This window comes from Blautia sp. OF09-25XD (assembly GCF_003482095.1).
GTDB classification, from domain to species: Bacteria; Bacillota; Clostridia; order Lachnospirales; family Lachnospiraceae; genus Fusicatenibacter; species Fusicatenibacter saccharivorans.
In genome coordinates, this window is the sequence record NZ_QUMG01000001.1 from 287961 (window position 1) to 345631 (window position 57671).

The window sequence follows — 57671 nt, forward strand, 5'->3', positions numbered from 1 at the left end:
AGCACCGCAGGATGGCACAGTAGCAACCATCAATGTAGCAGTAGGCGATGCAGTAGAATCCGGTGATGTTCTTGCAACCATGAACTAATGCCCGTTGTAAGAAAAAACCGGAGGTGAAAAAATGATTACTGAAACTTTAAACAACCTGCTTCACCAGACGGCGTTTTTTAATCTGGACTGGGGCAATTACGTTATGATCGCAGTGGCTTGCTTCTTCTTGTATCTTGCGATTAAGCATGAATTTGAGCCGTTGCTTCTTGTACCGATCGCATTCGGTATGCTGCTTGTAAACATTTACCCGGACATCATGGCTGAGCCTTATACCGACGTACAGGGTCTTGAGCATGCGGGCGGTCTGTTCTACTATTTCTTTACTCTGGACGAGTGGAGTATCCTCCCATCCCTGATCTTCATGGGCGTAGGTGCGATGACAGACTTCGGTCCGCTGATTGCAAACCCGATCAGCTTTATCATGGGTGCAGCAGCACAGCTTGGTATCTATCTGGCATACTTCTTCGCTATTTTCATGGGATTCAACGGAAGAGAGGCAGCAGCTATTTCCATCATCGGCGGTGCCGACGGCCCGACTTCTATCTTCCTTCTGAATAAGCTCGGACAGCAGCACCTGATGGGACCGATCGCCGTAGCAGCATATTCCTATATGTCACTGGTGCCGATCATCCAGCCGCCGGTCATGAAGCTTCTGACTACAGAGAAAGAGCGTAAAATCAAAATGGAGCAGCTTCGTTCCGTATCCAAACTCGAGAAGATCCTGTTCCCGATTGTTATCACCATCGTTGTCTGCATGATCCTTCCATCTACCGCTCCGCTGGTAGGTATGCTGATGCTTGGTAACCTGTTCCGTGAGTGCGGCGTTGTAAAACAGCTCCAGGAGACAGCTTCCAATGCCATGATGTACATCGTAGTTATCCTTCTTGGTACTTCCGTTGGTGCATCCACAAGTGCTGAGGCATTCTTAAATGTCAGCACCTTAAAGATCGTTGCCCTGGGTCTGATCGCATTCGTATTCGGCACCGCAGGCGGTGTCCTGTTAGGAAAGGTACTGTGCAAGGCAACCCACGGAAGAATCAACCCGCTGATCGGTTCTGCAGGTGTATCTGCGGTACCTATGGCAGCCCGTGTATCCCAGAAAGTCGGTGCGGAGGCAGATCCGACGAACTTCCTGCTGATGCATGCAATGGGACCGAATGTAGCCGGTGTTATCGGTACAGCCGTAGCGGCCGGTACCTTCATGGCGATCTTCGGTGTATAACTTCTTAAGACAAACAAAAGTGAGAAACACTTAATTTAGGAGGATAGAAATGGCAGTAGAAAAGAAACCTGTCAAGATTATGGAAACTGTTCTGCGTGATGCACATCAGTCCCTGATCGCGACGAGAATGACAACAGAACAGATGCTTCCGATCATCGATAAAATGGATAAAGTCGGATATCACGCAGTAGAGTGCTGGGGAGGTGCAACTTTCGATGCTTCCTTACGTTTTCTGCATGAAGATCCATGGATGAGACTGAGAAAACTCCGTGACGGATTCAAAAATACAAAACTGCAGATGCTGTTCCGCGGACAGAATATCCTGGGATATCGTCCGTACGCAGACGACGTAGTAGAGTATTTCGTACAGAAATCCATTGCAAACGGAATCGACATCATCCGTATTTTTGACTGTATGAACGATCTGCGCAACCTGCAGACCGCTGTCAGCGCAGCCAACAAAGAAAAAGGCCACGCACAGGTAGCACTTTCCTATACTTTAGGAGATGCTTACACCCTGGATTACTGGACCACCATGGCAAAGAGAATCGAAGAGATGGGTGCAGATTCCATCTGTATTAAAGATATGGCAGGCCTGCTCGTTCCGTACAAGGCAACTGAGCTGGTAACCGCGCTGAAAGAAGCAACCGATCTTCCGATTCAGCTGCACACCCACTATACTTCCGGTGTTGCATCCATGACGTACCTGAAAGCAGTAGAGGCTGGTGTTGATATCATCGATACCGCAATGTCTCCATTCGCTATGGGTACTTCACAGCCGGCAACTGAGGTTATGGTTGAAACCTTCAAAGGCACTCCATACGATACTGGTCTGGATCAGAACAAACTGGCTGAGATCGCAGATTACTTCCGTCCGATGAGAGACGAAGCGCTCGATACAGGCCTCTTAAATCCGAAGAACCTTGGCGTAAATATCAAGACTCTTCTGTATCAGGTACCGGGCGGTATGCTCTCCAACCTGACAAGCCAGTTAAAAGAGCAGCACGCAGAGGACAAATACTACGATGTACTCGAAGAAGTACCGCGCGTAAGAAAAGACCTCGGCGAGTGCCCGCTGGTTACTCCGTCTTCCCAGATCGTTGGTACCCAGGCTGTATTCAATGTCCTGATGGGCGAGCGTTACAAGATGGTAACGAAAGAGACAAAAGACGTTCTTGCCGGAAAATACGGTGCAACTGTAAAACCGTTCAATCCGGAAGTACAGAAGAAATGCATCGGCGATACCGAGCCGATCACCTGCCGCTACGCAGACCTGCTTGAGCCGGAGCTTCCGAAACTGGAGAAAGAGATAGAGCAGTGGAAACAGCAGGATGAGGATGTATTAACCTACGCTCTGTTCCCGCAGGTAGCTGTAGACTTCTTCAAATATCGTGAAGCGCAGCAGACAAAAGTAGATCCGGCAGCCGCTGACAAAAAAGACGGCGCATATCCGGTCTAAATAAAATCTGAGTAAAAAAATCAGCCGGTGTTCTGTGTTCCCCGTAAAAAGGGAATGCAGAACACCGGCTTTCCTTTTCAGCTTTTCAGCCATTGCGCCAGTAATTTATTCGTGTTATAATTCAAAAGATCGAGGTGTGTCCGAAAAAGAATCAGGATGCCCCCAAAAGAAAAAATGTGGATGCCGAACGGCATTTGCAGATCGGAAAAACAAATCAGGAAGAAAATAACATGAAAAAAGAAAAAGAACAGTCTTCTTCAGAAGAGCAGAAGGCAGCGAACGAGAATCTCCTCATTCGTCTGAATCAAAATTACGGAAAGTTGAGCAAAGGACAGAAGAGGCTGGCAGATTTTATTACGGCACATTATGACCAGGCCGTATCGATGACGGCAGCGCGCCTGGGACAGCAGGTCGGCGTCAGCGAATCGACAACGGTTCGCTTTGCGATGCAGCTTGGCTACGCGGGATATCCGGAGTTCCAGCGCGCACTGGAGGAGATGGTGATGAATCGTCTGAATTCAGTGCAGCGGATGCAGTTTACGTATGGCCGCGTGCCGCAGGGAGAAATTCTGGAGACCGTCCTGCAGTCGGATATTGAAAAAATCAAGATGACGCTGGAAGAAGTGGACCGGAGCGCCTTTGAGCGCGCTGCGGATACGATTCTTTCTGCGCGGACAATTTACATTGTCGGCATTCGGAGCTGCGCGCCGCTTGCGAGCTTTCTGGCGTTCTATTTCCATATGATTTTCCCGGATGTGCGCCAGGTACAGACAAACAGTTCCAGCGAGATTTTCGAGCAGATGATCCGCATCACGGAGGATGATGTGGTGATCGGCATCAGCTTCCCGCGGTATTCGATGCGTACGATGAAGGCACTGGAATTTGCGAACAGCCGCAAAGCGAAGGTGATTACGATCACAGACAGTGTGCATTCACCGATGAATGTTTATGCAGCCTGTACGCTGATTGCCAAGAGCGATATGGCATCGATCGTCGATTCTCTGGTGGCCCCTTTGAGTGTAATCAATGCGCTTGTCGTGGCGCTCTGCATGAAACGCCAGGCGGATGTGAAAAAGACACTTGAGAGCATGGAAAAACTGTGGGATGAGTACCAGGTTTACAGCAACGATGAAATCAACGGGCTGGACGATGCACGTCCTATGGGCGGAAAAAAGGCAGCTCTGCCGGTAAAGGAGAAAGCATGAGAAAAGCAGCAGTAATCGGCGGAGGCGCCGCCGGAATGATGACCGCCGTGCTTGCCGCCGGCGAAAAGACAGAGATTCATCTCTATGAAAAAAATGAAAAGCTGGGAAAGAAGCTGTTTATCACAGGAAAGGGCCGCTGCAATGTGACAAACGACTGCCCGACAGAAGAGTTCTTCACGAATGTGGTGACAAACCCGAAATTTCTGTACAGCTCCGCCTACAGCTTTGACAGCGCCCAGGTGCAGGAGTTTTTCGAAGCGGCAGGTGTCCGCTTAAAAGTGGAGCGCGGAAACCGTGTCTTCCCGGAGTCAGATCACTCCTCGGATATTATCCGCGCGCTGGAGACGGAACTGAAACGGAAAAATGTTCAGGTGCATAAGAATACAAAAGTAAAAGAGCTTCTTTTCGAAGGAGACCGCGTGAAAGGAATCCGCCTGGAAAACGGGAAAGAGCTTTTTTACAATGATGTCGTTGTCGCAACCGGCGGTATGTCGTACCAGACGACGGGGTCGGATGGAGACGGCTACCGTTTCGCAGAAGAGGCAGGACTTGCCGTCACTCCGCTCCGCCCGGCGCTGGTGCCGCTGGAAACAGAGGAAGCGTACATCCGTGAGCTGCAGGGACTCTCCCTGAAAAATGTGACGATGACGATTAAAAACGGCAAAAAGACGCTGTTCGATGGATTCGGCGAGATGCTGTTTACACATTTCGGAATTTCCGGCCCGCTGGGGCTTTCTGCGAGCTCCTACATCGGAAAAGCACTGGAACAGCAGCCGCTGAAAGGATATCTGAACCTGAAGCCGGCACTCACGGAAGAACAGCTGGATGCGCGGATCCTGCGTGAATTTGAGGAAAACCGGAACAAACAGTTCCGCAACGTGATCAACAGTTTGTTCCCGGCGAAACTGCTTCCGGTGATGCTCTCTCTTGGCGGGATCGACCCGTACAAACAGGTCAATGCCGTATCGAAAGCGGAGCGTCAGCACTTTGAAGAGCTGATCACGCATTTCCCGTTTACAGTAACCGGAACACGGGGTTTCCGTGAAGCAATTATCACACAGGGTGGTGTTTCCGTGAAAGAGATCCGTCCGGGCACGATGGAGGCAAAGAAAAAAGAAGGTCTGTACTTCGTAGGAGAAGTGCTCGATCTCGATGCACTGACCGGCGGCTTCAATCTGCAGATTGCCTGGGCAAGTGCCCACGCTGCAGCCGAAGAGATCCGGGCAAAGGAAGAACAGGAATAAAATATGGATCACAGATTTTAGAATTTTCAGGAGGAAGAGAGAAGATGAGATTTAATCTTGCAATTGACGGACCGGCAGGCGCTGGCAAAAGTACAATCGCAAAACGTGTGGCAAAGGAGCTTTCGTTTGTCTACGTTGATACAGGAGCAATGTACCGTGCCATGGGCATCTATTTTTCAGATCTTGGCATTGCACCGGAAGAGCAGGAAAAAATTGAGGCAGCCTGCAAAGATGTGAAAATTTCCATTTCCTACGAAAACGGAGAGCAGCAGGTTTATTTAAACGGCGTCAATGTCACCGGAAGACTGCGCACCGAGGAGGCTGGAAAGATGGCATCCGCGACAAGCGCCTATCTGGAAGTACGGAAAAAACTCGTGGAGCTGCAGCAGGAGATGGCGGAGAATACGGATCTTGTGATGGACGGCCGCGATATCGGAACTGCCGTTCTGCCGAACGCACCGTTGAAAGTCTATCTGACAGCAAGTGCCCATGTCCGCGCACTGCGCCGCTGGAAAGAGCTGACCGAAAAGGGACAGACAGCCGATCTTGCGAAAATCGAGGAAGATATCAATGAGCGTGATTATCAGGACATGCACAGAGAGCATTCCCCGCTGGTACAGGCAGAAGACGCCGTACTCGTTGACAGCTCTGAAATGACGATCGATGAGGTTGTGGAAAAGATCTTAAGCCTTGCCCGCGAGCGCATGTAAACGCGGCAGAGAAAAGAGGAGAAGAAAAACAGATGGAAGTAACTGTTGCAAAAAGTGCAGGCTTCTGCTTCGGCGTCAAACGGGCGGTCGATACGGTATACCGTGAAATTGAGAGCGGTGAAAAGCCGGTCTACACCTTCGGGCCGATTATTCACAACGAACAGGTTGTGGAGGATCTCGAAAACCGCGGCGTGCAGGTGATCCATTCGGAAGATGAACTAGAGGGGCTTTCTGGCGGAACCGTTGTGATCAGGTCGCATGGCGTGTCGCGGGATGTCTGTGAAAAGATCGAAGCGCGCGGCATGAAGATTGTAGATGCGACGTGCCCGTTTGTCAAGAAGATCCACCGGATTGTGGACGAGGAGGGCAGAAAAGGCCGCCACGTCGTCATCATCGGAAGCGCGGATCATCCGGAGGTACAGGGCATCATGGGATGGGCGAGCGGCCCGGTTACCGTGATGCATACCGCCGAAGAAGCGGAAAGTTTTGTGCCCGAAAATGGAAAACCAATATCTATTGTGGCACAGACGACATTTAATTACAACAAATTTAAAGATTTAGTTGAAATTTTTTTGAAAAAGAGTTATGATAGTACTGTTTTAAAGACTATCTGCAACGCTACCGAGGAAAGACAGACGGAAGCGAGAGCAATTGCCAGGAAGGTTGATGCCATGTTTGTCGTGGGAGGCAGACATAGTTCAAACACGCAAAAGCTGTATGAGATATGTAAAGAAGAATGTAAAAATACTTACTTTATAGAGACACTCGTTGATTTGGAATCTAAGCCTTTTCAATCATTTGGTCGCGTAGGTATTACAGCTGGGGCATCCACCCCGAATAAAATAATTGAGGAGGTTCAAAAAATGTCAGAAATGAGTTTTGAACAAATGCTGGATGAATCATTTAAAACAATCAGAAACGGAGAAGTCGTTGAGGGTACTGTAATCGATGTCAAAGACGATCAGATTATCCTGAATATCGGATACAAAGCCGATGGTATTCTTACCAAAAACGAATATTCCAACGATTCTTCCATCGATCTTCACACCGTTGCACAGCCAGGTGACAAAATGGAAGTCAAAGTTCTGAAAGTAAATGATGGAGAGGGACAGGTCCTTCTTACTTACAAGAGACTTGCTGCTGAAAAAGGCAACAAGAGACTCGAGGAAGCATTCGAGAATCATGAAGTTCTGAAAGCAAAAGTAACACAGGTACTGAACGGAGGATTATCCGTAGTTGTTGAGGAGACCAGAGTATTCATTCCGGCCAGCCTTGTATCTGATGTATATGAAAAAGATCTGTCTAAATATGCAGATCAGGAAATTGAATTCGTTATTACCGAGTTCAACCCGAGAAGAAGACGCATCATCGGTGACCGCAAACAGCTCATCGTTGCTGAGAAGAAGAAACTGCAGGAAGAACTGTTCGCACGCATCGCAGTTGGCGATGTTGTAGAGGGAACTGTTAAGAATGTTACCGATTTCGGCGCATTCATCGATCTGGGCGGAGCTGACGGACTGCTTCACATCTCTGAGATGTCCTGGGGCCGCGTAGAGAACCCGAAAAAAGTATTCAAAGTTGGTGAGACTGTAAAAGTTCTGATCAAAGACATCAACGGCGACAAGATTGCTCTTTCCTTAAAATTCCCGGAAGAGAATCCGTGGCTGAACGCTGCTGACAAATACGCTGTAGGCAACGTAGTAGAAGGCTGTGTTGCCCGTATGACTGACTTTGGTGCATTCGTTGAGCTTGAGCCGGGCGTAGATGCTCTGCTTCATGTTTCCCAGATCTCCAGAGAGCATGTTGAGAAACCGTCTGATGCACTGAAAATCGGACAGGAAATCACTGCAAAAGTAGTTGATTTCAACGAGGAAGACAAAAAAATCTCTCTGAGCATGAAAGCTCTGGAAAACGAAGAGCCAGTAGAAGAGTAAGAATAATTTAACTTGCAGGTGCTGCAGTTGGATGATTAGAATGCCGTAGACAACCGGGTTTCCTGAACAGACAGGAAACCTGTTGCCTGCGGTATTTTCTTATCATCCTGTTTTTGGCACCAGAAAAGAAAAAGGGGATGAAAGTTTATGTGGGAGACGAAGATTCTGGGTGTGGATCTGTACCACGTTCTAGCATGGTTCTGGCTGTACAGCTTCTGCGGATGGATCTGGGAGAGTTCCTATGTATCGATCCGGCAGAAAAAACTGGTCAACCGCGGTTTTGTCAATGGTCCGCTGCTGACACTGTACGGCACCGGCGCTGTTATGGTATACTTGATCCTGCGCCCGTTTGAAGCGAACGTCTGGGCACTGTATTTCGGAGGTGTCATTGTAGCGACGGTTCTGGAATATGTAACCGGCGTGCTGATGGAGACCATTTTTCATGCGCACTGGTGGGACTACAGCAATCAGAAGTTTAATTTTCAGGGAAAGATCTGCCTCAGCAGTTCGATTGCCTGGGGATTCTTTACACTGGGGCTGTTCTATATTCTGCAGCCGATTGCCGTGAAAGTAGTGAATCTTGTTTCGGATACTACAGGAGAGATCATTGTTTCCGTTGTTACCGTCTGCTATCTGGTAGATTTTGGATTTTCCGCAGCCGCAGCATTCCAGCTGGGACAGAAGATGCGCAGTCTGGAGAAAACGTGGGGAGAATTTCTGAAATATCTGCAGAAATCCCGCTTTAACCAGCTTGCCGAGGAGATGAATGCGAAAGTACAGCAGTATCGTGCAGAGTATTCCAGAGATAAGATGAAAGAATATCTGGCCGAGAAGCGCCAGACACTGTCTGAGGCAATGGAGCAGATGCAGAAGCTGGAGAAGGAGCGGAAAGAAGCCGAGGGAAGAAGAAATCCGCTTTTCGAGTCGAAGAACCGCCTGATGGAGTTCGGAGCAGAGCAGAAGGAACGCCTGACCGAGTTCGGAGCAGAGCAGAAAGAACGGTTTGCGGCACTTGGATTTGATGTGCGCAGTGATAAGATGCCGGATCTTAAAGAGCTGCTGGAGCGCTTTGACCAGATGACAAAACCGCAGCTTCCGACCAACTGGCTGATGCGCCTGACAACGAAACGTTATCTGCGCGCCTATCCGCATCTGCAGGGAACGCATCATGCTTCTCTGAAAAAGGAAGAAAAAAAGGTAGAAGAGAAAGAAGAGAAAAAATAAAGGACTGCTTGGAAAGGACAGTCCCGGAAAAACGGCCGTGCATGCAAAAACGTGTACGGCTGTTTTATTTTCTGGTTTTGCTATCGTCTTTGAAAAAGAGCTGAAGCTCGGAACAGAGATACTCTTTCAGGAGATTTTCCTGCGAAAGAAAGGCATCGGACCACTCAAAATAGTAAGGGCGGCTTTTGAAATCCTCGCGGAAGGCCGGGGTGAAAAACTCTTTCTGCTGCGGAAGAAATGTACCGGTCCGCCGCTGATAGCAGTTGGCAGCCTTTGCTTTCTGACGGTGTTCCGGATCGACAAACGCGCCAACGCTCTTGTGAACAGCCTGATCCTCCAGCGGAAGATAATAGTAATTCTTATAGTCCGGGAAGAAATATTTCAGCTCCGCCGTATGCGTCTGCAGGGAGAGAGAAACCCGTGAACCAAAGGCTGTAAGAGAACCATCCGCGCAGACACGGGAGAGGAAAACCGGAACTTCCCGCTCGGGCTGCAGTGAAACTTCCAGTGTCTGTCCGGTAAAACGACACGACTGGACAGAAAAATCGCCGTGAAACAGGGCAGGAAGCGCGAGCAGTTCCAGAACAGAACCCATGCCGAGGACATCCTCATAATTGTGAAGGAAAAGCAGTTCCAGTTTCTTTTCATCCAGTGTCTGAAGATAGTCGTGGTAAACAGAAATCAACTGTTTTCCGTTAAGTTGATCCTTCCGTGGGAATGAGAGATACTGTTCCACATTTTTCTGTTTCATTGAAGAAAGTCCCAGGATTGACTGAAACGGGCGGAGTGCCTGATAAAGATCCAGGGATGCGATTGACGAAAGCGGATCTTCCATCTGATAAAACAGTGCTTTGTGTGTGAGGTAAGGAAGATCAAATGTCGTTCCATTAAAATGCACCAGCCGCTTCACGTCGGAAAGAAACGTGAAAAAAGAGACAAGCATCTCTTTTTCTTCGGTCGGTCGATCAAGAAACCACTGGCGCAGTGTGAAAGCATCCGCGGCCGGGTCAAAGAACAGCGCACCAATCAGATAGAGATGCGAGGTACGCCAGGAAAGGCCGGTCGTCTCAATATCGAAAAAGACATCGCCGTTTCTCAGATACATCTGAAGATTGGCAGAGAGAGCAGCGGGGGTAGAATCTATGATCTGCATAAGGTTTTTTGTCTCCTTTGAAAAACTTTTTTGAATCTAAAGATATTATAAGACGAAAAAATCTGACATGCAAGAAAGACAGCGACTAATCGTTGCGTGATGAGAAAAGTTCTGCTATAATAGAATGTGCGTTCGCTTTCGAAAAAAGAAAACGGCGCTTTGGAGGAAAAACATGATTGCATTTATCAAAGGAACTGTAGATTCTCTTTCGGAAGGAAAAATGATTCTCGAAAGCCATGGAATCGGCTATGAGCTGAATATTCCAGCGAGTATGTTCGACGCAGGCATCCGGGAGGGAGAAGAGTTAAAGATATATACCCATATGAGTGTGCGGGAAGACGGAATTTCCCTATTCGGCTTTCTGTCCCGTGAAGATCTTGAAATATACCGTATGCTGATCGGCGTAAGCGGCATCGGACCAAAAGCGGCGCTTGCGGTGCTGTCCACGCTTACTGCAGACAATCTGCGCTTTGCCGTCCTCTCGGAAGATGTCCAGGCGATTGCCAAAACACCGGGCATCGGAAAGAAGACCGCGCAGAAGCTGATTCTGGAATTAAAAGACAAATTCGACCTGCAGGAAGCGTTCGAGCAGAAGCTGGCAGGAAATCAGGCGGCTGCGGCGGTACGGCAGGCAGGCGAACCGGATGCCTTCCAGGATGCGGTACAGGCGCTGACTGCGCTTGGCTACTCCGGAACGGAAGCACTGCAGGCAGTAAAGAAAGTCGAAATCACCGAAGGCATGGACAGCGAGGCTGTGCTGAAAGCGGCATTGAAGCATATGTTTTAGCAGATGGTCCTAAATTGTGGAAGAAGGAAACCTTATAACGATGGAAAGAAGAATTATCACAACTGACGTTCTCGAGGAGGACGTGAAAATCGAAGGTTCGCTCCGTCCCCAGCACCTGGACGACTACATCGGACAGGAAAAGACGAAAAAGAACCTGAAAGTATATATTGAAGCAGCAAAACAGCGAAGTGATGTTCTCGATCATGTGCTGTTTTACGGCCCTCCGGGACTTGGAAAAACAACGCTGGCGGGCATCATTGCAAATGAGATGGGAACCCATATGAAGGTAACGAGCGGCCCGGCGATCGAAAAACCGGGTGAGATGGCAGCGATCCTCAACAATCTGCAGGAGGGCGACGTCCTGTTTGTTGATGAGATCCACCGCCTGAACCGCCAGGTCGAGGAGGTTCTTTACCCAGCGATGGAGGATTTTGCGATTGATATCATGATCGGAAAAGGCTCTTCGGCGCGCTCGATCCGCCTGGATCTGCCGAAGTTTACGCTGGTCGGCGCAACAACGCGTGCAGGTCTTTTGACTGCTCCGCTCCGCGATCGGTTCGGTGTCATCCACCATCTGGAATTTTACACGGAGGAAGAATTGGCCAACATTATCCTGCACTCCTCAAAAGTACTGAATGTGGAGGTGGACCCGCAGGGAGCGCTTGAGATGGCGCGCCGTTCCAGGGGAACACCGCGTCTGGCAAACCGGATTTTAAAGCGTGTCCGCGACTTTGCCCAGGTGAAATACGATGGAAGAATCACAAAAGAGGTCGCATCATTTGCTCTCGATCTGCTGGAAGTAGACCGTTACGGACTGGATCAGACTGACCGGCTGCTTCTTACCACCATTATGGAAAAGTTCCAGGGCGGTCCGGTGGGACTCGATACCCTGGCAGCATCAATTGGAGAAGATGCCGGAACCATCGAAGATGTCTACGAGCCGTTCCTGATCAAATCCGGATTTATCAACCGCACTCCGCGCGGAAGAGTGGCAACGGAATTTGCCTGGCACCACCTGGGGCTGGAGGCACCGCGTAAGATCGAAGAGTAAAAGCCCTGAATCTTTCATTTTCTGTCGCTTTTTGCAGAAAAAGGTTGTTTTTCTTCCATTTTCGGTATATGATAGGTTATATTAGCCGGAAGTTTGGTCCGGTTAAATTCAGTGGAGGAAAAGCAAAAGAATGGCTGTAAAAAATACAACACAGGTTTTAATAGATGGAAAAATTATCACACTGGGAGGCTATGAGAGCCCGGAATATCTGCAGAAAGTAGCTGCTTATCTGAATCAGAAGATCAGCGAACTTTCCCAGTCAGCCGGATACAACCGCCTGTCGGTGGATACGAAGCACACACTGCTTGCACTGAACATTGCAGACGACTATTTCAAAGCAAAAAGCCAGGTAGATACCCTCGAAGAGGATATGGAAGCCAAAGACCGGGAAACCTACGATATGAAGCACGATCTGATCGCAGCGGAAATCCAGGCCGGCGATCTGAAAAAAGAGCTGGAAGAGAAACGAATCGAGCTGGAACATGTGCGCGGCGAGATGGAAGAACTGCAGCGGCAGCTTGATAAGGCAAATAAGGATCTGGAAGATTTATTAAAAGCGTAAAAGAAGGAAAAACGGGGGATTGCGGAACAGGTAATCGCCCGTTTTTAGGAGATAAAGATGAAGACAGAATTATTAGCACCAGCCGGTTCGATGGAAGCGTTAAAAGCGGCGGTTTCCGCCGGTGCGGATGCCGTCTATCTCGGCGGAGCCGCATTCGGCGCAAGAGCGTATGCAAAAAATCTGGATGAGCAGGAGATTCTCTCAGCCATCGATTACGTCCATCTGCGGAACCGGAAACTGTATCTGACGGTCAACACCCTCTTAAAAGAGGAGGAACTGGAAGAGAAACTGTATCCGTATCTGCGTCCGTACTATGAGCAGGGACTGGATGCCGTGATTGTCCAGGATATGGGCGTTTTAAAGGCGGTCCGCTCCTGGTTCCCGGATCTCGACATTCATGCGAGCACACAGATGACAGTGACAGGATCTGCGGGAGCGCGTTTCCTGGAGAGCCTTGGCGCGACGCGTGTGGTACCAGCCCGTGAGCTTTCGTTTGCGGAGATCCAGAAAATCCACCGGACGACCAACCTTGAAATTGAATGCTTCGTCCACGGGGCGCTCTGCTACTGCTATTCGGGACAGTGCCTTTTTTCCAGCCTGATCGGCGGGAGAAGCGGAAACCGCGGAAGATGCGCGCAGCCGTGCCGTCTGCCGTACGAAGCGTACGATAAAGACAACCACCGCATGGGGGAGCCGGGCGACCGCTATCCGTTAAGCCCGAAGGATATGTGTACGGTAGAACTGCTGCCGGAGATTGTAAAATCCGGGATTATGTCCCTCAAAATCGAAGGCAGAATGAAAAAGCCGGAGTATACAGCGGGCGTTGTCAGCATTTACCGCAAATACCTCGATCTGTACGAAAAAAAGCCGTCCCGTTTCCACGTTCTGCCGGAGGACATGAAAAAGCTGTATGAGCTGTATAACCGTGACGGTTTCAACAAAAGCTATTATACCGTAAGAAACGGACGCGATATGATGGCGCTGAAGAACGAAAAAGAGCAGGAAAATAAAAAGAAACAGCGCAGAAATGAGCAGCTCTTTTATGAGATCCAGAGAGATTATATCGAGACTGAGGCAAAAGAGCCGATTTCCGGCTTTCTGACCCTGTATCCGGGCCAGCCGGCGTTCTTAAGTGCAGAAAGCGGAAAATACAGCGTAACAGCAGAGGCGGGCATGGTAGAACCGGCAAAGAAGCAGCCGCTGACAGAGGAACGCGTAAAAACACAGCTGGAAAAGACAGGCGAGACACCATTCTATTTCAAAGAACTCGATGTCTGTATGGATGACAACTGTTTCGTGCCGATGCAGACGTTAAACGAGCTGCGGAGAGGCGTTTCGGACCAGCTGGTGAAAGAGATGACAGAGCCATACCGCAGAAAAGCAGCGGAAAAGCCGGAACAGGAAGCAAAAGCATCTGGAAAACCGGACCAGGAGAACAGGGCAGAAAAGAAAATGGAGCTGACCGCATCTGCCGAGACGAGAGCCCAGTGGAATGCGCTGCTCGAGATTCCGGAGATCACGACGATCTACGCCGGCATGGGATGCTTCAAACGGGAAATCTTCGAAGAACAGGCGGAAAAAGGAATCCTGCAGGCGAAAGAACTGGGAAAACAGGTTTATCTGATGCTGCCGCACGTTGTGCGTGAAGGCGATCTGAAGGAATACCGCGACACGTTCCGCTGTCTGAAGGAGATCGGTCTTGGCGGTTTCCTGATCCGCAATCTCGAAAGCTTTTCATTTTTGAAAGAGATGGGAATGGAAAAGGATATCCGGCTCGATTACAGCGTTTACACGTACAACAGCCGTGCGCAGGCATTCTGGCAGGAGCAGGGCGTGCAGCGTGATACCGTTCCGTATGAGCTGAACGAGCGGGAAATCGGAAAACGTGACAATACGAACAGCGAAATGGTGGTCTACGGCTACCTTCCGATGATGGTTTCCGCCCAGTGTGTCCAGAAGAACCTGAACGGCTGCAATCACAGTTATTCTCTGGTACGCTTAAAAGACCGGATGGGAAAATACTTCCCGGTGAAGAGTTACTGCACCTCGTGCTACAGTGTGATCTACAACAGCCTTCCGCTCGGCCTGGTAAAAGAAGCCGATGAGATCCGGTCCATGCATCCGGCTGCGGTGCGGCTGAATTTTACCATCGAGACACTGGAGGAGACAAAAGAAATCGCCGCTGCGTTTGCTGGAACGTACTGTAAAGGAATCGCAGTTCCGGCCGAACAGGAATATACCAAAGGCCATTTCCGCCGGAAAGTAGAGTAAACGGTGAGAAAAAATAAGGGGAATTTATGGAAAATACCATTGTTCAGTTATCAAAATATGTGATTACCTTCCTCATGATCTGTTTTACCGTGCAGTCGTTTGCTGCACTCAAAGAGCGGGATGAGGATGAGCGCCATTACATTCTGATGCGGCAGATCATCATGATCATTCTGATGAATTTCATCTGTTTCTTCGTGATGTTCCTGCAGGAAGGCGAAGTATCAACGATTCAGATGTTTCTGCTCACGATGGCGTATATCCTGGGCGTACAGATCCTGTACCGCCTGATTTACCGGAAGGCATCGATGATCCTGGTAAACAACATGTGTATGCTGCTCTCGATCAGCATGATTATTCTGACGAGACTGAGCGTGTCAAAGGCGATGTCCCAGTACAAAATTCTGGCGGCATCCACACTGCTCTGCTTCATCATTCCGGTCATTGTCCGAAAGGGCAAGTTTCTGAAAAATCTGACCTGGATTTACGCTGTGCTCGGAATTGCTATGCTTTCCGTCGTTATGGTGCTTGGCTTTACTTCCGGCGGTGCGAAGCTGTCGATCGAAATCCACGGCATTACGTTCCAGCTCTCCGAGATTGCCAAGATCACACTCGTGTTCTTTATGGCAGGCATGCTGCGCGAGGATAATTCCTTTGGAAACGTTGTGAAAGCAACGGTCGTTGCGGCAGTTCATGTGCTGATCCTTGTTGCATCCACCGACCTTGGAACTGCGTTCGTCTTCTTTATGGCGTACGTGGTTGTAATCTATGTGGCAACGAGAAAAGCCAGATATCCGCTTTTGGGACTTGCGGGAATGAGTGCCGCCTGCGTTGTGGCGTATTTCCTGTTTTCCCATGTACGGAACCGTGTGGCACTCTGGCAGGATCCGATCGGAAACTGGGATATCAGCAGCCAGTTAGCACAGGGACTCTTCGGCATGTGCTCCGGCGGATGGTTCGGAACCGGCCTTTTCGAGGGACGGCCTGACATTATCCCGGTTGCAACGAAAGACTTTATTTTCTGTGCGATCTGTGAGGAGATGGGCATTATCTTCGGAATCTGCCTGATTCTGCTGTGCATGTCCACATTCCTTCTGATTATCAATATTTCCATGAAGATGAGCAAACGGTTCTACAAACTGATTGCCATGGGTCTTGGAACGGAATATGCGACACAGGTGTTCCTCACCATCGGAGGAACCATTAAATTTATTCCTATGACAGGTATCACGCTGCCGCTGGTCAGCTATGGAGGAAGCTCTATGTTCTCCACGGTGCTGATGCTGTCGATCATTCAGGGATTGTACATCTTAAGGGAAGACGAAGGTGAGGAGCTTGAGAAAAGACAAAACAAGAAGAAACGAAACCAGCAGAAAAACGACCCAGGCGCCAAGAAAAAACGACGCCCGGACGAAGAGACCGAAAGACGAAAGAAGAGCGGCAGCCGGAACGACGGACAGGGAACCCGCCAGAAGTACCGCGAGCAGCCGGATGAATTCGAACGGCGGATCGAAGAGCAGACCGAGAACAGCCTCCACTGGTAAGGCGGCAAACAACGGCGCAGGGCCGTATCTGATCGTTTCGTTCCTGTTCGTGGCCATGTTTCTTGGGCTGATCGCGTATCTCGTTTACTTTAATGCCGTGCGGAAAGAAGAATTTCTGAATAGTTCTTACAATACGAGACAGAATAACTATGCAGAGCGCGTGATCCGCGGAACAATCTATTCTGCGGACGGCCAGGAACTGGCAAAGACGACGACAGATGAAAACGGGGATGAGGTAAGAACGTATCCGTTCGGCAGCCTGTTTGCGCAGGTGGTTGGCTACACGGGAAAAGGAAACAGCGGCCTCGAATCTTCCTACAACTATATGCTGATGGAGTCCCATACAAGTAAGTTAAAGCAGGTAAAGAATGAATTCAGCGATGCGAAGAACCCGGGAGACAGTCTCTATACAACGCTGAATACAACACTCCAGCAGGCCGCGGCCGATGCACTGGACGGATACCGCGGTGCAGTTGTCGTGCTGGAGGCAAAAACGGGCCGTGTACTTGCCAATGTGAGCAATCCGGTTTTTAATCCTAATACGATTGATGAGGACTGGGAGGCACTGAACGCAGACGATGAGAGCGGCGTGTTTCTGAACCGCGGTCTGCAGGGAAGATATCCGCCGGGATCTACGTTCAAGATTGTTACTTCGCTTGCGTATCTCCGTCAGAACGGCACACTGGACGGTTTTTCGTTCGACTGTGACGGTGAGCTGACAGCAGGAAACTATACGATTCACTGCTCCGGCGGTGAAGTGCATGGACCGGAAGATTTTGCAGGTGCGTTTGCACATTCGTGCAACTCTGCCTTTGCACAGATTGGCCTTGGGCTGGATAAAGATGCCTTCCGCTCGCTGGCGGATTCCCTGTATCTGAACAGCCGTCTGGATCTGGAGCTTCCGACCAGCAAAAGTTCTTTCGACCTTGATTCGACAACGGCGGATGCTCTTGTGATGCAGACCTCCATTGGCCAGGGTGATACGCTGGTAACACCGATGGAGATGGCACTGATCGCCTCCGCGGTTGCAAATGACGGAGAAATGATCAAACCGCGTTATGTGGACAACATTGTGTCTGCGGACGGACAGGCAGTCAAAACCTTTTACAAAGAGTCTCTTGGCACGGTAATGTCCGAGAGCGAAGCCAATACGCTGACAGAGCTGATGAAAGGCGTTGTCCAGAGCGGAACTGCAGTTTCACTTTCGGATCTGCCGTACAATATCGCCGGTAAAACAGGAACCGCAGAACACGGAAGCGACGGAGAGACACCGCATTCCTGGTTTGTCGGATTCTCCAATGCGGATGATCCTGATATTGTCATTGCTGTTGTGGCAGAAAACGGCGGATATTCGAGTGAAGTCGCTGTACCGATTGCGAGACAGGTAATTGAAGCATATTATGCACAGCAGTAAACGATGAAAAAAACGCGTTCGAACCGGAAAGGATGGGTTCGGGCGCGTTTTCTGAATTTTTAGAAAAATGTTAGAAAAAGGATGCGGTTTTAAGGTTGCGCGGGGGCGGGAAAAGAGGTATACTTTTTAACAGAAGATCTGGCGGCAAGCGGGAAGAAAAGAGCTGTCAGGGAATGGAAAAAAGCCAGAAGGAGCTTAAAACGTATGATCGAAGCAGTAAGCTGCGGAGGTATCGTAATCTACCGTGGAAAAATATTGACGCTTTACAAAAGCTACCGTAACAAATATGAAGGCTGGGTTCTGCCGAAAGGAACCGTTGAGCCGGGAGAAACCCATGAACAGACCGCTGTCCGCGAGGTATATGAGGAGTCCGGCGTGCACGGAACCATCATCAAGTACGTGGGAAAAAGCCAGTACAGCTTCAGCATTCCGGAGGACACCGTGGAAAAAGAGGTGCACTGGTATCTGATGGTCTCATCCGGCTACTACAGCCGTCCACAGAGAGAAGAATACTTTGTGGATTCGGGCTATTACAAGTATCACGAAGCATATCATCTGCTGAAGTTTTCCAATGAACGGCAGATTCTGGAAAAGGCCTATCAGGAGTATCTGGAACTGAAGAGAGCAAATTTATGGAAGGTTCAGCCACAGGCTCAGGGAAAATATGGTAAACTGGTATAAAAATCTGTACGTCGGGGATACTGCAAAAAAGAAACAGAAAAAATGGATGCGCCGGATTGAGAACAAAAAAGCAGTTCCGGGAGTCTGGCTCCTCACACTGCCTTCCAATCAGCAGAACAATCTGGATGTAATTCCGGCGGATCTGCTTTTGCAGCCGGCCGTGCGGAGAAACTGTCCGATGATTGTCGGACTTGCCGTGTCGCGCGAGGAAGCTTTTGAGCTTGTGGAGCGATCGCATTGGAAACTTATCGGGAAACCGGAGAAGTAAAAATCCGGGAATGGCTGCTGAACCGGATTGAGGGATGTGAATGATACATATACTATTCATGATTTTGAAGGCACTGGGGATTTTACTCCTTGTTTTACTGTTTCTCGTGCTTCTTATCGTCTGCACCGTCCTGTTTCTTCCTTTTTGCTACCGGGCGCAGGTTCTGAAAGAAGAAGAGGGATTTGCCTGCGTAAAAGCGAGCGGAAGAGTATCGTGGCTTTTCGGAGCTGTCGCGCTGACGGCCTCGTATGAGGAACAGAAGCCGGAGGCGCAGATTCTGCTTTTCGGGGCATCACTGGAAACATGGAAACGGCGGCTGAAAAAGATCCGCCGGGGAGAAGCGTCCGTGCCCCGGACGGAGGAAAATGAGACAGAAAATGCGCCGGAAGCAGAAAAAACAGCAGAGCAGAAAGCACCGGACCAGAAAGAAAAGCAGCAGAAGGTGACAGCACAGAAGGAGCAGCCAGAGCAAGAGCAGGAACCGGATGCGCCGAAAAAAAGCATTCTGGAACGGTTTTTCGGAAGGATCGAATATCTTCCGGAAAAACTGCTGAATCTTGCCAGCCGTCTGCTGCAGACAGCTTTCCGGCTGTTGGAACTTCCGTTCCGTCTGCTTGAAAAACTGGAGCAGAAAATCCAGGCAGGCAGACGGTTAAAAAGAAAGTGGGAGAGTGTGAAAAAATTCTTCCGTTCGAAGATGTTCCGTGAGGCACTGCTCCATGCAAAGAAAGAAGTGCTTTATTTCCTGAAGAAAGCAGCACCGAAAAAAGTAACCGGCACAGTCCGGTTCGGATTTGACGATCCGGCACTGACCGGAGAGACACTCGGCATTCTGGGTATGATTTATGGAAAACTGCCGAAAGACCTTTCCATCCAGCCGGATTTCGAACAGGAAATTCTCCGGGGCGATGTCCGGATGAAAGGAAGTTTTCAGGCTGTGACAGCAGCCGGCATTGCACTTCGATTATTCCGGGATCAGAATCTTCGGAAAACCATACGACATTTCAAACACAAGGAGGCCTAAAAGATGGCAGAAAAGGACAACACATTTCAGAATACCGTAGAAGCACTGTTCCGCGGAATGGACAGCTTTATCACAACAAAGACGGTCGTAGGTGAGGCGATCCACATTGAGGATACGATTCTTCTGCCGCTGGTAGACGTTTCCTTCGGCGTGGGAGCGGGTGCATTCGCAGAAAATGCAAAGAACAATGCAGGAGGCGGTATGGGCGGAAAAATTTCTCCGAGCGCCGTTCTTGTCATCAGCAAAAACGGAACGCGTCTGGTCAACATCAAAAACCAGGATGCTGTCACCAAAATCATTGACATGGCTCCGGATCTGATCAGCCGCTTTACCGGCAAAAAGGAAGAGGAAGGGTATACCGCAGAGAAAGTAGAGCATATAATAAACCAAGAGGCGGATAAGGAGTAAGCTCGTTTGTGCAGAATTTTAGGTTTTCTGCTGTTCTGGATGGGGGTCGGGCTTCTCATCAGCCTGATGATCCGCAGCTCATTTCTTACGGTTCTTGCGGCCGCTTTGCTGCTGTGCGTGGGATATCATCTGTTCTGCAATACAGGGGAATAGTGAAAAATACACAAAAAGATCGGAAATGAACTGGCTGATTTGTACAGAGAAATACTTGCAAAATGAAGAAGCTGCGCTATAATAAGTCCATCTTAAATGAATCAGCCAACTATACTAATATCATAGATCAAGACGAGGGCGTCTTACCAGAACGAAAGTTTCGGTAGGATGCTCTTTTTCTTTTGCTAAGCATATGGATCGTTGGCAGGTTCAGCTTAAGAGACCACGCTATTTTTTTCTCCCTTTTAAAATATAAAAAATAGAGCACAACAGGGCATAAGCGAAAACTTATGTCCTGTTTGCTCTTCCCAGAACTTTTTTTAAAATCTTAATTCTATTTTTGAACAGCAAAAAAGCCTTCCCGGACTGGAAAGGCCTTTTAACCATTCAACTTATGCACGCTCTACTTTTCCGGATCTTAAGCAGGAAGTACATACGTACATTTTCTGCGGTACACCGTCAACTTTAACTTTGACAGATTTTACGTTAGATTTCCACATTTTATTGCTTCTTCTATGTGAATGACTTACGTTGTTTCCGAAATGAGCACCCTTCTCACAAATTGCACACTTTGCCATGATTGCACCTCCTTGACATACGTACTTGAGTCAAAACGCATTTTAGACTCACAACATAAGTCATTCTAACAGATCTATACCGGTTTTGCAAGTAAAAAATGAAAAAATTATATGAATTTTGAAGGTTTTTCATTTTAAACTTTCTTTTTTGCGGAAAAGCGGTTATAATGTATCGTAGAGTGGAGTCAGTTATTCCTGTCTCCATGTGTTTTGAATAGTATGATGGAATTGGAGGATACAAGGCATGAAAGGTCGTATGAATACAGGCTTGGGAGAAATCGTAATCAATCCGGATGTAATCGCCCTGTATGCGGGCAGCGTTGCTGTGGAGTGCTTCGGCATTGTCGGAATGGCAGCGGTAAACATGAAAGATGGACTGGTCAAACTTCTGAAAAAAGAGAGTCTGACACACGGAATTAATGTATCGATTTCGGAAAATAAAATTTCCCTGGATTTCCACGTGATTGTTTCTTACGGAGTCAGTATTTCTGCCGTAACAGATAACCTGATCAATAATGTGAAATACAAGGTGGAAGAGTTCACCGGAATGGAAATTGAAAAAATCAACATCCTGGTTGAAGGCGTTCGCGTCATCGACTGATGGTAATAGGAGGAAATGAAGAAAGTGGCTACAAATACAATTGATGCCGGCTTACTGGCAAAAATGTTTCTGGCTGGTGCAAAAAATCTGGAAGTAAAGAAAGAGTGGATCAATGAGCTGAACGTGTTCCCGGTACCGGACGGCGACACAGGTACCAACATGACGCTGACGATCATGTCCGCAGTCAAGGAAGTAAACTCGCTCACAGAAGTGAACATGTACAACCTTTCCAAGGCAATCTCTTCCGGTTCTCTGCGCGGTGCCAGAGGTAACTCTGGCGTTATTCTTTCCCAGCTCCTTCGTGGCTTTACCAAGAAGATCCGCGACTATCAAGAGCTGAATGCAGAGATTCTTGCAGAGGCAATGGAAAAAGCAGTCGAGACTGCATACAAAGCCGTTATGAAGCCAAAAGAAGGTACCATCCTGACCGTGGCAAAGGGAGCAGCAGAGAAAGCAGCAGAGCTTGCACCGGAAAGCGAAGATCTGAACGCATTCATCGAGGACGTTCTCGCGCATGCAGAGTACGTGCTCTCCCAGACACCAGAGATGCTGCCGGTATTAAAAGAGGCAGGCGTTGTGGATTCCGGCGGACAGGGTCTCTTAACCGTACTGCAGGGCGCATATGACGCGTTCCTCGGGAAAGAGATTGATCTGAATTTCGAGATGCCGGAAGCAAAGACAGAATTTGTCAGACCGTCCAAAGAGACAGAAAAAGAAATCAAATTCGGCTACTGTACCGAGTTTATCATTATGCTGGAAAACCCGCTTCCGGATGAAGAGGTTTATGCATTCAAAGATTTCCTGAACGGAATCGGAGATTCGATCGTTCTCGTTGCAGACGATGAGCTGGTTAAGGTACACGTACATACCAACGATCCTGGAAAAGCAATTTCCAAGGCGCTGACGTACGGACAGCTGACCAGAATGAAGATCGACAACATGCGTGAGGAGCATCAGGAGCGCCTGATCAAGAACGCAGAAAAGATCGCAGCACAGCAGGCAGAGGAAGATAAGAAGAGAAAAGAAGCAGCAAAACAGCCGCCGAAGGAGAACGGATTCATCGCCGTGTCCATCGGAGAGGGAATCAAAGAGATCTTCCAGGGACTCGGTGTTGATTACTTGATCGAGGGCGGTCAGACCATGAACCCGAGCACCGAGGATATGCTGACTGCAATTGAGAAGGTCAATGCAAAGAATATCTTTATTCTGCCGAACAACAAAAATATCATCCTCGCAGCAAATCAGGCAAAAGCCATGACTGAGGACAAAAATATCATCGTTGTTCCGACCAAAACCGTTCCGCAGGGCATCACAGCCATGATCAGCTATGTGCCGGAGAAATCTGCAGAAGAGAACGAGGAGGCCATGACAGAGGGCATCCAGATGGTGAAAACCGGTCAGGTAACGTACGCGGTACGTGATACCCACATCGATGAGAAAGAGATCCATCAGGGCGACATCATGGGACTTGGCGATCACGGACTTCTCGCTGTCGGACAGGATATTCTTACCGTTGCAGAAGAAACCATCCGCGCCATGGTCGATGAGGACAGCGAGCTGATCAGCATCTACTACGGTGAAGATATGAGTGAGGAAGATGCCGAAAGCCTTGGCGAAAAAATCGAGCAGGCATATCCGGACTGCGATGTGGAAGTAAACTATGGCGGACAGCGATTTACTACTGTGTCGTTTCGGTTGAATAAGAGTAAGGAAAGAAAAATATGAATACGGAACCCCTGACAACACTGAAGGGGATCGGTGAAAAAACGGAGAAGCTGTTTGCAAAAATAGGAATCTACAATTTGCAGCAGCTTCTGCATTATTATCCAAGAGATTATGACTGCTATGCAGAGCCGGTTCCCCTTCGCGAATGCAGACAAGAGGAAAAGAATGCGGTATACGGAAGAATTGTCCACAGTCCGTCGGTAAAAGGAAACCAGAGAAAGAGCGTCGTTGTCCTGGAACTCTACGAGGAGCCGGTGCGGCTGCAGCTTACCTGGTTTAATATGCCGTTTCTGCGGAGCACGCTGAAGAAAGGCAGTGTTTTTATCTTCCGCGGAAAGATACAGGAAAAATCAGGCCGTCTCGTGATGGAGCAGCCGGAAATCTTCACTCCTGCCGCATACCATGAGCTTCTGGCAAGTCTTCAGCCGGTTTATGGACTGACAGCCGGTCTCACGAACAAGATGGTGAGCAAGGCCGTCGCACAGGTGCTGGAACGATGCGCACCTGCGCAGGACTATCTGCCGGAAAAAATCCGTGCCCGGTATGAACTCTGTGAAATCAATTATGCCCTCCATGAGGTTCATTTTCCAAAAGACCAGGAGCATCTGAAAACGGCGCGGCGCAGAATTGTGTTCGAAGAGTTTTTTCTCTTCATCCTGTCCCTGCGGCAGTTAAAAGAGCAGACGGAGGGAATTACCAATGCGTTCCCGATCCGCGCCGTCTGGAAGACGGAGGAAGTCATCGAAAATATGCCGTACCGTCTCACGAATGCACAGATGCGTGTGTGGGGTGAACTGGAGCGGGACTTAAAAGGTCATACCCGCATGGCGCGGCTGGTACAGGGAGATGTCGGAAGCGGAAAGACGATTCTGGCATTCCTTGCAATGATTATGACAGCTGAGAACGGCTACCAGTCGGCGCTGATGGTTCCGACGGAGGTTCTGGCGCGGCAGCATTATGAATCGCTCTGCACTCTGTTGAAAGAAAACAATCTGACGGAATACAATCCCCGCCTTCTGACTGGATCCACGAAAGCAAAAGAACGCCGGGAAATCTATGCCAGTCTGGAAGACGGAAGCTGCAAAATGGTGATCGGCACACATGCACTGATTCAGGAAAAGGTACAGTACAAAAATCTGGCGCTTGTCATCACAGACGAACAGCACCGCTTCGGTGTCCGGCAGAGAACGGCACTTGCTGAAAAAGGGGAACCGCCGAATGTTCTCGTTATGAGTGCAACGCCGATTCCAAGAACCCTGGCTATCATTCTGTACGGAGATCTTTCGATTTCTGTGATTGATGAACTTCCGGCGAAGCGTCTGCCGATCAAAAACTGTGTGGTGGATACGTCTTACCGTCCAAAAGCTTACCGCTTTATCACGCGTCAGGTCGAACTGGGCCGTCAGGCGTATGTGATCTGCCCGATGGTGGAGGAGAGCGAGGGTCTGGAAGCGGAAAACGTCACCGACTATACACAGCTCCTGAAAAAAGAGCTGCCGGGCATCACAGTAGAGATGCTGCACGGACAGATGAAGGCGGCGCAGAAAAACGAGATCATGGAGCGGTTCGCCAGCGGAGAAATCCAGGTACTCGTCTCGACGACAGTCGTGGAGGTCGGTGTCAACGTGCCGAATGCGACGGTGATGATGGTGGAAAATGCCGAACGGTTCGGCCTTGCGCAACTCCATCAGCTCCGCGGACGTGTCGGAAGAGGAGAGCATCAGTCCTACTGTATTTTCATCCGCGGAAACAAAGATCAGGAGACCGCCAAACGTCTGGAAATCCTGAACCATTCGAACGACGGGTTTTATATTGCTTCGGAAGATTTGAAACTGCGCGGCAGCGGCGATCTGCTGGGAACGCGCCAGAGCGGGGATATGGAATTCCGGATGGCAGATATTTTCCGGGATGCCGATATCCTGCAGAAAGCGAGTGAGGCGGCTTCAGAACTGCTTGCCGACGATCCTTATTTTGAAAAACCGGAGCATGAACTGCTGAAAAAGGTAATGAAATCGTATCTTGATCTGGAAAACCACGACATTGGATTGTGAAAAGTTACAAAAAAATCCGGCTTTAAAATGCAAAATCGGATAAAAATAACAGCCTGATTGGATAGTATGGAAAATGACTGTACAATTTCGTGGAAAATTCGTGCGAAATCAGATATTACTTGAAATGACAAAAAAAATCATGTATCATAAACAAGGAATCAAAAAATGTGCGGACCGTGAGTGTCAAGCGTTCGCCTGAATGATAGTTCGCAGGACGGCTCTTCCAAAATATACAGGGCCGGTCCAAATGGGAGGAAACAGATATGGTAAAGAAAAAACCAGCTGCCCAGGCTAAGACAGCAGAGAACGAGACAGTAAAAGTAGAGACCAAAGCAGCAGAAAAAACAACCGCAGCAGAGAAAGAAACTGTAAAAGAAGTTGCAAAAGAAGTTGTAAAGGAAACTGCAGCAGCAGAGGAAGCACCTGCAAAAGCAGAAGAAAAACCGGCAGCAAAAGCTGCAAAAACAACCCGCACAACAGCAAAGAAAACAACGACAAAGAAAGCGGCTGCACCGAAAAAACCAGCAGCAGTGAAAAAGCCGGCAGAGAAAAAAGCACCTGCAAAAGCAGCAAAGAAAGAAGCGGAGCAGGAGATGATTCTGCAGTTCGGCGGAAGAGAAATCAAGGAGAAAGATCTGTACGAGAGAATCCAGCAGATCTGGATCGAAGGATATGGCAAGAAAGCAGAGGAATTAAAGAGCCTGAAGGTTTATGTAAAACCGGAGGAATTTACTGCTTACTACGTAATCAATGATGATGTAACCGGAAGCATTGATCTGTAAGTATTATGTACCAGCTCTGCAGGAGCAAGAAAAAAGCGTGAGCTTTTCCGAAAAGAAAAGAGCTCACGCTTTTTGATGCCTGTTCCGGCATCAGGATGTTATACCGGGATGATTAGTACTGGCCAGAAGAACCGCCGGACATCTGGCGTTCCTGCTGCTCAATCATCTTTTTGACCATATAACCTCCGACAGAACCATTCTGTTTGGAAGTCAGGTTACCGTTGTAGCCATCACTGAGCGGCACGCCGAGTTCGCTTGCCACCTCAAATTTGAATTTGTCCAGAGCGCCTTTTGCTTCTGGTACTGCTGCGGTATTCGATGAACGATTCGCCATGTTCATTCCCTCCTTTATCTTTGTGCTTGTTAAAAGCTGCTGTGAAGCAGATCCGGATGTGTTTTTCATCTGTTCTGCTACGGTCATAGTATGTGGAAAGAAAACAAAAATAAACTTCCAGATTCTGTATTTTTTCCGGAAAAGCGGAGAAAGTAAAAGAAGAAGGAAAAATGGAACGGCAGAAAAAAATATAAAAACTGTGTAAAAAATTCACAAAAAGAATTGCGTATTGAAAATAAATTTGTTATAATTGCTGTACATGGTAGTAAAAACAGGAGAAGGGGCGGTTTGCAGTAATGAATATTGGAATCATAGCACACAACAGCAAGAAGAGTCTGATCGAGGATTTCTGTATTGCATACAAGGGAATCCTCATGAAACATGAGGTGTACGCCACCGGAACCACCGGACGGCGGATTGAAGAGGTGACGAACCTTCATGTACACAAGTTTCTGCCTGGAAGCGTAGGCGGAGACAAACAGTTTACCGAGATGATTGAACGCGGCGATATGGATATGGTAATTTTCTTTTACAATCCGACGATGATCAATCCGAAAGAGCCGGATGTCTACAAAATTATCCGTACCTGCGACCAGTACAATATCCCGATTGCAACAAATATCGGAACCGCGGAGTCTCTGATTTTGGGACTTGCAAGAGGAGATCTGGACTGGAGAGAGCAGTTGAAAGCCGACTGATCCATCAAACAAAAACAGTAAGGACGAAAATAAGACCAACATGAGAGTAATAGCAGGAAAATGCCGGAGTCTTCCATTAAAGACGGTTCCCGGCAGACAGACCCGGCCGACGACGGACCGGATCAAAGAAACCTTATTTAATATGCTTCAGCCGTATCTGCCGGATGCGCGTTTTCTCGATCTGTTCGCCGGAAGCGGGGCGATCGGAATCGAGGCGTTGAGCCGCGGCGCCGAGCGCGCGTGGTTCGTAGAGCAGAACAAAGCTGCAGCAGACTGTATCCGGCAGAATTTAAAATTTACGAAGCTGGAACAGCAGGCAGTGCTCCTGCCCATGGAAGCGCATGCAGCTCTGCAGTCGCTTCAGGGACAGGAGCCTTTTGACTGCATTTTTATGGACCCGCCATACGATAAGGGACTGGAAAAGGACGTGCTGTATGCGTTCCGCGACGCCTCTTTTATCGGTGAGGATACCTTAATTATTGTAGAAGCATCGCTGAATACTGATTTCGACTGGGCGGAGGATGCCGGATACGAAATTCTGAAGAAAAAAATCTATAAGACAAATGTCCATGTATTCCTTACCCCGAAAAGCAAACACGAAGGAGTAAAAGAATCATGAAGACAGCCGTATACCCGGGAACTTTTGACCCTGTAACGTATGGTCATCTGGATGTTATCTTGCGTGCATCCAAGCTTTTTGACCGCGTAATCGTGGGAGTTTTACATAATTCCTCAAAATCTCCGTTGTTTTCTGTGGAAGAACGTGTTAATATACTAAAGAAAGCGACCCAGGACATTCCAAATGTCGAAGTCCGTTCTTTCAGCGGGCTCGCTGTTGATTTTGCGAAGGAATGCCAGGCGCATACGATCGTCCGCGGACTCCGCGCGATCACAGACTTTGAATATGAACTGCAGATGGCACAGACGAACCGCGTTCTGGAACCGGAAGTAGATACCACGTTTCTGATTACCTCGCTGGAGTATGCGTACCTCAGCTCCACGGTAGTAAAAGAAGTAGCTGCTTTTGGCGGCGACATTCACAAATTTGTTCCGGATTTTGTGGAAAAAGAAATCCGCGCAAAGTATGCCGCCCGAAATTCAGAAGGAATGCCGCAGGATAAAAGATAAGGAGAATTAAAATGAGCAGCAGAATTGAACAGATCATCGAAGAAATTGAGGAGTATGTAGAGAGCTGTAAATATCAGCCGCTGTCTACCACCAAAATCGTTGTAAATAAAGAAGAATTAGAAGAGCTTCTCCGTGAGCTCCGTCTGAAAACACCGGACGAGATCAAACGGTACCAGAAGATCATCAGCAACAAAGATGCGATTCTGGCAGATGCACAGAACAAGGCAGATGCCATCATTGCAGAGGCACAGGCAAAGGCAAGAGAGATGGTAGAGCAGAGTGAAGTGATGCAGTCAGCATACGCACAGGCAAATGAGACCGTCAACAATGCAAACCAGCAGGCACAGGAAATCCTGGATGCTGCAACCAACGATGCCAACAGCATCCGTCTCGGTGCCATCGGATATACCGATGATATGCTTGCCAACTTAAGCAATATTATGACGACTGCATTAAACGATGCAGGAGAGAAATACAACAGCTTTGTAGAATCCCTGACAAGCTGCTACAATACCGTTGTTCAGAACAGAAGTGAGCTCTCCCCGCAGGGTGCTCCGGAAGAAGAGCAGCCAGAGGAAGAAGTTGTCGTACCGGAATATGATCCGGCATCAGAAGAGGAAAGCGAAGAGGAATAAACCAAGCGTTCCTGCGAAAGCAGCACAGCAGAGCTTCCCGGCAAGATAAGGCCAGAGGGGCAGACCGCTGTTATGGATCATACAGTTTGTCTGGGCAGCGACAGAGAGACCGCCGAAGGCGGCGCAGGTAAGGACAGCAGAGACTTTTCCGGCGTAAGGAAGAGAGGACGCGGCAAGCTGTGCGATTCCCGTCGTGATTTCCAGCACGCCGCAGAGCAGGGGCGAGGCGGAACCAAACGGATGCAGATCCATCAGAAGTCCGGACAGAATGGAAAACAGGATGATGTATCCGCCAAGCTGTGTAATGATTTCAAATCCGTTCATGATAGAGGTGTCCAGCAGGTTTCCTTTGGAAGTCTGTTTTGACATCTCTTTTTTTTCCACGGAATGTGTCCGATGGGCGGTGTGCCGGTGCAGGCGGAAGCGGCGGAAAACAAGCCGGAACAGAAAACCAGTTAGAAAATTGGAACCGTAGAGCACGCCGAAGACGAACCCGGGATGGATCTGTCCGGAAAACGCAGTTAAGATAACATAGGAAGACAGAAAAGCAGGACTCGGACTGCTGCAGAAGGTTAAAAGATAGCACGCTTCGTTCCGGTCAATTTCTTCTGCCTCATAGAGCTGGGCAGTGATGCGCGCTCCCATGGGAAAACCGCAGAAAAGACCGAGAAAAAGTGCATAAAACCCAGCCGGGGAAAGACCGAAAACCGTTTGAAAAAAAACTTCTGCACGGGCAGAGATCCGCCGCGCGGCTCCTGTTTCCAGAAGAAGAGATGTCAGAATCAGAAACGGCAGAAGTGACGGAAGAATGGTATGAAACCAGAGATTGACACCCTCGCAGGCATAGAAAAAAGTCCGCGCGGGAAAGATAAGAAGACAGAAAAAAAGAAGCAGGGAAGAGAGAAATAAAAGTGATTTTTTCATGACGTTCGAACCTCCTCCCGCTTTCTAAAATAGAGTATGATGAAGCTTTGAAAAAAAGAAGATGGGAGAAGAAAAAATGAGCGTATTAGCAGGATTAAAACCGGAACGGGTATTTTATTATTTTGAAGAGCTCTGCCGCATTCCGCACGGCTCCGGAAACACAAAAGAAGTGAGCGACTATCTGGTTCAGTTTGCAAGGGACCATGAATTATCCTGGTATCAGGATGCGTCCAACAACGTGGTCATCCGCCGCCCGGCATCGAAGGGATGTGAATTGGCTCCGACCGTGATTCTGCAGGGCCACTGCGATATGGTCTGCGAGAAGAAGCCGGGCAGCAGCCACGATTTTACGAAGGACGGCCTTGAGCTTCACATCGACGGCGATGAGATTTATGCCAGGGACACGACGCTTGGCGGAGACGACGGAATTGCCGTTGCCTATATGCTGGCTGTGCTGGAATCGGATGATCTGCAGCTTCCGGCCATCGAGGCACTGATTACGACGGATGAAGAGATCGGACTGCTCGGCGCAGCAGCATTAAACGGGAATGAGTTAAAGGGAAGAACACTGTTAAATATGGATTCTGAAGAGGAAGGCATTCTCACCGTATCGTGCGCAGGCGGTATGACAGCCATGATGGATCTGCCGGTGCGCAGAAGCGAAGTGATGGGTGAGCAGATGGAAGTGACGATTTCCGGTCTTGCCGGTGGCCATTCCGGTACGGAAATCCACAAAAACCGTGCCAACTCCAACATTCTGGCGGGCCGTTTCCTGTACGAACTGGCAGGAAAGATGGATTATGCCTGATCGAGCTGGAGGGCGGTTTAAAAGACAACGCCATTCCGCGGACAACCCGCATGCTTCTTGCCATCGACGGCGGAGAGAAAGAGATCTTAAAAGAGGAAGCATCACGCTTCACCGAAAATCTTTGCAGAGAGTACAGCGGAACAGATGACGGTATTACCGTTACGGTAGAGAAAACAGGCGAGGGCGCTGCACCGGCGCTTCATCCGGTCAGCCTGCAGAAAACCGTCTTTTTCCTGATGAATCTTCCGAACGGGGTACAGAAGATGAGCGGCCAGATCCCGGGACTGGTGGAAACATCCCTGAACCTCGGTATTCTGAAATTAGAGCCGGATCACCTGCATGCGTGTGCAAGTGTGCGGAGCTCCGTGGGAAGTGCAAAAGAAGCCCTTTCCGACAAGCTGGAGTATCTGATCGGTTTCCTGGGCGGTGAGTTCCACGTAGAGGGCGCGTACCCGGCATGGGAGTATAAAGAGGATTCTGCCCTCCGCGATCTGATGGTGGCGGAATATGAAGCCATGTATGGACAGAAACCGGCAGTGGAAGCGATTCATGCCGGACTGGAATGCGGTCTGTTCTATGAAAAGCTTTCCGGTCTTGACTGTGTATCTTTCGGCCCGAACATGAAAGCAATCCACACGACCGAGGAGCGGCTTTCGATTTCCTCCGTGGAGAGAACGTATCAGTACCTGTGCCGCGTTCTGGAGCAGCTTTCGAAACGGCAGGCATAAAAAACTGCCCGTGTCTATTTCAAAAAAGTTTCTGAAAAACAGTCATAAAACAGAAAAGACAGGCATAAAGTAACAGGGTGGGGATTGAATTTCCAAAACGTTTACCATCCGATAAGAAAAATGGCTGAAAGCAGGAGCAAAAAAGGAGATTAGGGGACATGGATATACTGTTATGGCATGAGATTCTGGAACCATACGAGCTGGCTGTCAAGGAATTACAGGTGAAATTCCGGCATCTGATCAAGGAGCACCACGGAAAAGGGCTGTACTCACCGATCGAGAGCGTGAGCGGCCGTGTGAAGAGTGTTTCCAGTATTCTGGAAAAAATGCAGAGAAAGGGCATTGTGCCCGAAGAGATGGAGGAGCAGGTGGAGGATATCGCGGGCATCCGCATCATCTGCCAGTTCGTTGAAGATATCGAAAAGGTTGCCGACCTGATCCAGAAGCGGTCGGATATTGAGATTAAGAGCGAGAAAGACTACATCCGCCACATGAAGGACAGCGGTTACCGGAGCTATCACCTCATTGTTTACTATACCGTGGAGACGATGAACGGCCCGAAGCGCATCCAGGTGGAAATCCAGATCCGCACGATGGCGATGGATTTCTGGGCGACGATTGAGCACTCGCTGCAGTACAAATATAAGGCAAACATTCCGGATCACATCCGGGAGCGCTTAAGCGCAGCTGCAAAGGCGATTATTGTGCTGGATAATGAGATGTCCTCTGTGCGGAGTGAGATTATGGATGCACAGAATTCCTCCCAGATGCAGCGGAATCTGATCACGGATATCCTGAATAATATCGAGAATCTTTACAAGGTGACGAACAAACGCGAAGTAGAAAAAATTCAGGATGAGTTTTATCACATCTATGCGCAGAACGATCTGCAGGAGTTAAAACGGTTCCACAAAGAACTGGATCTGATTGCAGAGGGATACCGCGCACAGGCAATTACAGACGAACTTTAGAACAAAAGGGGATAAACGGATATGATCACACTGCCGGAAGCCTTTGAGCAGGAGATGAAACAGCTGCTCGGTGAGGAAGAATATGAGGCATACCGCAAGACATTTGACGAGGCGGTACATAGAGGACTGCGGGTAAACAACGGAAAAATTTCGACAGAAGAGTTTCTTAGGCGGACCGATATTCCGCTTAAGAAGGTTCCGTGGATCCCAAATGGATTTTATTACGATGAAGAGAGCTGCAATCCGGCAAAGGATGCCGATTACTATGCGGGCCTGTATTATCTGCAGGAGCCGAGTGCGATGACACCGGCATCCCGCCTTCCAATTGAGCCGGATGACCGTGTGCTCGATCTCTGTGCGGCACCGGGCGGAAAGGCAACGGAGCTGGGAAGCCGGATCGGTGAGGGCGGCATGCTGCTGGCAAACGATATCAGCAATTCGCGGGCGAAGGCGCTGCTGCGCAACCTGGAAATCCAGGGAGTGGGACGTCTTCTCGTGACGAGCGAGGATCCGGAAAAACTAGTAACCTTGTATCCGGCCTTTTTTGACAAGATCCTTCTTGACGCGCCGTGCTCTGGGGAGGGCATGTTCCGAAAAGAGAGCTCAATGCTGCGCTACTACAGTGAAAATGGGCCGGAGCATTATGTGCCGATCCAGAAAAAACTGATCGAGCAGGCGTATCAGATGCTTGCAGAGGGCGGAGAGCTGCTGTACTCTACCTGTACGTTTTCTGTAAAGGAGAACGAAGAGGTCATCGCAGGGCTGCTGGATGCGCATCCGGATATGGAAGTGCAGGAAATTACCCCGGGTTACGAAGGGTTTGCGCCGGGAGTATCCGTGAATGGCCGTGATCTTTCCCGGTGCGTTCATATTTTCCCGCAGCGGATGGAGGGAGAAGGCCATTTCGTGGCGCTCCTGAAAAAGCAGGGAGAGAGCCGGAAACGGCAGCCGTCCCGCCTTTTGGAAACGACAAAGAAGCTGCCGAAAGAGGCGGAAGAGTTTCTTGCTGGCGTGCGCATGGACTGGAAGAATGGTTCGTTTGCCCTTGTGAAAGACCAGCTCTATTTTCTGCCGGAAGGTGTCTGTGCGGCAAAGGGTCTGCGCTATCTGCGGACCGGACTTTCGCTTGGCACCGTAAAGAAAAACCGCTTCGAGCCGTCCCAGGCGCTGGCGGCGTATCTGAAAAAAGAAGAATACGTTTCGTGTTTGACCATTCCCAAGGGAGATGACCGTGTCATGCGCTACTTAAAGGGTGAGACACTCTCGTTTTCAGAGGAAGAGTGTCAGGGGAAAAAGGGCTGGGTGCTTGTGTGCCTGGATGATTTCCCACTTGGCTGGGGAAAAATAAACAACGGAACGTTAAAGAATAAATATTATGCAGGATGGCGGATGGTATGAGTAAATTACGACTCGATAAATATCTGGCGGACATGGGTGTGGGAACACGCCAGGAAGTAAAGGCCCTGATCCGGAAGGGACGGGTGGCCGTAGACGGAATTACGGCAAAAGCCCCGGAACTGAAAGTCGACCCGGATGAAGCGCAGGTGACTGTGGACGGAAACAGCATTTCCTATGTGAAAATGGAATACTGGATGCTCCACAAACCGGCGGGTGTCGTCTCTGCGACGGAGGACCGCCGTGACCGGACCGTACTCGATCTTTTAAGTGATGCGGCAAGAAAAGACCTCTTTCCGGTCGGACGGCTCGACAAGGACACCGAAGGGCTGCTGCTGATTACGAACGACGGAGCCCTTTCCCACCGGCTGCTCTCTCCGAAATCGCATGTCTCGAAAGTGTATGAGGCCGTGATTGACGGAAAAGTGACAGAAGAAGATCGGCAGGCATTTGCCGAAGGGCTCGACATTGGGGACGACAAACCGACACTTCCGGCCGAGCTTACCATTCTGGAAACGACAGAAAAAGAGCCTGGCATTTTTGAAAGCCGGATCCGCATTACCATCTGTGAGGGCCGCTTCCACCAGATCAAGCGCATGTTTGAGAAGGTCGGAAAAACGGTCGTCTATTTGAAACGGCTGTCGATGGGGAGCCTGAAACTTGATCCGGCGCTGCCAAAGGGCAGTGCCCGTCTCCTGACGCAGGAAGAAAAAGCGGCGCTTGGCATAGCGGACGCCGAAACACAGAAAGGAAAGTAAAGCATGCCTTTTTTACCAATTACAAGAGAAGAGATGAAGGAACGGGGAATCGAACAGTTTGACTTTGTCTATGTCATCGGAGATGCCTACGTGGACCATTCCTCGTTCGGACCGGCAATCATCAGCCGTGTGCTCGAGGCGAACGGCTATTCCGTCGGCATCATCTCACAGCCGGACTGGAAGGACGAGAACAGCATTTCGATTTTCGGTGAACCGCGTCTTGGCTTTCTTGTCTCTTCCGGAAATATGGATTCCATGGTCAACCATTATACCGTGGCGAAAAAGCACCGAAAAACAGATGCCTTTACGCCGGGCGGTGTCATGGGAAAACGGCCGGACCGCGCGGTTACCGTGTACGGCAATCTGATCCGGAGAACGTATAAACATACACCGATGATCCTCGGCGGCATCGAGGCATCACTCCGGCGCCTTTCGCATTACGATTACTGGTCTGACCAGGTGCGCCGCTCCGTCCTTCTCGATTCCGGTGCGGATCTGATTTCGTACGGAATGGGAGAACTTTCGATCGTAGCGATTGCAGATGCACTTGCGGCCGGCATTGACGTTCATGATATCACCTTTATTCCGGGAACCGTTTATCGGAGCAAAACGCTGGATCACCTGATTGACCCGGTGGTGCTGCCGTCATTCGAGGAGGTGCGGGAGAGCAAGCGGACGTATGCGGAGAGCTTTGCGATTCAGTATAAAAATACCGATGCCATCAATGCGAAGCCGATGGCAGAGCCGTATGAGGGCCAGGGCTACATTGTACAGAATCCGCCTTCCCGTCCTTTGACAGAGCAGGAGATGGATGATGTCTATGCGCTTCCATACATGCGCGCCTATCACCCAAGCTATGAAAAAGACGGCGGTGTGCCGGCGCTTGGGGAAATCAAATACAGTCTGACGAGCAACCGCGGCTGCTTTGGATCCTGCAGTTTCTGCGCGCTGACGTTCCACGAGGGACGCGTTGTGCAGACAAGAAGCCACGAATCCATTCTGGCGGAAGCGCGGCAGATGGTTCAGGAAAAAGAATTTAAAGGCTATATTCACGATGTCGGCGGCCCGACGGCGGATTTCCGCGGTCCGGCATGCAAAAAGCAGCTCACCAAAGGCGCCTGCCCGAACCGGAACTGTCTCTTCCCGGAGCCGTGTAAAAATATGGTGGCAGATCACAGAGATTATGTGAAGCTGCTGCGGGAATTAAAAGACATTCCGGGCGTGAAGAAAGTCTTTATCCGCTCCGGCATCCGTTTTGACTATGTCCTGGCCGATAAAGACCAGACGTTCCTTTCTGAGCTGGTAAAGGATCACGTCAGCGGTCAGCTCCGCGTTGCGCCGGAGCACGTTTCGAACCGTGTGCTTTCCTATATGGGAAAACCGCGCCACGAAGTATATCAGGAATTTATCCGCCGCTTCGATGCGTGCAACAAAAAGACGGGGAAGCAGCAGTACGCACTTCCGTATTTTATGTCGTCCCATCCGGGGTGTGACTTGGAGGATGCGGTGGAGCTTGCCGAGTACATCCGCGATATGGGATTTATCCCGGAGCAGGCACAGGACTTCTATCCGACGCCTTCCACACTTTCCACCTGTATGTACTATACCGGTCTTGACCCGCGGACGATGGATCCGGTTTACGTGCCGAAATCGCCGCATGAGAAGGCGATGCAGCGTGCGCTGATTCAGTACCGGAATCCGGAGAACTATGAGCTCGTCTGCGAGGCACTGCGCCGGACACACCGGGAGGATCTGATCGGATTCGGACCGAAATGTCTCGTACGGCCGAGAAAGATGGCCGGGGAGGCAGGAAAACCGTCAAGAGGAAAAGGGTCCAACGGAAAAGGCTTTGGCCAGAAGACGGCGAATGACCGTTCCGGACAGGGAAAAGCCAAAACAGGCGGACGGCCGAAAAAGACGCTCCGCAACGTGCACAAAAAGAAATAAACACGCAGAAGATGAGCGGGGATCTTATCGAAGAAGGGAAATGACAGAAGAATGAAGATCAGAAAAGGGGATTACGGCTATATCCGCCGGGAAAAGAAAAAAAGACTGCTTGTGACACTGGGACTGTTCGTCCTTCCGGCCATCGTTTTTATTGTCGGGCTTGTGCTTGCAGACGGAAACAAGAGCAACATTTTTACGGTTGTCGCCGTAGTAGGCTGTCTGCCGGGCTGCCGCGCCGCCGTCGGTTTTATCATGATGGTTATGCAAAAGCCAGTGGACAAAGCAGTGTACGATGCCATTGAGGCAAAAAAAGGAAAACTGCTGATGGGATATGAAATGTATATCACACAGGAAAAATCGAGTCTGATGATCGAAGCAGCGGCGTTCTGCGGTGAGGAGATCGCCTGCTACACCACGCGCGCCAAAGACCAGAAACAGATCGAGGACTGCACTACGTATCTGAACAAGATCATCCGTGCCAACGGCTACAAATGCCATGTGAAGATTTTTGATCGGGAAAAAGCATTTCTGGAGCGCCTCGATTCCCTGAACCGCAACTACGATGAGCTGGAAAAGAGCGCCAGTGAAAACTTCAAACCGGATGAGCGGTACCCGGATCTGTCCCGCACGGAACTGGTGAAACACACGATGCTGGCGCTGGCACTGTAGGAGACCATTGCTATGAGAGAACTGACCGTGACAGAAAAAGACTGCGCGCAGCAGCTCATCAAATATCTGTCCAAATATATGGAGGAGGCGCCAAAGAGTTTCTTCTATAAAATGCTGCGAAAGAAAAACATTGTGCTGAACCAGAAAAAGGCGGACGGCAGTGAAAAGCTGAAAACAGGCGATACGATCCGGCTGTATCTGGCGGAAGAGACCATCGAAAAATTTCGGAAAACACCGGAAAAACCGGCGGCTGGAAAACAGGTAAAGTATCCGAAGCTGGATATCGTCTATGAAGACGAAAAAGTAATTTTCCTGAACAAGCCGGCAGGTGTCCTCTCACAGAAGGCGAAAGAGACGGATGTGAGCCTTACCGAAGCGCTCGGCGCCTATCTTTCGGAAAAAAATGCCGGGGAGGAGACCATGTTCCGCGCCGGACTCTGCAATCGTCTGGACCGGAACACCAGCGGTCTGATTCTTGCCGGAAAAACCGTTGCGGCGACGCAGCAGCTTTCAGAACTGATCGCAGAGCGGGCTGTTGGAAAATACTATCTGGCGGTTGTAAAAGGAACCGTGACAGAGACAGAGCGGATCCGCGGATACCTCACAAAAAATGAGAGGACAAACCGTGTTTCGATTCAGCGAGAGCAGCAGGGAGATGCTGTTTACATAGAAACCGCATACCGGCCGCTCTGTGCCGGAAGAGGCTGTACGCTGCTGGAGGTTGAGCTGGTGACCGGAAAGAGCCATCAGATCCGCAGCCATCTCGCGAGCATCGGTCATCCGCTTGCGGGAGATACGAAATACGGGGATGCGGAGTTTAACCGCCGCTTCCGGGAAAAATACGGACTGAAATACCAACTTCTCCATTCGTGGAAGGCGGTATTTCCAGAGCTTACGGGCACCTTATCGGATCTGTCCGGAAAAACCTTTACAGCGCCCCTGCCATCATCCGTGCGCCGGATTTTACAGGGAGAACATTTGACGGGAGAAGGATTATGAGCCGAAAAGACAACGAAAAGAAAGAAACAAAACCAAGAAAAACGGAGGAGACGAGCATCGGACGGGAAATCTGGGAATATGTAAAAATGATCGCCATTGTCGTGGCAGTCGTTGTTTTTGTGGAGCAGGTCATTGTCATCAACGCAAGAATCCCATCTCCTTCCATGGAAAACACGATTATGACCGGAGACCAGATCTTCGGTAACCGCCTTGCTTATGTAAAGAGCGATCCGCAGCGGTATGACATCGTTATTTTCTATTATCCGGACGACGAGAAGCAGAAGTTTATCAAGCGCGTCATCGGACTGCCGGGAGAGACGGTTACGATCCGCGACGGAAAGGTGTATATCAACGATTCCACCGAGCCGCTGCGCGATGATTTCTGCCCGGAAACACCGGTCGGCGATTTCGGACCGTATGAGGTGCCGGAGGGCTGCTGCTTTATGCTCGGCGACAACCGGAACGTATCAAAGGATTCCCGCTACTGGCTGAATCCGTACGTAGAGAAAGACAAGATCATCGGCAAGGCCTTTCTGCGCTACTGGCCGCTGAACAAAATTTCTCTGATTGAATAAGAACAGAACGAAGACGAGGACAGGAATTATGGCATGGACATCGAGGGGACTCCGCGGATCAACGTTGGAGGAAATGATCAACCGCACAAACGAGCAGTACCGTGACAAGCATCTGGCACTGATCCAGAAGGTGCCGACGCCGATCACCCCGATCAAAATAGATAAGGAGAGCAGACACATCACGCTGGCTTATTTTGAAAAGAAGAGTACCGTTGATTACATCGGCGCTGTACAGGGCATTCCCGTCTGCTTCGATGCCAAAGAGTGCAAAACGGATTCCTTTCCGCTCGCAAACATCCACGAGCACCAGGTCACGTTTATGAAAGATTTCGAGCAGCAGGGGGGGATTTCCTTCCTGCTGCTGTATTTTACGGCGCGGGACGAATATTATTACCTGCGGTATGAGACGATGAAAACCTTCTGGGACCGCGGACAGAACGGCGGAAAGAAGCATTTTTCCTACACCGAGCTTGAAACGTCATTCTTCCTTCCCAGAACGGGAAGCAGCGTTCTCGTCCCGTACCTGAACGGAATCCAGAAGGATCTGGAGATACGGGATTCGAAAGCGGATTAAAATTTTGAGTTGACAGGGAAAATGTTTTCCGATATACTAACCATAGTTTTAAATTCAATATGGTAATATGGTAGTGAACTAAAGCGAAAAAGTGAGGACAACAAAACATGGATCGATTAATTCATACCCCGGAAGGCGTCCGGGATGTCTACAATCAGGAATGTACGAAAAAATTATACCTGGAGAATCAGATTGAGCAGGTATTTCATGCGTTTGGATATCAGGATATTGAAACACCGACGTTCGAGTTTTTTGATGTATTCGGAAGAGAAGTGGGAACAACACCGTCCCGCGAGCTCTACAAATTCTTTGACCGCGACGGCAACACCCTTGTGCTCCGTCCGGACTTTACCCCGTCGATTGCACGCGCAGCCTCCATGTATTTCATGGAAGAGACGATGCCGATCCGCCTTTGCTACAGAGGAAGCAGCTTCGTCAACAGCAGCAGCTATCAGGGCCGCTTAAAAGAGTCCACCCAGATGGGCGTCGAGCTCTTAAACGATGATTCCGCAATGGCAGACGCAGAGATCATTGCGATGACCGTAAAAGTTATGCTGGATGCCGGTCTTACCGATTTCCAGATCAGCATCGGCCACGTAGGTTTCTTCCAGGCGCTCTCCGAGGAGCTGCGCTCGCCGAGGATGTTCTGAACGAATTAAAAGAACTGATTTCCATTAAAAATCATTTTGGCGCCGAGGAGCTGCTGGCAAAACAGAACCTTCGAAGTGATCTGTTTGAAGCACTCCGTGATGTTCCGCAGCTGTTCGGAAATGCAGAGATTCTCGAAAAGGCAAAAGGCCTTACAAGAAATCCGGCGGCAAGAGAGGCACTCGATCGTCTGGCTACGATCTATGAGATCGTTAAAGATTACGGCTATGAAAAATACGTCTTCTTCGATCTCGGCCTTTTAAGCAAATTCCATTACTACACCGGTATTATTTTCCAGGCCTACACCTACGGCACCGGCGAGCCGATCGTAAAAGGCGGCCGCTACGATGCACTGCTGCAGCACTTCGGAAAGAAAGCGCCGGCGATCGGATTCTGTACTGTCATGGAATCTCTGATGAATGCACTGGAGCGCCAGAAAATTTCTCTTCCGATTGCCAATACGAAAACGATGCTGCTCTACCCGGATTTTCTTCAGCCGCTGGCCGTAAAACTTGCTAACGAGCACAGAAGCAAGGGCATGGATGTCGCGCTGGTCTGCTTTGCAAGGGACAAGGTTCTTGCAGATTATGAAGAATACGGCAGAAAGAACCAGTTCGGCGGCATTGTCTATATTCAGAAGAGCGATTCGGTGCTTGCTATCGATTTGTCGACAGGAGAAGTACAGCCGGTGGAGCTGTAGGAGAGGAAGGGTACGAAAAAGATGAGATATTTGACCATTGCACTGACAAAAGGACGCCTGGCGTACCAGACGCTGGAGCTGCTGGAAAAAGTCGGCATCACCTGCGATGAAATGAAAAATAAAGATACGAGAAAGCTGATTTTCACGGACGAAGAGCATAAGCTCCGTTTCTTCCTCGCCAAAGGTCCGGATGTGCCGACCTATGTGGAGTACGGCGCAGCGGATATCGGAATCGTCGGAAAGGACACGATTCTGGAGGAAGGAAGACGCCTCTACGAGGTATTGGACCTTGGCTACGGCAAGTGCCGCATGTGTGTCTGCGGACCGGAGTCCGCGCGTGAGCTGCTGCAGCACAACCAGCAGATCCGTGTGGCAACGAAGTACCCAAACATTGCCAAGGATTACTTCTACAACCGCAAGCACCAGACCGTTGAGATGATCAAGCTGAACGGCTCGATCGAGCTGGCACCGATTGTCGGACTTTCCGAAGTGATTGTGGATATTGTAGAGACAGGAAGCACTTTACGGGAAAACGGCCTGACCGTTCTCGAGGAGGTCTGCCCGCTGTCTGCGCGCATGGTTGTCAACCAGGTGAGCATGCGGATGGAAAATGAGAGAATTACCAAATTAATTCAGGATCTGAAAGGAGCACTGGTATGAGAATCGTAAAACTGACAAAAGAGACCACAGAAAATATTCTGGAGAATATGCTGAAACGAAGCCCGACACAGTACGGAACGTACGAGGCTTCCGTGCAGGAGATCATTGAGAATGTAAAAACAAGAAAAGACGCAGCCGTTTTCGAATATACCGAGAAATTCGACCACGCGGTACTCGATGCTTCTACCGTAGAAGTAACACAGGAAGAGATTGATGAGGCGTACAACATCGTAGATCCAGAGCTGATCGGTGTCATCCGCAGATCCATGAAAAATATCCGTGAGTTCCACGAAAAACAGAAACAGAACAGCTGGTTCACCTCTACCGAGAACGGAACGATGCTTGGCCAGAAGCTGACCGCCCTGAACCGTGTCGGCGTATACGTTCCGGGAGGAAAGGCAGCGTATCCGTCCTCTGTTCTGATGAACATTCTTCCGGCAAAAGTGGCAGGAGTCAAAGAAATCTGCATGACAACGCCGTGCGGCAGAGACGGAAAAGTCAACCCGGTTGTCCTTGCGGCAGCAAAAGAAGCCGGTGCGGACCGCGTCTTTAAAATCGGCGGTGCACAGGCAATTGCAGCCCTTGCTTACGGAACCGAGAGCATTCCAAAAGTCGATAAAATCGTAGGACCTGGAAACATCTACGTTGCCCTTGCAAAGAAAGCCGTATACGGAAATGTCAGCATCGACTCCATCGCAGGCCCAAGTGAGATTCTTGTCCTTGCTGATGAGACTGCAAATCCGCGGTTCGTGGCAGCCGATCTCTTAAGCCAGGCTGAGCATGATGAGCTTGCAAGTGCGATCCTCATTACCACCTCCCAGGAACTGGCAGAGAAGGTAAGTGAAGAGGTAAACGGTTTCTTAAAAGTCCTCTCCAGAAGCGACATCATCTCCAAATCACTGGACAACTTCGGCTACATCCTTGTCACCGATTCGCATCAGGAAGCGATCGACACCGTAGATGCCATCGCACCGGAGCACCTCGAGATCGTGACGAAGAACCCGTTTGAGGATATGATGAAGGTACATAACGCCGGTGCTATTTTCCTCGGCGAGAACTCCAGCGAGCCTCTCGGTGACTATTTTGCCGGCCCGAACCATATCCTGCCGACGAACGGAACCGCAAAATTCTTCTCCCCGCTGTCCGTAGACGATTTCGTGAAGAAATCCAGCATCATCTATTATTCCAGAGAAGCCCTTTCCGAGATCCACGAGGATATCGAGAGCTTTGCAAAATCAGAGAGCTTGACGGCACACGCCAATTCGATTGCCGTCCGTTTTGAGGGGGAAGAGTAAGTGGAGAACAGAACAGCCAGCGTAGAACGCGTGACAAAAGAAACAAAGATCCGCATGACATTAAATCTGGATGGAACGGGAAAGAGCGACATCCACACCGGCATCGGCTTTTTTGACCATATGCTCGACGGCTTTGCCCGCCACGGTCTTTTCGACCTTTCCGTTTCTGTAGATGGAGACCTTGATATAGACGGCCACCACACGATCGAGGACACCGGTATCGTGCTCGGAACTGCAATCCGCGAGGCAGTCGGCGACAAACAGGGCATCCGCCGCTACGGCGACAGAATCCTTCCGATGGACGAGACACTGGTGCTCTCGGCCGTTGACCTCTGCGGCAGACCGTATCTCTCTTTCCAGGCAGAATTTACGCGGGAGAAAGTAGGAGAGATGGAGACCGAGATGGTAAAAGAATTCTTCTACGCCGTTTCCTATGCGGCGCAGATGAATCTGCATATCAAAGTGCTTGACGGCGGAAATAACCACCACATCATCGAGGCGATGTTCAAAGCATTTGCGAAGGCACTCGATGAGGCAACTTCCTTCGATCCGAGAATTGCCGGCGTGCTCTCGACCAAGGGCAGCCTGTAAGAGCAGAAAAAGAGGAGAACAAGACATGAAACAAGCATTAAAATGTGATTTTACCTGGGCGGATTTTAAGACAAACAGCGACGGCATGGTTCCGGTTGTTGTACAGGATGCGGAAAATGACGAAGTGCTGATGCTCGCCTACATGAATGAAGAAGCGTTTGAGACGACACTGCGCCTTGGAAAAATGACGTACTGGAGCAGAAGCCGCAATGAGCTCTGGACGAAAGGACTGAGCTCCGGCCATGTGCAGTATGTAAAACAGCTTCTGATCGACTGCGACAACGATACAATCCTTGCCAAAGTAGAACAGGTCGGCGCAGCGTGCCACACCGGAAACCGCACCTGCTTTTACCGGACCCTGGCAGAATAAAAATTTTTGATTCAGAGCATAAAAAGAGCTCCTGTTTCACAGAATAAAATCTGTGGGACAGGAGCCTTTTTATGCGGTTCTGTATCGTTAAAAAGCCATTACAGAAGAAGGTATTTTAAGATAAACAGAACAGCCAGGATGTACATGATCACGCTGATCTTTTTTTCTTTTGCTTTTCCGCTCAGGATCTGGATTGCAACGTAGGAGATAACTCCCATGGCAATACCTTCGGAAATGCTGTAGAAGAACGGCATAGCTCCGATGCAGATGTAGCACGGAATCGCCTCGGAAAGATCGCTGAAATCAATGTTGACTACGTTGGTCAGCATGTAGAAGCCTACCACGATCAGTGCCGGAGCCGTTGCAAAGGACGGGATGGCAAGGAAGATCGGGGAGAGGAACAGAGCGAGGCCAAAGAGGATTGCAGTGGTAACAGCGGTAAGACCGGTACGGCCGCCTTCGGAAACGCCGGAAGCACTCTCAACGAAAGTCGTTGTGGTAGAAGTACCAAGAACAGCACCTGCGCAGGTAGCAACAGCATCTGCCATCAGCGCGCCCTTGATGCGCGGAAGTTTTCCGTTTTTGTCGAGCATGTTTGCCTTGGAAGATACACCGATCAGAGTTCCGATGGTATCAAACATATCGACAAACAGGAATGCAAACATGATCACGAAGAACTCGCCTGTTTTCAGAATGGAGAAATCCAGTTTTCCGAAAATCGGGGCAAGGCTTGGAATGGAAAGTCCGCTGGAAAAATCCGGGAACAGGCTGTAGAAGCCGTTTGCCGGGTTCGGAACGTAGAGACCGCATGCCTGGCAGATCATGCCGAGGATCCAGGTTGCAAGAATTCCCCAGAGGATGTTTCCTTTTACATTACGTACGACAAGAACGGCGGTGAAGATAACACCGATGACTGCGAGCAGAACGGTGATTCCGACATCGTTAAACGTTCCTGCCACATACTCGGTTCCGTTTAATGTGGCTGCAGACTGCAGGTTGGCATTGTAGGAAGACAGGGAATAGAGGCCTGCCACGGTTGAAGAGTTCGGCAGTACAATTTTTGCATTCTGAAGTCCGATGAATGCGATGAACAGACCGATGCCGACGCTGACTGCAGATTTCAGGCTGGCCGGAATGGAGTTGAAGATCGCCTCACGGACGTTGGTCAGAGAAAGTACAATAAAGATGATACCTTCTGCAAAAACGGCGGTCAGGGCTGCCTGCCAGCTATATCCGTAGCCGAGAACAACGGTGTAGGCGAAATAGGCGTTGAGGCCCATTCCTGGTGCCAGAGCGAATGGATAATTGGCGAAAAGTGCCATGAGCAGGGTGCCAAGGAAGGCTGCCAGAGCCGTTGCGGTAAAGACAGCGCCGTGGTCCATGCCGGTGGAGGAAAGGATGTTCGGGTTGACGGCAAGAATGTATGCCATCGTCATGAACGTGGTGACACCGGCGATGATCTCGGTTTTGACCGTTGTTCCATTTTCCCGCAGCTTGAATGTGTTTTCCATCAGCTTGCTAAACTTTTCCATAATTTTCTCTCCTTTTGAATTTTGTAGGCGGAAATGTCGCCTCATAATATGGAAACATCCTAAATGTTACAATATTATCAAGTAGAATGCAAGAAAGAAACGAAAAGAATCTGAAAATTTCTTGTCGAAATTTTTAATTTTTCTATAGACAAATGTCATGATTTCTTTTATGATAAAAAAGGTGTCTTGTAAAATCTGCGTTAAGTAAATGTAAAATATTGAGACCAAAACACGAAAATACTTTGACAGGGATTTTGAAAAGACATCAGAAAAAGACAAGGAAGAAAAAAGAATATGAGTGTAATAGTGTCTTTGATGGGCGGTCTGGGCTTCTTCTTATATGGAATGAAGCTGATGAGTGAAGGACTGCAGAAGGTTGCCGGATCCAAGATGAGAAGCATTCTGGAGGTATTTACGAAGAACCGTGTGATCGGTCTTCTGGTCGGTATTTTCTTTACCGCGCTGATTCAGTCCTCCAACGCTACAACCGTTATGGTGGTCAGCTTCGTAAACTCCGGTCTGATGAAACTGGCACAGGCTCCTGGAATTATCCTCGGAGCAAACATCGGTACGACAGTTACCGGACAGCTGATTGCGTTTGACCTTGCGGATATCGCGCCGCTGTTTGTCATCATCGGTGTTCTGATGGTTATGTTCGTAAAGAACAATCTGACGATCAGCCGTCTCGGCGAGGTTATCTTGGGATTTGGTATTCTGTTTATGGGTATCTCCGGTATCTCAGGAGCCCTGAACGAAGCAAAAGAGATCCCGGCAGTCGTCAACGCCCTCGGATCCCTGACGAATCCGTTTCTTGCGTTCTTAGTCGGCTGGGTGGCTACCGCGATTCTGCAGAGTAACTCTGCAACGGTCGGAATCATCATGCTTCTTGCAAGAGAGGGCCTGATGGGACTTCCGATCTGTCTGTTTATGATGCTTGGATGCAACATCGGATGTACGATGTCCGCGATTCTTGCCAGCTTCGGCTGCAAAAAAGATGCAAAACGTGCGGCATGTGTCCACCTGCTGTTCAACATCTCCGGAACGATTGTCTGCTCCATTATTTTCCTGCTGTTTGGAAAACAGGTAGTTGACTTCTTTATGGGTATTTCCGGAAACGAAGCAGGCCGTATGATCGCAAATGCAAACTCGATCATCAAAGTATGCCAGGTACTCCTGATGCTGCCGTTTACCCCGCTTCTGGTGAAGGCAACGTACTTTATCATCCGCGGAAATGACGAGGAAGACAAAAAGTTCGAGCTTGCCTACATCAGCTCGAAACATGCGATGTCCCCGACGACTGCAGTTCTGCAGGCTGTCCGTGAGATGGAGCGTATGGCACAGATGGCAGAGACCAACCTGATTCGCGCGATGAATACGCTGGTGACCCGCGATCAGAAAGAAATCGACGAGGTCTACCGTGTCGAGGAAAATATTAATTTCCTGAACAAAGAGATTACGAACTATCTGGTTCACTTAAATCAGGCATCGCTGCCGACATCAGACGTTATGCGCATCGGTGCGCTGTTCCATGTGGTCAATGATATCGAGCGGATTGGTGATCATGCCGAAAATGTCGCAGATTCTGCTGTGCAGATGACGAATGACAATGTGACCTTCAGCAAACAGGGCGAACTGGATCTTTCCGAGATGCTGGATATGGTATTAAAAATTCTCGATGAGTCGATCGAAATGTTTGCAAAGAATGATCTGCAGCACCTGCAGGAGATCATTGATATTGAAAATTCCATTGATCAGGAGGAGCGGGATCTGCAGCAGAAGCATGTAGAGCGTCTGACCCGCAACGAATGTACGCCGGAAGCCGGCATGATCTTCTCCGATCTTGTATCCGGACTCGAGCGTGTCGCGGACCATGCAACCAATATTGCATTCTCCATTCTGGATGAAGATCCGGAAGAGAAAGCAGCCCGCGAGGCAGTTGCAGGAGCAGAAAAATAAGAAATGGATTAAGAGAATAGGAGAAAGGCCCCGAAACATTGGAGTTATGTTTCGGGGCCTTTCTTTCATGCTTATGATGTTTTTTATTTATGGATTTCTTTCACGGGAGAGCGGGCAGTCAGATCGAAGGAGTAGCGGAGGTCAAGGTATTTCCACCCTCTGCAGAGCGGGATGAACCCGCATTCTGCTGGGAATCGCTCTGCTGATCATCTGAAGAGCTGGTGCTCGTTCCGAGGGTCAGGGAGAAGGTCTTTGTCTCATAGGATCCGTTGTCTGGAACCTGTACTTCCACCTCGACGGTTTCGCCGGCAGAGTAATACTGCAGCAGGGATTTCAGCTCGCTGGTGGAGGTGATGGAATGTCCGTCAAAGCTGGTCAGAACGTATCCGGATTTCAGACCTGCATTTTCAGCGGCACTGCCGGAGGTTACTTCGGAGATATAGATGCCGGCCGGCATATTGTATGCCTGCTGGATCTGGCTGCTGACATCGAGGCATTTGATGCCGATCGTTCCCTGATCTTCTGCGGCAACCTTTGTTCTGGTCTGCTCATTCATCAGATTTTCAATGATATCGGAAACACGGGAGACCGGGATTGCATAGCCCATGCCCTCTACCTCTGTAGAAGCAAGTTTTGCGGAGTTGATACCGATGACCTCTCCGTTCATGTTCAGAAGAGCGCCGCCGCTGTTGCCAGGGTTGATGGCTGCATCGGTCTGTAAGTAGGTCTTTCCGGTTGTATCGGTGGAAGAGGTATCTGCCGTTGTTCCATCGGAGCTTCCGTCAGAAGAGGAATCGCTGTCGATCACACGGTTTGCAGCACTGATGATACCGGTCGTAACGGACTGGCCGTAGCCGAGTGCGTTGCCGATCGCAACGACCTGCTCGCCGACCTCAACGGAATCAGAATCGCCCATCGTGGCAACAGCGATGCTGCTCATCGTGTCATCCGGGATCTCGGAGAGCGGAACGGCGATGACGGCAAGATCGTTATCGGCATCGGTACCTTTGATATTTGCCTTGCAGACCTGATTGTTTACAAAACTAACAGAAAGAGTATCGGCATCTTCTACTACATGGTTATTGGTGACGATCAGAAGCTCGGTGTCATTCTTTCCGATGATGATACCGGAACCGCAGCTTGTGGTCTCCTCGGTCTGCGGAGTCTGGGCACCGTAACCGAACATGCTGAAGTAGTTCTGTACTTCCTGTACGGACTGGTTTGTGATGGAGACGATCGACGGCATTGCGTTTTTCGCAATCGTGGAAACATCCATCGTTCCGGTAGAAGTGGAGCTTGAGGATGTGGCAGCGGCTTTTAAGAGGCTGCTGTTGGAAGTCGTCTGCTGTGCAGTGGTTGTTGTTGCAGTGGCTGTCGTGCTTCCGGCAAAGTGGTTGACTGCCTGGAAGGTACCGCCGGCAACACCGCCGAACAGAACTGCGCTTAAGGCGATGGCTCCGATTTTCTTTGCAAGCTTAGCAGCTTTTTTATTTTTGGAAGAAGGTTTCTTTCCGTTGAAGCTGTTCTGCTCTGCTGCCATCATGTTCTCATTATTGGTTTCGTTTTCGTTATTGTAGTTGTTTCTGTAGTCCATCATAATAAATACTTCCTTTCTGGTATCTGTATTTTAAACTGTGTTCCGGAATCAGCTTCCGGTTTTGTTTGCTTCCTTTTTTGTTTCTATGCTTTGCAGTATAATGGGAATCTGTGATGGAAATGTAGTAAAAATGTGAAAAAAATAAGTTCTCTGGAAAAGAGAAAAGTGCTACAATAAGAAACAGAAAAATGATCAGGAAATGAGGAAGTAATAATGAATAGAGGAATAACACAGAAACAGTATCTGAAGTTGGTCCCGCCGACGGAGGAGGACGCCCGCTCCAGCCAGATGCGGATACTGGATGCATTAAAAGAGAAAGGAATCACCGCATCATTTACCCTTCCAGCGCTGCAGAAACTGTATCCCATCTGCGATGAGGCAGACTATAACATAACGGTTTCCCTCGCATGGAATGGAAGCATCTGGCAGGCGGTTGATCTGGAAGCGGGCGATACAGCAGCAGAGCATTACGGCTATGCCGCTGATCTTGGAAGTACGACCGTCGTTGTGCGCCTGGTAAACTGCAGCGACGGTACTGTGCTTGCCGAGGAGAGCGAATACAACCGCCAGACTGCCTATGGAACCGATATTCTGACGAGAATCTTTGCCTGTAAGGATAAACCGGAGGTACTGCAGGACATCCGTGCGTGTACGATGGAGACATTTACACTGCTCTTTGAAAAACTTCGCCAAAAGACAGGAATTGCGCCGTCGGATGTTCTCTCAATGGTCGTATCCGGCAACACAACGATGATCCATTTCCTGCTGGGACTGGATCCGTTCTGCGTCTTTTCATCCCCGTACGCCGTGCGCGCGGACCGCGCCGGATTCCTTCCGGCGAAAGAGATGGGATTTCCCATGAAGGGATGTGTCTACTGCGTGCCGGGAAAATCCAATTACCTGGGCGGTGATATATTAAGCGGTATGATCGCAACGGAACTCTATAAAAAAGAAACGATCAGCGTCTTTTTTGATATCGGAACGAACGGCGAGCTTGTCGTCGGAAACCGGGAATTTCTGCTCTGCGGCGCAGGCGCTGCCGGTCCGGCACTCGAGGGCGGCGTGGTCAAAACCGGCATGCGAGCTGCAGAAGGCGCTGTTGATACGGTAAAAATAGAAGACGGGAAAATCCAGTGCCATGTAATCGGAGAGGGTAAGCCAAAGGGCATCTGCGGTTCCGGCATTATCGATCTGCTCGCGGAATTATTCCTAAATGGATGGATCAACCTGTTCGGCACCCTGCAGCCGGAGCGGTCCGAAAAGATCAAGGAAGACCCGGAGACGGGAGAGTGGTGCGTTGAATATAGTGAAGGGCTGTGCTTCTATCAGAGTGATATCGCCGAATTCCTTCGTACAAAGTCAGCGGCCTACACGATGGTTGAGTACATGATGCGTGAATCCGGCATTTCCATGGGAGAAATTGACCGGTTTTACGCGGCTGGTGCATTTGGAAAGCACGTTTCAAAGGAATCCGCCATCACGATCGGCATGTACCCGGATATGGATCGCAGCCGCCTGATCTGCGCCGGAAATACGTCGCTTGCGGGAGCAGAAAAAATCCTGCTGGATCGGACCTGCATCGACGATATTGACCGCATTCTGGACGAGATGGTCTACATCCAGTTCGGCCAGGTCGCCGCTTTCATCTCTATGATGAAAGCGGCCCAGGCAATCCCACACACGGATCTGGAGCTGTTTCCGAGTGTACAGAAGAAACTCGAAGAAAAACAAAAAGAGAAATAATGGCAATTGCTTGACCGCAGTCGAATTGTGTCATATACTTACTATTGATAATGAGAATCAATAAGGAGTGAAATATATGACACTGAAAGAACTGCCGATCGGCAAAACAGCGACCGTCCGCACGGTAGGAGGAGAGGGCGCGCTGCGGCAGCACTTCCTCGATATGGGAATCATTCCGGGGGCGGAAGTGACGATGGTAAAGTATGCACCGATGGGAGACCCTGTGGAAGTGCGGATTCACAGCTATGAACTGACACTCCGCCTCGCCGATGCCGGACGGATTGCCATTGATGAGATGCGGGACGCTGTAAAAGAAAAAGAGCAGCCGGATGCGAAAGCAATTCCGCATCCCGGCTTTGGAGAGGGCGGAAAGTACCACAATAAGGCAGAGGAGCATCCGCTGCCGGAAGGAGAGCTGTTGTCCTTTGCGCTGGCCGGAAACCAGAACTGCGGCAAGACCACCCTGTTCAACCAATTAACGGGATCCAACCAGCACGTCGGAAACTTCCCCGGCGTGACCGTAGACCGGAAGGACGGTGAAATCCGCGGCCAGAAAAACACGCTGGTCACCGATCTTCCCGGCATTTATTCGATGTCGCCGTATTCAAGTGAAGAGATCGTCACCCGGAATTTCGTTCTGAACGAGCATCCGCGCGGCATCATCAATATTGTAGATGCGACAAATATCGAACGAAACCTGTATCTGACGATGCAGCTGATGGAACTCGACGTTCCGATGGTACTGGCCCTCAACATGATGGATGAGGTACGCGAAAACGGCGGTTCTGTGCTCGTGAACCAGATGGAAGAGAGACTTGGCATCCCGGTTATCCCGATTTCCGCTGCAAAAAACGAGGGAATCGATGAACTGGTTGCCCATGCTGTTCATGTGGCCAAATACCAGGAAAAACCGGGCAGAAAGGACTTCTGTGAGGCGAATGACCACGGCGGTGCCGTCCACCGTGCGTTGCATGCGATCATGCATCTGATCGAGGATCACGCCGCAAGGGCGGATATTCCGGTGCGGTTTGCGGCGAGCAAGCTGGCAGAGGGCGATGCGCTGATCCTGGAGCAGCTGGCCCTCGATGAAAACGAGAAAGAGATGCTCGAGCATATCGTCTGTCAGATGGAGACGGAGCGCGGCCTGGACCGCGCGGCGGCGATTGCGGATATGCGTTTTAATTTTATTGAAAAAGTCTGCCGTGAGACCGTGGTAAAACCAAAAGAGAGCCGCGAGCATGTGCGGAGCACAGAAATTGACCGTGTGCTGACCGGAAAATATACGGCTCTGCCATGTTTTGCCGGGATTATGGCGGCTGTCTTTTTCCTGACCTTCCATGTGATCGGAGCATCGCTGCAGAGTGTGCTGGAGGTTCTGATCGGAAAACTGACCGAGCTCGTGGACAGCGCCATGACAGCATGGGGCGTCAATCCGGTGCTTCATTCCCTTGTGATTGACGGTATTTTTAACGGCGTCGGAAGTGTCTTAAGCTTCCTTCCGATCATCGTCACCCTGTTTTTCTTCCTGTCCATTCTGGAAGACAGCGGCTATATGGCGCGCGTGGCATTTGTGATGGATAAGCTGCTCCGGAAAATCGGCCTCTCCGGCCGCAGTATCGTGCCGATGCTGGTCGGTTTTGGCTGTACCGTGCCGGGCGTCATGGCGAGCCGCACCCTGCCTTCCGAGCGTGACCGGAAAATGACGATCCTATTAACTCCGTTTATGAGCTGTTCGGCAAAACTTCCGATTTACGCGTTCTTTACCGCCGCATTCTTCCCGAAATACAGTGCCCTTGTGATGGTTCTTCTGTATTTCGGTGGTATCTTCATGGCTGTCCTGATGGCGATGCTGATGCAGGGAACTTTATTCCAGGGGGAAGCCGTTCCGTTTGTCATGGAGCTTCCAAACTACCGCATGCCGGGGGCAAAAAATGTCGGACAGCTTTTGTGGGATAAGGCAAAAGACTTCCTGCAGCGGGCATTCACCGTCATTTTTGTTGCCACGATTGTGATCTGGTTTTTACAGACCTTTGGAACGCATCTCAATGTCGTGGAGGACTCCAAGGACAGCATTCTCGCCGTTGTCTCCGGCCGTCTCGCCCCGGTTTTTCGGCCGCTTGGATTTGGAGACTGGAGAGTATCGACCGCCCTTCTAACCGGATTTATGGCAAAGGAGAGTGTCGTCTCCACACTTTCCGTACTGTTCGGCACGACCGCGCAGCTGACCGAAATTCTGACACCGGTTTCCGCATTAAGCCTTCTGGTTTTCTGCCTCCTCTATACGCCGTGTGTGGCGGCAGTCGCTTCCATCAAGCGGGAGCTTGGCGGCAGATGGGCAGCCGGTGTTGTCGTTTCCCAGTGTGTGATCGCCTGGCTGGCAGCTTTTGTCGTACATGGCTTTGCACTGCTGTTTGGCATGTAAAAAAGAACATTAAATAAGAAAAGCTCTGCAGAACAGAAAATGCAAAATTCTGATCTGCAGAGCTTTTGATATATGGCTGGTAAAAAAATGCCGGTTTTAAATTTTTCGTATCACATGCTTTAAAATTCTTGTCTTGTGGAGCAGAAAGATCGAGCAGTCCATAAACAGATGGGCAAGAAAGGTGCTCAAAATGACGCCATTTGATTTCAGCAGAAAGCCGACATGGAACCCATACCAGCACACGAAACCGGAGTAGGCGCTCATGATGACAAGAAGCGGTAGATTTTCCAACACGCCCCGCATCGTTTCAAGAAAACTCTTGACCGTAAAGTCGAAATACAGGAAGCGGCCGACCGTCAGTGTCAGGAAATAGAGAATCAGGCCGTCGTAATTCGTGTCCTCGTAGATAAAGCGGATGTACAGAAGAATCAGTACAATATAGAAGACCGAAATCAGCCGCACCGACGCCTTCTGCTCCGGGTCAAGGTGCGTGAGCTTTACCAGAACCACATCGAGCCAGCTCGTCAGAAAGACGGAGAGCACGATAAAGACAAGAAGCACCACATCCTGATATTTCTCCCAGTACATCGAAATCTGCGGCAGACGCTCATCGATAATGTAATAGAGGGAGAGGAAGAGAAGAATCGAAGTGCCGGAGAAAACCAGCTCATAAAAGCTTTCCACAATCTGATACTGCCTGCGCTGGTGTTTCTTCCGGCGTATTTTTTTCGCTTTTTCCTCTGTCTCCTCTTTTAGCTGCCGCTGAATCTGCAATTTTGCAATCAGAAGCACAAGGGCAAGCACCAGAATCAGCCGAGCAGTGAGACAAGCAGAAAACTGCCCACATTGGCGGGATCAAAATAGTGAAGAATATAGTATCGTTTCAAATAAAATCACCTCTTCTGGAAATTCTTTTTTTGATTTCTCTTCACTTTAGTACCAAATCCGGAAAAAGTAAAGTACAAAAATGAGAACAGAAAGAAAGTGTCTGATAAAAAATGACCGAAATGGAGAGAATAAAGTGATCAATGCGTGACAGGGAAGAAAAGATGACAATCAGTCAAAGTCGGTCAAAACAGGGCGATAAACCGGGAAAATCCGTCACAAAACTCTAAACTTATGCAAATGTGACAAAAAGAGAAGGGAAAATTCATGAAATATTAATGATTGATTTTGAATGAATATGACGATATGATAATCTTATCAAAGCAAACACGATCAAAATAAAGCAGGAGGGAAATATGATTTACACAGTGACATTCAATCCGTCTCTGGACTACATTGTATCGGTGGAAGACTTCAAGCTCGGCCTTACCAACCGCACAAGCTCCGAGCTGATGCTTCCGGGCGGAAAAGGAATCAACGTATCGACCGTACTTGGAAACCTTGGAATTGAGAGCACAGCGCTCGGATTTCTGGCAGGCTTTACCGGAAAAGAAATCGCCGGACGGCTCGACCAGATGGGAATTAAAAACGGCTGCATCTGGCTGGAAGAAGGATATTCCCGCATCAACGTCAAATTAAAGAGCATTGACGGAACTGAGATCAACGGACAGGGACCCGAAATCCCGGAGAAAAAAGTGGAAGAGCTGATGAAACAGCTTTCCGCACTCGGCGAGGGCGACGTTCTCTTCCTCGCAGGCAGCATCCCGTCATCCATGGCAGATGATGCCTATCAGAAAATTATGGAAATGCTCGACGGCAAGGGCATCCGCATCGTCGTAGACGCGACCCGTGATCTGCTGATGAAGGTTCTGCCGTACCACCCGTTCCTCATCAAACCGAACAATCACGAACTCGGCGAGATTTTCGGTGTGGAATTAAAGACAAGAGAGTCGGTTGTTCCGTATGCAAAACAGCTGCAGAAAAAGGGCGCACAGAACGTTCTGGTTTCCATGGCAGGCGAAGGAGCCGTTCTCGTTGCCGCATCCGGTGAGGTCTTTGAAGCTCCGGCCCCGAAAGGAAAGCTTATCAACGGCGTCGGCGCAGGAGACTCGATGGTAGCCGGATTCATGGCAGGCTACATGGAAAAAGAAGATTACCTCCATGCGTTCCATATGGGAATCGCAGCGGGAAGTGCAAGTGCTTTTTCTGAAAACCTTGCAACCCGGGAGGAAATTGCATCTGTCTACGAACAGATTACAAAATAAAAGGGAGGACGTCTCATGAGAATCACAGAGTTGCTGGACATCCGCAGTATTGCGCTGGATGCCGCACCGAAAAGCAAACAGGAAACGCTTGATGCAGCCGTAGCGCTGATGGTCAAAAGCGGAAAGATCACAGACGAAGATGCGTACCGTGCACAGGTTTACGCAAGAGAAGAAGAGAGCACCACAGGAATCGGAGAGGGAATTGCGATTCCGCACGGAAAATGTGATGCAGTAAACAAACCGGGCCTTGCAGCCATGGTGATCCCGAACGGCGTTGATTTTGATTCTCTCGATGGAGAGCCGGTCACCCTGCTGTTCCTCATCGCAGCGCCGAACACAAAAGACAACGTTCACCTCGATGTCTTAAGTAAACTTTCCATGATGCTGATGGATGAAGAGTTCACCAAGAGCCTTCGAAACGCAAGGACACCGGAAGAGTTCCTTGCCATTATCGACCGCGCCGATGAAGAGAAAAAGAGCGTAGATGAGCGTCTTGCAGAGCCGGTGGAAGCAAAAGAAAATCAGGTGAAGATTCTCGCCGTTACTTCCTGCCCGACCGGTATTGCCCACACTTACATGGCAGCCGAGGGAATCGAGAAAGCAGCGAAAGCAAAAGGATGCTTCGTAAAAGTCGAGACACGAGGCTCCGGCGGAGCGAAAAACGTGCTGACTGCACAGGAAATCGCCGATGCGGACTGCATCATCGTTGCAGCCGACGCACAGGTTCCGATGGATCGTTTCGACGGAAAGAAAGTCATTCAGCGCCAGGTATCCGACGGTATCAGCAAAGCAGATGAGCTGATCGAGCTTGCGATGTCCGGAAACGCACCGGTTTACAAGAGCGGCAATGCGCAGACAGCCGCAGCAAGCACGAAGAAGAACAGCGGCGGTATCGGCCACCAGCTGTACACCCAGCTGATGAATGGTGTTTCCCATATGCTTCCGTTCGTTGTCGGCGGCGGTATTCTGATCGCAATCGCATTCCTGATCGACGGACTTCTTGTTGATATGAACTCCCTTGATGCCGCAGCCAGATCAAACTTCGGTACGATTACCCCGGCTGCAGCGATGTTCAAACAGATCGGCGGCGTGGCATTCGGCTTCATGCTCCCGGTTCTTGCAGGCTACATCGCCATGGCAATCGGCGACCGGCCGGCACTTGCCCTTGGTTTTGTCGGCGGTATGATGGCATCGAGCGGAACCTCCGGTTTCCTTGGAGCACTCGTTGCCGGTTTTGCAGCAGGCTACATTATCCTTGGCCTCCGCAAAGCATGTGAGAAACTTCCGGAAGCACTCGAAAAGATTGCGCCGGTTCTGATTTACCCGGTAGTCGGCATCCTTGCGATGGGACTTCTGATGCTCTTCATTGTAGAGCCGATCATGGGAACCGTCAACACGGTACTGAACAATGGTCTTGCTTCCATGGGCGGATCCAGCAAGCTGATCCTTGGCATGATCCTCGGCGGCATGATGGCCATCGACATGGGCGGCCCGTTCAACAAAGCAGCTTACGTATTCGGAACAGCAGCCATCGCAGCAGGAAACTACGACATTATGGCATCCGTTATGATCGGCGGTATGGTTCCTCCGTGTGCGATTGCACTTGCAACCCTGCTGTTCAAAGATAAATTTACAAAAGAAGAAAGAGAATCCGGTCCGACCAACTTCATCATGGGACTCGCCTTCATCACCGAGGGTGCGATTCCATTCGCAGCAGCAGACCCGATCCACGTTCTTCCGGCCTGCATCATCGGCTCTGGCCTCGCAGGTGCGCTCTCCATGGCATTTGGCTGTACCTTAATGGCACCGCACGGCGGCATCTTCGTTGTACCGGTTATGGGAAATGCGCTGCTTTATCTGGTGGCAGTTGTCATCGGAACAGTGGTATCCGCAGTTCTGCTTGGAGTTTTAAAGAAAAAAGTTGCATAAAAGAGTAGAAAAAAGGCAGAAAACAAAGTAAAATAAAAATATCAAAGATCCTATGGGAGGAAAAAATCATGAAAGAATTTAAGTATGTTGTAACAGATCCAGAAGGAATCCACGCTCGTCCGGCAGGAATGCTGGTAAAAGCAGTCAAAGAATTTTCCTGTGATATCAAGATCGCAAAAGACGGAAAAGCCATGAACTGCAAAGCCATCTTCGGCATCATGGGACTGGCTGTAAAACAGGGCGAAGAAGTTACCCTGACCTTCGATGGAGCAGATGAAGATGCTGCATACGAAGCAATCAGCAATTTCATGAAAGAGAACTTGTAATTCTACAGAGCCATGCGGAATGGAAGAAAAAAGTGCGAATCATGCTTGCATGAATGAGTGCTTTTTTCTGGAATTCCATATGGCGAGAAGCCACATCGAAATGGAGCGTAAGCGGAATTGAGATGGGGCTCTGGAGAATTACAATATAGTAATCGGCAGGAGCGTGTTTGAAAAACTTTCTGAAACTAAGAAATCTTTTTTAAACACGCTCCGGCTGTCTGGACAGAAAATTCGGATATCGAGAACAAAGGTGGAGAAAACTTATGCAGATTTATCAGGGAAAAAGCGTATTTTCCGGCATTGCGATCGGAAAGATCCGCGTATACAAAAAGAATGAGCGTCAGGTAAAACGTGTGAAAGTAGAAAATCCGGATGCGGAGATGGCACGGTTTGAGGAAGCAAAGGCAAAAGGAATCGCACAGCTTGGCGTTCTGTATGAAAAAGCATGCAAAGAGGTTGGCGAGGCCAATGCAGCGATCTTCGAGGTACATCAGATGATGATGGAGGACG

The 57671-nt window shown here is 49.6% G+C and carries 54 protein-coding genes and 3 pseudogenes (2 of these 57 cut by a window edge); 50 read left to right on the top strand and 7 right to left on the bottom strand.

Annotation, left to right across the window (positions count from 1 at the left end):
• The 8 genes from DXA93_RS01385 to DXA93_RS01420 all read left to right on the top strand — a co-directional run.
• On the top strand, nt 1-88 hold the final stretch of the coding sequence (locus tag DXA93_RS01385; protein ID WP_055266676.1) for a biotin/lipoyl-containing protein. The gene continues 290 nt to the left of window position 1, outside the view; 88 of the gene's 378 nt are visible here — the last part of the coding sequence; its start codon lies off the left edge, out of view; the stop codon is at nt 86-88.
• A 33-nt stretch (nt 89-121) separates the two neighbouring features.
• Nucleotides 122-1273 (top strand): sodium ion-translocating decarboxylase subunit beta, encoded by a 1152-nt coding sequence (locus tag DXA93_RS01390; protein ID WP_022462333.1) that lies wholly within the window; start codon nt 122-124, stop codon nt 1271-1273.
• A gap of 49 nt (nt 1274-1322) precedes the next feature.
• On the top strand, nt 1323-2732 hold the full coding sequence (locus tag DXA93_RS01395) for an oxaloacetate decarboxylase subunit alpha (RefSeq protein ID WP_022462334.1): 1410 nt from the start codon (nt 1323-1325) through the stop codon (nt 2730-2732).
• Between the two features lie 230 nt (nt 2733-2962).
• A complete protein-coding gene (locus tag DXA93_RS01400) occupies nt 2963-3937 on the top strand; it encodes a MurR/RpiR family transcriptional regulator (protein WP_117509159.1) in 975 nt (324 codons plus the stop codon).
• Nucleotides 3934-5181, top strand: a complete 1248-nt coding sequence (locus tag DXA93_RS01405; protein ID WP_118594753.1) for an NAD(P)/FAD-dependent oxidoreductase — start codon at nt 3934-3936, stop codon at nt 5179-5181. Before DXA93_RS01400 ends, DXA93_RS01405 begins: the two co-directional genes overlap by 4 nt.
• Before the next feature lie 44 nt (nt 5182-5225).
• Nucleotides 5226-5891 carry a (d)CMP kinase gene (gene cmk / locus DXA93_RS01410; protein WP_022462337.1) on the top strand — a complete coding sequence of 222 codons (666 nt, stop codon included), beginning with the start codon at nt 5226-5228 and terminating at the stop codon, nt 5889-5891.
• A gap of 32 nt (nt 5892-5923) precedes the next feature.
• Nucleotides 5924-7825, top strand: a complete 1902-nt coding sequence (locus tag DXA93_RS01415; protein ID WP_117509002.1) for a bifunctional 4-hydroxy-3-methylbut-2-enyl diphosphate reductase/30S ribosomal protein S1 — start codon at nt 5924-5926, stop codon at nt 7823-7825.
• 147 nt (nt 7826-7972) lie between these two features.
• Entirely contained in the window at nt 7973-9049 is a 1077-nt protein-coding gene (locus DXA93_RS01420) for a putative ABC transporter permease (protein WP_055226378.1), read from the top strand.
• 64 nt (nt 9050-9113) lie between these two features.
• Here DXA93_RS01420 and DXA93_RS01425 read toward each other — a convergent pair whose 3' ends face one another.
• Nucleotides 9114-10202, bottom strand: coding sequence for a ribonuclease H-like domain-containing protein (locus DXA93_RS01425; RefSeq protein ID WP_118600634.1), 1089 nt, complete (start codon nt 10200-10202; stop codon nt 9114-9116).
• A gap of 172 nt (nt 10203-10374) precedes the next feature.
• Here DXA93_RS01425 and ruvA point away from each other — a divergent pair, with 172 nt between their 5' ends.
• The 11 genes from ruvA to DXA93_RS17925 all read left to right on the top strand — a co-directional run bounded on the left by ruvA (nt 10375) and on the right by DXA93_RS17925 (nt 20362).
• Complete coding sequence (gene ruvA / locus DXA93_RS01430) at nt 10375-10989, top strand: Holliday junction branch migration protein RuvA (RefSeq protein WP_022461906.1); 615 nt, start codon at nt 10375-10377, stop codon at nt 10987-10989.
• 40 nt (nt 10990-11029) lie between these two features.
• Nucleotides 11030-12040, top strand: a complete 1011-nt coding sequence (gene ruvB / locus DXA93_RS01435) for a Holliday junction branch migration DNA helicase RuvB (RefSeq protein WP_022461905.1) — start codon at nt 11030-11032, stop codon at nt 12038-12040.
• Between the two features lie 130 nt (nt 12041-12170).
• Complete coding sequence (gene zapA, locus DXA93_RS01440; protein WP_055226374.1) at nt 12171-12602, top strand: cell division protein ZapA; 432 nt, start codon at nt 12171-12173, stop codon at nt 12600-12602.
• A gap of 57 nt (nt 12603-12659) precedes the next feature.
• Entirely contained in the window at nt 12660-14873 is a 2214-nt protein-coding gene (locus tag DXA93_RS01445; RefSeq protein WP_117508998.1) for a U32 family peptidase, read from the top strand.
• Nucleotides 14874-14899: 26 nt separating this feature from the next.
• On the top strand, nt 14900-16414 hold the full coding sequence (locus DXA93_RS01450) for an FtsW/RodA/SpoVE family cell cycle protein (RefSeq protein ID WP_117508997.1): 1515 nt from the start codon (nt 14900-14902) through the stop codon (nt 16412-16414).
• Entirely contained in the window at nt 16362-17828 is a 1467-nt protein-coding gene (locus DXA93_RS01455) for a peptidoglycan D,D-transpeptidase FtsI family protein (protein ID WP_243109124.1), read from the top strand. The genes DXA93_RS01450 and DXA93_RS01455 overlap by 53 nt, the downstream gene beginning before the upstream one ends.
• 204 nt (nt 17829-18032) lie before the next feature.
• Entirely contained in the window at nt 18033-18509 is a 477-nt protein-coding gene (locus tag DXA93_RS01460; protein ID WP_117508996.1) for an NUDIX hydrolase, read from the top strand.
• A complete protein-coding gene (locus tag DXA93_RS01465; RefSeq protein ID WP_119199120.1) occupies nt 18493-18777 on the top strand; it encodes a hypothetical protein in 285 nt (94 codons plus the stop codon). The genes DXA93_RS01460 and DXA93_RS01465 overlap by 17 nt, the downstream gene beginning before the upstream one ends.
• A gap of 40 nt (nt 18778-18817) precedes the next feature.
• The gene (locus DXA93_RS01470) at nt 18818-19801 is read left to right on the top strand and encodes a DUF2953 domain-containing protein (protein WP_119188461.1); all 984 of its coding nucleotides are present in this window, start codon (nt 18818-18820) and stop codon (nt 19799-19801) included.
• A gap of 3 nt (nt 19802-19804) precedes the next feature.
• The gene (locus tag DXA93_RS01475; RefSeq protein ID WP_119188460.1) at nt 19805-20209 is read left to right on the top strand and encodes a GerW family sporulation protein; all 405 of its coding nucleotides are present in this window, start codon (nt 19805-19807) and stop codon (nt 20207-20209) included.
• Between the two features lie 6 nt (nt 20210-20215).
• Nucleotides 20216-20362 (top strand): hypothetical protein, encoded by a 147-nt coding sequence (locus DXA93_RS17925; protein WP_167622772.1) that lies wholly within the window; start codon nt 20216-20218, stop codon nt 20360-20362.
• A 392-nt stretch (nt 20363-20754) separates the two neighbouring features.
• On the opposite strand, the gene rpmB is transcribed toward DXA93_RS17925, so the two are convergent.
• Nucleotides 20755-20940, bottom strand: coding sequence for a 50S ribosomal protein L28 (rpmB, locus tag DXA93_RS01480; protein ID WP_022461896.1), 186 nt, complete (start codon nt 20938-20940; stop codon nt 20755-20757).
• 244 nt (nt 20941-21184) lie between these two features.
• Here rpmB and DXA93_RS01485 point away from each other — a divergent pair, with 244 nt between their 5' ends.
• The 4 genes and pseudogenes from DXA93_RS01485 to DXA93_RS01500 all read left to right on the top strand — a co-directional run bounded on the left by DXA93_RS01485 (nt 21185) and on the right by DXA93_RS01500 (nt 26099).
• The gene (locus tag DXA93_RS01485) at nt 21185-21541 is read left to right on the top strand and encodes an Asp23/Gls24 family envelope stress response protein (protein WP_022461895.1); all 357 of its coding nucleotides are present in this window, start codon (nt 21185-21187) and stop codon (nt 21539-21541) included.
• 24 nt (nt 21542-21565) lie between these two features.
• Nucleotides 21566-23244: pseudogene (locus DXA93_RS01490) on the top strand (DAK2 domain-containing protein).
• Between the two features lie 18 nt (nt 23245-23262).
• Nucleotides 23263-25317, top strand: coding sequence for an ATP-dependent DNA helicase RecG (gene recG / locus DXA93_RS01495; protein WP_119188459.1), 2055 nt, complete (start codon nt 23263-23265; stop codon nt 25315-25317).
• 263 nt (nt 25318-25580) lie between these two features.
• Complete coding sequence (locus tag DXA93_RS01500) at nt 25581-26099, top strand: DUF6465 family protein (protein ID WP_119188458.1); 519 nt, start codon at nt 25581-25583, stop codon at nt 26097-26099.
• A gap of 112 nt (nt 26100-26211) precedes the next feature.
• Here the strand turns inward: DXA93_RS01500 and DXA93_RS01505 are convergent, their stop codons facing one another.
• Entirely contained in the window at nt 26212-26433 is a 222-nt protein-coding gene (locus DXA93_RS01505) for an alpha/beta-type small acid-soluble spore protein (protein ID WP_022461891.1), read from the bottom strand.
• Nucleotides 26434-26729: 296 nt separating this feature from the next.
• Between DXA93_RS01505 and DXA93_RS01515 the strand changes: the two genes are divergently transcribed.
• From DXA93_RS01515 to DXA93_RS01530, 4 genes are read left to right on the top strand one after another with little or no spacing between them, the layout of a single operon-like run.
• Nucleotides 26730-27131 carry a methylglyoxal synthase gene (locus DXA93_RS01515; protein WP_022461890.1) on the top strand — a complete coding sequence of 134 codons (402 nt, stop codon included), beginning with the start codon at nt 26730-26732 and terminating at the stop codon, nt 27129-27131.
• 40 nt (nt 27132-27171) lie between these two features.
• A complete protein-coding gene (gene rsmD, locus DXA93_RS01520) occupies nt 27172-27750 on the top strand; it encodes a 16S rRNA (guanine(966)-N(2))-methyltransferase RsmD (protein ID WP_022461889.1) in 579 nt (192 codons plus the stop codon).
• Nucleotides 27747-28259 (top strand): pantetheine-phosphate adenylyltransferase, encoded by a 513-nt coding sequence (gene coaD, locus DXA93_RS01525; protein WP_055265195.1) that lies wholly within the window; start codon nt 27747-27749, stop codon nt 28257-28259. The genes rsmD and coaD overlap by 4 nt, the downstream gene beginning before the upstream one ends.
• 11 nt (nt 28260-28270) lie before the next feature.
• Nucleotides 28271-28894, top strand: coding sequence for a hypothetical protein (locus tag DXA93_RS01530; RefSeq protein WP_055265193.1), 624 nt, complete (start codon nt 28271-28273; stop codon nt 28892-28894).
• On the opposite strand, the gene DXA93_RS01535 is transcribed toward DXA93_RS01530, so the two are convergent.
• Nucleotides 28868-29818, bottom strand: coding sequence for a nucleoside recognition domain-containing protein (locus tag DXA93_RS01535; protein ID WP_117801039.1), 951 nt, complete (start codon nt 29816-29818; stop codon nt 28868-28870). The genes DXA93_RS01530 and DXA93_RS01535 overlap by 27 nt on opposite strands.
• 76 nt (nt 29819-29894) lie before the next feature.
• Here DXA93_RS01535 and DXA93_RS19185 point away from each other — a divergent pair, with 76 nt between their 5' ends.
• The 16 genes and pseudogenes from DXA93_RS19185 to hisI form a co-directional block, all read left to right on the top strand.
• Nucleotides 29895-30626: a hypothetical protein gene (locus tag DXA93_RS19185; protein ID WP_330422288.1), complete on the top strand. Its 732-nt coding sequence runs from the start codon at nt 29895-29897 to the stop codon at nt 30624-30626.
• 50 nt (nt 30627-30676) lie between these two features.
• Entirely contained in the window at nt 30677-31354 is a 678-nt protein-coding gene (locus tag DXA93_RS19190; RefSeq protein WP_330426845.1) for a M20/M25/M40 family metallo-hydrolase, read from the top strand.
• A 158-nt stretch (nt 31355-31512) separates the two neighbouring features.
• Complete coding sequence (locus DXA93_RS01545; protein WP_055226364.1) at nt 31513-32325, top strand: GTP pyrophosphokinase; 813 nt, start codon at nt 31513-31515, stop codon at nt 32323-32325.
• Between the two features lie 24 nt (nt 32326-32349).
• Complete coding sequence (locus DXA93_RS01550) at nt 32350-33723, top strand: RsmB/NOP family class I SAM-dependent RNA methyltransferase (RefSeq protein ID WP_118749875.1); 1374 nt, start codon at nt 32350-32352, stop codon at nt 33721-33723.
• Nucleotides 33720-34478 (top strand): pseudouridine synthase, encoded by a 759-nt coding sequence (locus DXA93_RS01555; RefSeq protein WP_055218018.1) that lies wholly within the window; start codon nt 33720-33722, stop codon nt 34476-34478. Before DXA93_RS01550 ends, DXA93_RS01555 begins: the two co-directional genes overlap by 4 nt.
• Before the next feature lie 3 nt (nt 34479-34481).
• Entirely contained in the window at nt 34482-36425 is a 1944-nt protein-coding gene (locus DXA93_RS01560; RefSeq protein WP_055218016.1) for a YgiQ family radical SAM protein, read from the top strand.
• A 51-nt stretch (nt 36426-36476) separates the two neighbouring features.
• A complete protein-coding gene (locus DXA93_RS01565; RefSeq protein WP_022461880.1) occupies nt 36477-37094 on the top strand; it encodes a DUF4191 family protein in 618 nt (205 codons plus the stop codon).
• 12 nt (nt 37095-37106) lie between these two features.
• Complete coding sequence (locus DXA93_RS01570) at nt 37107-38093, top strand: RluA family pseudouridine synthase (protein WP_055218012.1); 987 nt, start codon at nt 37107-37109, stop codon at nt 38091-38093.
• Nucleotides 38090-38668 (top strand): signal peptidase I, encoded by a 579-nt coding sequence (gene lepB, locus DXA93_RS01575; protein ID WP_119207638.1) that lies wholly within the window; start codon nt 38090-38092, stop codon nt 38666-38668. The genes DXA93_RS01570 and lepB overlap by 4 nt, the downstream gene beginning before the upstream one ends.
• Before the next feature lie 25 nt (nt 38669-38693).
• Nucleotides 38694-39242, top strand: a complete 549-nt coding sequence (locus DXA93_RS01580) for a Holliday junction resolvase RecU (RefSeq protein WP_117509155.1) — start codon at nt 38694-38696, stop codon at nt 39240-39242.
• A 107-nt stretch (nt 39243-39349) separates the two neighbouring features.
• A pseudogene (gene hisZ / locus DXA93_RS20400) lies at nt 39350-40242 on the top strand (ATP phosphoribosyltransferase regulatory subunit); the annotation flags it as partial.
• 51 nt (nt 40243-40293) lie between these two features.
• Complete coding sequence (locus DXA93_RS19200) at nt 40294-40590, top strand: hypothetical protein (RefSeq protein WP_330427208.1); 297 nt, start codon at nt 40294-40296, stop codon at nt 40588-40590.
• 21 nt (nt 40591-40611) lie between these two features.
• On the top strand, nt 40612-41250 hold the full coding sequence (gene hisG, locus DXA93_RS01590) for an ATP phosphoribosyltransferase (RefSeq protein WP_022461875.1): 639 nt from the start codon (nt 40612-40614) through the stop codon (nt 41248-41250).
• Nucleotides 41247-42545: a histidinol dehydrogenase gene (hisD, locus tag DXA93_RS01595; protein WP_118659159.1), complete on the top strand. Its 1299-nt coding sequence runs from the start codon at nt 41247-41249 to the stop codon at nt 42543-42545. The genes hisG and hisD overlap by 4 nt, the downstream gene beginning before the upstream one ends.
• A gap of 54 nt (nt 42546-42599) precedes the next feature.
• A complete protein-coding gene (gene hisB / locus DXA93_RS01600) occupies nt 42600-43136 on the top strand; it encodes an imidazoleglycerol-phosphate dehydratase HisB (RefSeq protein WP_243030477.1) in 537 nt (178 codons plus the stop codon).
• Nucleotides 43137-43191: 55 nt separating this feature from the next.
• A pseudogene (gene hisI, locus DXA93_RS01605) lies at nt 43192-43503 on the top strand (phosphoribosyl-AMP cyclohydrolase); the annotation flags it as partial.
• 101 nt (nt 43504-43604) lie between these two features.
• On the opposite strand, the gene DXA93_RS01610 reads toward hisI, so the two are convergent.
• Nucleotides 43605-45020, bottom strand: a complete 1416-nt coding sequence (locus DXA93_RS01610) for an NCS2 family permease (protein WP_055265255.1) — start codon at nt 45018-45020, stop codon at nt 43605-43607.
• A 312-nt stretch (nt 45021-45332) separates the two neighbouring features.
• On the opposite strand from DXA93_RS01610, the gene DXA93_RS01615 reads away from it, so the two are divergent.
• Nucleotides 45333-46994: a Na/Pi cotransporter family protein gene (locus tag DXA93_RS01615; protein WP_055265183.1), complete on the top strand. Its 1662-nt coding sequence runs from the start codon at nt 45333-45335 to the stop codon at nt 46992-46994.
• 118 nt (nt 46995-47112) lie between these two features.
• Here DXA93_RS01615 and DXA93_RS01620 read toward each other — a convergent pair whose 3' ends face one another.
• Nucleotides 47113-48591 (bottom strand): S1C family serine protease, encoded by a 1479-nt coding sequence (locus DXA93_RS01620; RefSeq protein WP_118697230.1) that lies wholly within the window; start codon nt 48589-48591, stop codon nt 47113-47115.
• Nucleotides 48592-48804: 213 nt separating this feature from the next.
• Between DXA93_RS01620 and DXA93_RS01625 the strand changes: the two genes are divergently transcribed.
• A complete protein-coding gene (locus DXA93_RS01625; protein WP_119207639.1) occupies nt 48805-50334 on the top strand; it encodes an ASKHA domain-containing protein in 1530 nt (509 codons plus the stop codon).
• 76 nt (nt 50335-50410) lie between these two features.
• Entirely contained in the window at nt 50411-52756 is a 2346-nt protein-coding gene (feoB, locus tag DXA93_RS01630) for a ferrous iron transport protein B (RefSeq protein ID WP_119207640.1), read from the top strand.
• A gap of 96 nt (nt 52757-52852) precedes the next feature.
• Here the strand turns inward: feoB and DXA93_RS01635 are convergent, their stop codons facing one another.
• Nucleotides 52853-53548: a hypothetical protein gene (locus DXA93_RS01635; RefSeq protein ID WP_243106312.1), complete on the bottom strand. Its 696-nt coding sequence runs from the start codon at nt 53546-53548 to the stop codon at nt 52853-52855.
• 449 nt (nt 53549-53997) lie between these two features.
• On the opposite strand from DXA93_RS01635, the gene pfkB reads away from it, so the two are divergent.
• From pfkB to ptsP, 4 genes are all read left to right on the top strand, one after another.
• Nucleotides 53998-54906: a 1-phosphofructokinase gene (gene pfkB, locus DXA93_RS01640; protein ID WP_055226351.1), complete on the top strand. Its 909-nt coding sequence runs from the start codon at nt 53998-54000 to the stop codon at nt 54904-54906.
• A gap of 15 nt (nt 54907-54921) precedes the next feature.
• Nucleotides 54922-56835: a PTS fructose transporter subunit IIABC gene (locus DXA93_RS01645; RefSeq protein ID WP_055265173.1), complete on the top strand. Its 1914-nt coding sequence runs from the start codon at nt 54922-54924 to the stop codon at nt 56833-56835.
• Between the two features lie 68 nt (nt 56836-56903).
• Nucleotides 56904-57161 (top strand): HPr family phosphocarrier protein, encoded by a 258-nt coding sequence (locus DXA93_RS01650; protein WP_022463097.1) that lies wholly within the window; start codon nt 56904-56906, stop codon nt 57159-57161.
• Nucleotides 57162-57424: 263 nt separating this feature from the next.
• Nucleotides 57425-57671 carry the 5' end (the start) of a phosphoenolpyruvate--protein phosphotransferase gene (gene ptsP, locus DXA93_RS01655; protein WP_118594763.1) on the top strand. Its footprint extends 1403 nt past the window's final position, so the window shows 247 of its 1650 coding nt (coding positions 1-247); the start codon lies at nt 57425-57427; the stop codon falls past the right edge of the window.

Coding starts and splice junctions, on each gene's coding strand:
- DXA93_RS01390 (WP_022462333.1), top strand. CDS start 122: ATGATTACTGAAACTTTAAACAACCTGCTTCACCAGACGGCGTTTTTT.
- DXA93_RS01395 (WP_022462334.1), top strand. CDS start 1,323: ATGGCAGTAGAAAAGAAACCTGTCAAGATTATGGAAACTGTTCTGCGT.
- DXA93_RS01400 (WP_117509159.1), top strand. CDS start 2,963: ATGAAAAAAGAAAAAGAACAGTCTTCTTCAGAAGAGCAGAAGGCAGCG.
- DXA93_RS01405 (WP_118594753.1), top strand. CDS start 3,934: ATGAGAAAAGCAGCAGTAATCGGCGGAGGCGCCGCCGGAATGATGACC.
- cmk (WP_022462337.1), top strand. CDS start 5,226: ATGAGATTTAATCTTGCAATTGACGGACCGGCAGGCGCTGGCAAAAGT.
- DXA93_RS01415 (WP_117509002.1), top strand. CDS start 5,924: ATGGAAGTAACTGTTGCAAAAAGTGCAGGCTTCTGCTTCGGCGTCAAA.
- DXA93_RS01420 (WP_055226378.1), top strand. CDS start 7,973: ATGTGGGAGACGAAGATTCTGGGTGTGGATCTGTACCACGTTCTAGCA.
- DXA93_RS01425 (WP_118600634.1), bottom strand. CDS start 10,202: ATGCAGATCATAGATTCTACCCCCGCTGCTCTCTCTGCCAATCTTCAG.
- ruvA (WP_022461906.1), top strand. CDS start 10,375: ATGATTGCATTTATCAAAGGAACTGTAGATTCTCTTTCGGAAGGAAAA.
- ruvB (WP_022461905.1), top strand. CDS start 11,030: ATGGAAAGAAGAATTATCACAACTGACGTTCTCGAGGAGGACGTGAAA.
- zapA (WP_055226374.1), top strand. CDS start 12,171: ATGGCTGTAAAAAATACAACACAGGTTTTAATAGATGGAAAAATTATC.
- DXA93_RS01445 (WP_117508998.1), top strand. CDS start 12,660: ATGAAGACAGAATTATTAGCACCAGCCGGTTCGATGGAAGCGTTAAAA.
- DXA93_RS01450 (WP_117508997.1), top strand. CDS start 14,900: ATGGAAAATACCATTGTTCAGTTATCAAAATATGTGATTACCTTCCTC.
- DXA93_RS01455 (WP_243109124.1), top strand. CDS start 16,362: ATGAATTCGAACGGCGGATCGAAGAGCAGACCGAGAACAGCCTCCACT.
- DXA93_RS01460 (WP_117508996.1), top strand. CDS start 18,033: ATGATCGAAGCAGTAAGCTGCGGAGGTATCGTAATCTACCGTGGAAAA.
- DXA93_RS01465 (WP_119199120.1), top strand. CDS start 18,493: ATGGTAAACTGGTATAAAAATCTGTACGTCGGGGATACTGCAAAAAAG.
- DXA93_RS01470 (WP_119188461.1), top strand. CDS start 18,818: ATGATACATATACTATTCATGATTTTGAAGGCACTGGGGATTTTACTC.
- DXA93_RS01475 (WP_119188460.1), top strand. CDS start 19,805: ATGGCAGAAAAGGACAACACATTTCAGAATACCGTAGAAGCACTGTTC.
- rpmB (WP_022461896.1), bottom strand. CDS start 20,940: ATGGCAAAGTGTGCAATTTGTGAGAAGGGTGCTCATTTCGGAAACAAC.
- DXA93_RS01485 (WP_022461895.1), top strand. CDS start 21,185: ATGAAAGGTCGTATGAATACAGGCTTGGGAGAAATCGTAATCAATCCG.
- recG (WP_119188459.1), top strand. CDS start 23,263: ATGAATACGGAACCCCTGACAACACTGAAGGGGATCGGTGAAAAAACG.
- DXA93_RS01500 (WP_119188458.1), top strand. CDS start 25,581: ATGGTAAAGAAAAAACCAGCTGCCCAGGCTAAGACAGCAGAGAACGAG.
- DXA93_RS01505 (WP_022461891.1), bottom strand. CDS start 26,433: ATGGCGAATCGTTCATCGAATACCGCAGCAGTACCAGAAGCAAAAGGC.
- DXA93_RS01515 (WP_022461890.1), top strand. CDS start 26,730: ATGAATATTGGAATCATAGCACACAACAGCAAGAAGAGTCTGATCGAG.
- rsmD (WP_022461889.1), top strand. CDS start 27,172: ATGAGAGTAATAGCAGGAAAATGCCGGAGTCTTCCATTAAAGACGGTT.
- coaD (WP_055265195.1), top strand. CDS start 27,747: ATGAAGACAGCCGTATACCCGGGAACTTTTGACCCTGTAACGTATGGT.
- DXA93_RS01530 (WP_055265193.1), top strand. CDS start 28,271: ATGAGCAGCAGAATTGAACAGATCATCGAAGAAATTGAGGAGTATGTA.
- DXA93_RS01535 (WP_117801039.1), bottom strand. CDS start 29,818: ATGAAAAAATCACTTTTATTTCTCTCTTCCCTGCTTCTTTTTTTCTGT.
- DXA93_RS19185 (WP_330422288.1), top strand. CDS start 29,895: ATGAGCGTATTAGCAGGATTAAAACCGGAACGGGTATTTTATTATTTT.
- DXA93_RS19190 (WP_330426845.1), top strand. CDS start 30,677: ATGCTTCTTGCCATCGACGGCGGAGAGAAAGAGATCTTAAAAGAGGAA.
- DXA93_RS01545 (WP_055226364.1), top strand. CDS start 31,513: ATGGATATACTGTTATGGCATGAGATTCTGGAACCATACGAGCTGGCT.
- DXA93_RS01555 (WP_055218018.1), top strand. CDS start 33,720: ATGAGTAAATTACGACTCGATAAATATCTGGCGGACATGGGTGTGGGA.
- DXA93_RS01560 (WP_055218016.1), top strand. CDS start 34,482: ATGCCTTTTTTACCAATTACAAGAGAAGAGATGAAGGAACGGGGAATC.
- DXA93_RS01565 (WP_022461880.1), top strand. CDS start 36,477: ATGAAGATCAGAAAAGGGGATTACGGCTATATCCGCCGGGAAAAGAAA.
- DXA93_RS01570 (WP_055218012.1), top strand. CDS start 37,107: ATGAGAGAACTGACCGTGACAGAAAAAGACTGCGCGCAGCAGCTCATC.
- lepB (WP_119207638.1), top strand. CDS start 38,090: ATGAGCCGAAAAGACAACGAAAAGAAAGAAACAAAACCAAGAAAAACG.
- DXA93_RS19200 (WP_330427208.1), top strand. CDS start 40,294: ATGGAATCTCTGATGAATGCACTGGAGCGCCAGAAAATTTCTCTTCCG.
- hisG (WP_022461875.1), top strand. CDS start 40,612: ATGAGATATTTGACCATTGCACTGACAAAAGGACGCCTGGCGTACCAG.
- hisD (WP_118659159.1), top strand. CDS start 41,247: ATGAGAATCGTAAAACTGACAAAAGAGACCACAGAAAATATTCTGGAG.
- hisB (WP_243030477.1), top strand. CDS start 42,600: ATGACATTAAATCTGGATGGAACGGGAAAGAGCGACATCCACACCGGC.
- DXA93_RS01615 (WP_055265183.1), top strand. CDS start 45,333: ATGAGTGTAATAGTGTCTTTGATGGGCGGTCTGGGCTTCTTCTTATAT.
- DXA93_RS01620 (WP_118697230.1), bottom strand. CDS start 48,591: ATGATGGACTACAGAAACAACTACAATAACGAAAACGAAACCAATAAT.
- DXA93_RS01625 (WP_119207639.1), top strand. CDS start 48,805: ATGAATAGAGGAATAACACAGAAACAGTATCTGAAGTTGGTCCCGCCG.
- feoB (WP_119207640.1), top strand. CDS start 50,411: ATGACACTGAAAGAACTGCCGATCGGCAAAACAGCGACCGTCCGCACG.
- pfkB (WP_055226351.1), top strand. CDS start 53,998: ATGATTTACACAGTGACATTCAATCCGTCTCTGGACTACATTGTATCG.
- DXA93_RS01645 (WP_055265173.1), top strand. CDS start 54,922: ATGAGAATCACAGAGTTGCTGGACATCCGCAGTATTGCGCTGGATGCC.
- DXA93_RS01650 (WP_022463097.1), top strand. CDS start 56,904: ATGAAAGAATTTAAGTATGTTGTAACAGATCCAGAAGGAATCCACGCT.